Raw genomic sequence first — 57,671 nt, 5'->3', positions numbered from 1 at the left:
TCACGGTGGTCGCTGGCGGTTGGCCAGAGATATTGGCGCTGGACACCGCCATGGGACCGGTTTCCCGCAGCAATTCGATGGCCACGGGGTGCAGCGGCATGCGCAGCATCACCGTCCCGCGCGTATCACCGAGGTTCCACGGCAGGCTGGGGGCCTGCGGCACCACGATGGAAAGCCCACCCGGCCAAAACGCCTCCACCAGCGCCTTGGCGTGGGGCGTGTATTCCCGCACCAGGCCCTGGATGGTGTCCCAGCTGCCCACCAGCACGGGTACCGGCATATCGGGGCCGCGGTGTTTGGTCAGCAGGAGCTTGGCCACGGCGTCGTTATCAAAGGCATCGCACCCCAGGCCGTATAGCGTGTCCGTGGGGAGCACCACGAGGCGGCCGCCTTTGACCGCGTTGACCGCCGCCCGTAACCCGAGCTCGCGGGTCTCCTCATCGGCACAATCGTAGATTCGACTCACGTTTCAACTCCTGAAGATTCACTCTTGGCTTAACAGCTTACTCGCAGTAACAAAGCGCTCACGCCCCGCCAGATCACGGTGTTGCGTGATCTCGCCGAACCCGCCGTGCGCGGCAAAAGCCTCCCGCACGCCGGCTCCCGTGGCGTCATCGTGTTCGATCCCCACCTTGCCCCCTCCCCGCAACAGGGCATGCACAACGGGCAACATGCCGGTGATCGTATCCAGCCCGGTCACCCCGCCGAACACGGCGGTGGCGGGGTCGCGCCGAGACTCCTCATCCAGCTGCGAGCCCAGGGGAACATACGGTGGATTGCTCACCACCAGATCCACCGTTGCGGCGAGCCCAGGCAGCACGGAAATATCGGTGGCATCCCCGTGCACAAGCTCAACACCGGGTGTGAACATCTCAATGTTTCGCTGTGCCCAAGGCAACGCTGCGGACGCGTATTCGACGGCCGAGACGAGGGCGTCGATACGCGCGTGCGCAATAAACACCGCCAGCGCGCCGGAACCCGTGCACAAATCCACCACCTGCGGCTTTTCGACGCCGCGCAGCTCATCCACCGCCCACTGCGCCAGCAATTCCGTCTCCGGACGTGGAATAAACACCCCGGGGCCCACGGCCAAATCCAGCGGGCCAAACGGCGCCACACCCGTAATATGCTGCAGGGGCTCCCGCGCGGCGCGGCGTTGCACCAAGGCAAAGAACTCCTCCGGCATATCGCCCTCGTGGAACATCAGTTCAAGCGGCGCGCAAGCGAGGACATGGGCGGCGAGCAGGCGGGCGTCGACAAGCGGCGACGCCACCCCAGCGCTGGCTAATGTGGCGGCGGCCGCGGAGACGCTTTCGGCTACGGAGGTCACTCAGCTTCCAAGCGGGCTGCGCGATCGGCGGCCTGCAGCGCGGCAAACAGGTCCCCAAGCTCCCCATTGAGCACGGTGTCAAGGTTATTGGCTTTATAACCAATGCGATGATCGCTGATGCGATTCTCCGGCCAATTATAGGTACGGATGCGCTCCGAACGGTCCAAGGTGCGAATCTGGGCGGCGCGGCCCTCCGCAGCCTCCGCGTCCGCGGCCTCCTCGGCCAATTGCTGCAAGCGCGCGGCCAATACCTGCATCGCCCGGGCCTTGTTCTGAATCTGCGAACGTTCCTTCTGACACGTCACCACAATGCCCGTGGGCAGGTGCGTAATCCGCACCGCGGAATCCGTGGTATTCACGCCCTGGCCGCCCTTGCCGGAAGAACGGTACACATCGATGCGCAGATCCTTATCGTCGATCTCCACGGCCTCCACCTCGTCCGGCTCCGGGTACACCAGCACCCCGGCCGCGGAGGTTTGGATGCGGCCCTGGGACTCCGTTACCGGAACCCGCTGCACGCGGTGCACGCCGCCCTCGAACTTAAACACGCTCCACGCGCCATCGCGCGAGGGCTGCTTGGAACGGATAGACATGGTCAGGTCCTTGACGCCGCCCAGATCCGACTCGGACACGCCCAGCACCTCGCAGGTAAAACCGTTCTTCTCCGCGAAACGCTGATACATGCGTGCGATTTCCGCGGCGAACAGGGCGGCCTCCTCGCCGCCGGCGCCGGACTTGATCTCCATGACAATATCGTCGCCGTCGTGCGGGTCGCGCGGGGCCAGCAGGTCGGCCAGCTGCTCCTCCAACTCCACCTCGCGGGCGGCAAGGCGCTCCACCTCGGACACGAAATCGTGATCCTCGTGCGCCATTTCGCGGGCGTCCGCAAGATCCGCGCGCACCTGGGTCAGCTCCGTGTGCACCTTGATAATCGGCTGCAGCTCCGAATAGCGCTTGCCCACCTTGCGCGCGCGGGCCACATCATTATGCAATTCAGGGTCGCTGAGCTGCATCTCCAGGCCCTGATATTCCGCGAGAATATCGTCGACGACCGAAACCTGCTTTGCCATTAGGAGAAGTCCTCCTCCGTCACGCCAGCCATCGGCGCGGACGACGCAACCTGCATCAAGAACTCACCATTGGACTTGGTCTTCTTCAGCTGCTTGATCAGCAGATCGATGGCCTGTTGATTATCCAGCGCAGACAGGATACGGCGCAGCTTATGCATAATCCGCGCCTCCTCCGGGGCGAGCAATAGCTCATCCTTGCGGGTGCCCGAGGGGTTCACATCCACGGCCGGGAACACGCGCCGCTCAGAAATCTTACGGTCCAGCTTCAGCTCCGCATTGCCCGTGCCCTTGAACTCCTCAAAGATCACGGTGTCACCCGCGGAACCCGTCTCCACCATCGCCGTGGCGATAATGGTCAACGAACCACCGTTTTCAATATTGCGGGCGGCACCCAGGAAACGCTTCGGCGGATACAAGGCATTGGAATCCACGCCGCCGGACAGGATACGGCCCGACGCCGGGGAGGAATTGTTATACGCCCGGCCCAGGCGGGTAATGGAATCCAGCAGCACGACCACGTCCTGGCCCTGCTCCACCAGGCGCTTCGCGCGCTCGATGGCCAGCTCCGCCACGGCGGTGTGCTCGCTCGGCGGACGATCGAAAGTAGAAGCGATTACCTCGCCCTTGACGTTACGCTGCATATCCGTAACCTCTTCGGGGCGCTCATCCACCAGCACCACCATGAGATAGCACTCCGGATTATTCGTGGCGATAGCGTTGGCCACATTCTGCAAAATCGTCGTCTTACCGGCCTTCGGCGGGGACACGATCAGGGCGCGCTGCCCCTTGCCGATCGGCATAATCAGGTCAATCACGCGGGTGGTCAGAATCTTCGGATCCGTTTCCAACCGCAGGCGCTGATTCGGATACAACGGCGTCAGCTTGGCAAACTCCGGGCGGTGGCGGGCCTCCTCCACGCTCAGACCATTAATCTGATCCACCCGCTGCAGCACATTATATTTCTGGCGATTCCGGCCCGTGCCGTGCACCTGCTGCGGCCCCCCAACCTTAATCTGGCCAATCACCGCGTCACCCCGACGCAAACCCAACCGGCGAATCAGCTGCGAATTCACATACACATCCGCCGGGCCAGACTGGTAGCCGCTCGTGCGCACAAACGCATTACCGTTTTCCAAAATCTCAACGATGCCGGCGATCTGCTGCAATACATCGTCTTCCCGCAGCTCATCCATATGATCGCGATCGCGCCGATTACGGCCACGGTCACGGCGGTTACGGCTGCGGCCACGACGGTCGTCGTCACGCGGCTCACGCTGCTCACGGGTGAAACGCTCCGGGCGTTCCTGGCGCTCAACCACAGCCTCCTGCTCCGGCGCCTGTTGTTCCGCCGGTGCCTCGGCAGCCTCATCCGCCGGAGCCACAGTCTCACGCTGCGCCTCCCGCTCACGACGCTCCCGCTCACGTTGATTACTACGCGCACGATTCCGGCGCGCCCGGCGAGCCTGCGAACGCGACTCATGGCGCTCCTCCGCCTTCGCCTCCCGCTGCTCCGCCTCCCGCTCCTCGGCGGTAACCTTCACATCGCCAGACTCCGCTTCGGCGGGAGCTTCCGAAACCGGCGAAACGGGCGCCTCAGGCGCGGTAGGTGCTGGCTCCGCTTCGGCGGTAGCAATCACCTCGGTAGTGACACGGCGGCGGCGACGCTGAACGGGCGCGACCTCCCCCTCAACACTCGGCTCAGCCGGGGCCGACGCACCAGGGGCAGTATTCGCAGAAGCGGCTCCCCCAGCCTGAATTGCCTCAATCAAAGCACCCTTGCGCATTGTTGAAATACCGCGGATCCCCAAAGACTGCGCCATCCTGCGAAGCTCCGGCAACCGGAGGGCAGCTAGGTTTGCGGTGGTGTCCGTATCGGTCACAGATGTCCTTTCGTGGCACATCCCGGCTCTATCAAACCGGTGTGCGTCTGTGGAATTCAGTTAGCCCCGTAGAAATCCTCTGCGAATAAGGGCCAATCTTGGTGGACGTACCGGATACTCACGTTCGAGTGGGTACGGAATCCGACGGACATTAGGCTCCGTCCCGGCGGGAAAAATTCTTACAGAAACAGGCGTTGCGTGTAGCGCCTCAAACTCCCCTGGAACGGGCGACCTGTCGGTTCAGCAATAGTGTACCCCATGACTGCCGCTACATAGATAATCGGGCGCTAAAGTGGTCTTCATGCTCAGCACAATGAACGACCTTCCGCTGTCAATTTCCCGCATTTTGCGCTACGGCAGCAGCGTCCACGGGGACACCACCGTGACCACTTGGGGAGTCAACGGGCCGGAAGAAACCACCTTCGCCAATATCGGCGCCCGGGCCGCCGCGCTCGCGCACGCATTGCGGGACGAGCTCGGCATCGACGATGACCAGCGCGTAGGCACATTCATGTACAACTGCGCCGAGCATTTAGAAACTTTATTCGCAGTCTCCTGCATGGGGGCGGTATTCAACCCGCTGAATAAACAACTCATGCAAGACCAGATCCAACACATTATTAATCACGCCCAAAACGAAATAATTATCGCCGACCCCCGCCTAGCCCCGCAGCTCGGTGAACTGTTACAGGAATGCCCCAGCGTACGCGCCGTCGTTATGATCGGTGAAGGCAACCTCGACGCAGCCTTCGCGGCAATCCCCGAGCACATTGCCACCCACTCCTACGAAGCGCTTCTCGACGGCCGCTCCACCGACTACCCCTGGCCCGAACTGCCCGAAAACACCGCCGCCGCCATCGTGTATTCCACCGGAACCACCGGAGCCCCCAAAGGCGTGGCATACTCACACCGCTCCATATACCTACACTCCATGAGCCTGCGCACCACCGACTCCTTCGCCATCACCCACGGCGAACCATTCCTATGCTGCGTGCCCATCTACCACGTGCTCAGCTGGGGCATCCCCGTCGCCGCATTCATGTCCGGCACGCCCCTCGTCTTCCCAGGGCGCGACCTCTCCCCCGCGACACTAGCCACCATTATCGCGCGCACCCACCCGCGCGTGGCCAACGGCGTGCCCACACTATGGATCTCCCTCATGGTGCACTACCTGAGCAACCCGCCGGAACGCATGAGCCTGGTGGAAATCTTCGTCGGCGGGTCGCCGGCGCCGCCGATCCTGATCAAACTATGGGAGGAACGCTACGGCGTGGACGTTATCCACATCTGGGGCATGACCGAAACCTCCCCCATCGGCACCGTCGCCCGGCCACCATACGGGGTGAGCGGCGAAGCGCGTTGGAATTACCGCATCAGCCAAGGCCGCTTCCCCGCCTCCATCGAATACCGCGTGGTCACCGACGGCGAAGTAGTCACCGGGACCGACCGCAACCAAGGCGAAATCCAAGTGCGCGGAAACTGGGTGACCGCCTCCTACTACCATTCCCCCACCGAAAGCGACGGCGGCAGCGCCCACGAATTCCGCGGCAAAGATGTTGACGACGCCCGCGACAAATTCACCGCCGACGGCTGGCTACGGACCGGAGATGTGGGCTCCATCACCAAAGACGGGTTCCTGACCATCGAAGACCGGGCGCGGGACGTCATCCGGTCCGGCGGCGAATGGATCTACTCCGTGCAGCTGGAAAACCTGGTCATGGAATCCGAAAACGTGGTGGAAGCGGCAGTAATCGGATTCCCCGACGACAAATGGGGCGAACGCCCCCTAGCCGTAACCGTCCTTCACGCCGGAGTGCCCGCCACCCGGGAAACCGCCGAAGCCCTGCGCGACACCCTCCGCGAAAAACTCCCCGCCTGGATGCTTCCCGAATACTGGACCTTCGTCGCATCCATCGACAAAACCTCCGTGGACAAATTCGACAAAAAAGACCTGCGGAAACACCTCGCCGACGGCGATTTCCGAGTAATCAAACTCAAAGGCCCCGGCGAGAAGTAGGTGGTGGGGTGGTTTGGGTTTTCCCTGGGCTCCTGGCGTCCGGGAGGTCGGTTGTGCCCGCCGGGTTTTCCCTGGGCTCCTGGCGTCCGGGAGGCAAATTCCCTGGTCATCGCGCTATATCGTGCCCAATCAAATATGGCGCATTCCAATCTCGCGTTTTAAGGCCCGCTAAGCCCCCTCCGCATACCCAAGTACCCCCAAACGCCTTAAACGGCCCCTTTGAATCGCGCCCAAAACACCCCCGGACTTAACGCCGGACCCGTTTTTCTCCCGAGGACGCCGGGTTCCGAGCCGTTTCGGGGCGCCCTCGGGCGATTTCCACGCGAAAAAGATCTGGTTTTATACCTATCGGGGCTCCCAACTACGCATCGCACCCCATTCACCTCGGAGCCCCGGTGCACCACCGCCGTAGCCGCCGGAATATGGCCACTAACACGCCTCCAGAAATAGGTTGCACCCTCCACATGAAGTTTTTTACACACGAATCCCGGATTCTGTGTAATTTTCATCATCTGGGGCCGCCCTGGGCCGCCGCCGCGATATGTTTTACACAGATTTCGGGATTTTGATGTAAAAAATATCGGTAGACACCGTTCAACCCTCGATGCGAGGATAGGTTGGAAGCAACCAACCACATCAAAATGACGCCTTTAGCCCGATTCGCCCATAGTTCACCGTGGGTAGCCAATTTCGCAAGCTCAGCGGAGCTCCTACGGCATTCCCATAATAAGCTTTGGTCCGAGAAATATATTGGCCGCGATCATACCCCTCTTCAGCCAATGCGTTGTGCTCCACAAGTAATCGAGGGCCCCAGATCAAACACGGCACCCCCTCATTCACCCCGCACAGACGCAAGTTTCACAAAACCATCGGCCACAACAACAGATCGCGACAACATTTACCGAACCGCCAACACCCCAAAGCAATAGGTCGCGCACTTCACATGAAATTTTTTACACACGAAACCCGGATTCTGTGTAATTTTCATCATTCGGGAACCCCTAGAGCCATCATCCGCGATATGTTTTACACAGAATTCCGGATTTCGATGTAAAAAATATCGATAGACACCGTTCAACCCCGCGCACGGTTCGCCGAATGCAGCCAACCCCAAAACCACAGCGGCGTCGACACGCCGACATCCTCCAACCCAAGCCCCAGCTTCGCCCCAAATGTGATTTTAGCCATATCTATCACCACCATCCACACCAAACAAACCCCTTACCTTACGCCCGCAACCATCCAACATATGTAGCGCCCAACCGACACGCAAAAATAACCTGAGTGAGCACGCGATATCCCTCGCCGAAGTAAAACCACGCACCTCCCAACTCACCGGCACCAGTATCGTGGCAAGAACACGCGTACCCTTCACCCGAATCTCCAGAAAGCTGCTCGCCATGAAGATATTTGTCGCCGGCGCCACTGGTCGCGTCGCCCAAGCCCTCATCCAAGAACTCGTATCCGCAGGTCATCACGTTTTTGCGGGCGCACGAAACCCCGCCGCCATTCCCACTACAAGCAATATCACCCCCGTAGCCTTCGATTTAACGGCGTCGCCTGAGGAATTATCCAAGCTCATCGCTCCCGTAGACGCGATATATTTCACCGCAGGCTCGCGCGGCGCAAACTTATTGCAGGTGGATGCCTTCGGCGCGGTCAAGCTCATGCAAGCTGCCGAGTTGGCAGGTGTTGAGCGGTTTATCCTGCTGTCTTCTGTGTTTGCCACACAACCAGAAAGGTGGTCCGACCCGGGCCTCGCGGAGATCATGAATTACAACATCGCCAAATTCTTCGCTGACCAGTGGTTAATCCGCAACACCTCGCTGGATTACACGATTATCCAACCGGGCCGCCTTGTCGAGGCAAGCACCGCAACGGGTCTGATCCAAACCGATGTCACCTTTGCGCAACCGAATTCGATCCCAAACGTCGCCCAAGTTCTCGCCGCCGTTCTCGAACGCAGGAATACTTTCGGCAAGGTCATCACGATGGCCGACGGTTCCGTTCCCATCGCGGAAGCTCTGGAAGCCGTGTAGTCCGCCTCCCACCACCCAACGCACAAATTTCTACGGTTTTATCTGGAATTATTCCCTATTTTCACGTAGCCTAGCCTTGTGACCACCTCGTTTGCGCTCCAGCCCGGCGCGACCGAAATCGGCAGTCCACGCGCGGGACTCCTCACTGACCGTTTCGGACGCATTGCCCGCGATTTGCGTGTGTCACTTACGGATCGCTGTAATCTCCGTTGCACGTATTGCATGCCTGCGGAGGGTCTGCCGTGGATCCCCACCGCCGAGCATCTTTCGGATGCGGAATTGATCCGCCTGATCACCATCGGCGTCACTCGCCTGGGCATTCGAAAGGTCCGCTTCACGGGCGGCGAGCCATTGTTGCGCAAACACCTTGCCGATGTCATTGCGGCCACGAAGGCTTTGCGCACTGACCAGGGCAAACCGGTGTCCACTGCGATCACTACGAACGGTGTGAGTCTCGCTCGCCATGCTCCATCACTGGTCGCGGCTGGCTTGGACCGTGTGAACATTTCTTTGGATTCGCTCGACCCGCACAGGTATTCGCAAATCACTCGCCGCACCAGGCTTATCGACGTCCTTCAGGGCATCGCCGCAGCGCAACGTCTGGGCCTCACTCCGGTAAAGGTGAATACGGTTGTGATGCCAAAGGTGAACGAGCAAGACATTGTCCCTCTCGCTGAATATTGCCTGCACCATCACCTCCATCTGCGTTTTATCGAACATATGCCCCTAGGGCCGCCAAACACTTGGAACCAGAGTTCGATGATTACGGCCGCACAGATCCTACACACCCTCGAACAGCGATTCGATCTCACGCGCGCTCACACCGAGGATCCCGCAGCACCAGCGAAGCTATGGCACGCGACCGACAAGCTAAATCCCGATATCACGGGGGATATCGGTGTCATCGCGGCGGTATCCAAACCATTTTGCGGGGATTGCGATCGCACCCGCCTGACTTCCGATGGCGCCATTCGATCCTGCTTATTTAGCCACACCGAAACGGATCTAAAGGCGATGCTGCGTGCGGGCGCTTCCGACGCCGAGATCGCCGCCGCTTGGACTACCGCCATGTGGAATAAACCTGCTGGTCACGGCATTAATGATCCCACCTTTTTGCAACCCACACGCACGATGTCCGCCATTGGAGGTTAACAGGTATGCGCCCTATTACGGTCCGGTTTTTTGCCGCTGCGGCAGACGCTGCGGGCACGAGCGAAACCACCCTAGAGATACCCGAAAACGCGCAGCTCGCCGAGGCCCTAGATTTGCTGGAACAGCGATTTCCCAGCTTGGCAAGTATTCACCCGCATTGCACAGTGTTTATCAATGATGCACACACCGAAAACCAGGATCTTAGCGATGCGCGCACGATGGATATTTTGCCCCCGTTCGCTGGCGGCTAGGCGCAATTGCTCCATTCGTATGTGCCATCGGAATAGTATTGTTTTTTCCACACCGGTACTTGCTTTTTTACTTCATCCACAAGCTCCGCAAGCGCCGCGAACGCGGCTTCCCTGTGTGGGCTGCTCACCGCCGCAGCGAGCGCAGTTTCACCGATGTTCAAATGGCCAACTCGATGCACAATTGCCACGCCACACAGCCCGAATCTCTCGCGAATATCCTCCGCTACTTCTTGCACAATACGTTCGGCTGCGGGATGCGCGCTGTATTCCAACGAGGTGACTTCTCGCCCGTGATCATGGTTACGAACGCGCCCATCAAAGACGGCTATCGCACCCGATGTATCGTCCGCGACCCGTGTTGCTATTTCGGCGATTGTAAGTGGGCAATTCGTGATTCTTCCGTATGTCATTTGCTCTCTGGCCTTTCCCGTTCCGCTTTTCCACATCATGACAGAAAGTGAGCTCCTCGTGTTACGCAGCCTTTCCGAGCATCTCGATGCCGTGCTCAGCCTCGCCACCGCGCCGACCCCAGTAACCACCATGGCGCCCAGCGATGCCCTCGGCCTCACCCTCGCGGCAAACATATATGCGAAGCTCGCGGTGCCCCCGTTTCACAATTCGGCCATGGATGGTTTCCTCGTCCATCACGCGGATTTCAATGGCCCCGGCCCGTGGACCTTCCCAGTCATCGGCGATATCCCCGCGGGTACAGACGTTCGAACTCCAAGACGGGGCGCCGCCCTCCGCATCATGACCGGCGCGCCCGTGCCAGAGGAGCCCGGCCTCGCCGTTGTGCCCGTCGAACACACCAATATCCCACGCGGCCCACAATCGCTCCCCAGTTCGGTCACCATATTCACCGCCCCAAAGCCCAGCGCACACATTCGCATGCGGGGCGAAGACACCGCGATCGGGGAACTCACCGTTGCTCAAGGCACGCGTATCGACGCCGCGACCATCGCCGCACTCGTATCCACCGGCAATGCGACCGTCCCCGTTCACCAGCCTATTCGCGTTTCCATCCTTGCCACTGGCGATGAATTGGATCGGCAGATCCCCAATTCCAATAGCCCGATGCTCGCCGCATTGTGTCAATCGCAGGGCGCACAGACCCATGTGCTGCCCGCCACCGGGGACACTCCGGCGGCGTTGCGCGCCGCCCTCGAGGCCGCTAAGGGCTCGAATCTCATTTTGACCACCGGCGGCATATCCGCAGGTGCATTCGACATCGTGCGGGAGCTACTTTCACCGGATGTCTGGTTCGGTCAGGTGGCGTTGCAACCAGGCAAGCCACAAGGCGCAGGTACGTTCGATGGGATCCCGATCCTCTGCTTGCCGGGCAACCCGGTAAGCGCATTCGTGTCCTTCCACCTATTTGTGGCCCCGCTCATGCGTGCCCTGAGCGGTCAGGTTCCGCAGGGATTGGACGAGCGCCCGCAACTGATGGCCAGCGCGGCTTGCGAATTCCATGCAGATAGCAAGCGCGATCGATTCATTCCGGTGCGCATCAAGTACGGAACCACCCCTCAGGCGATCAGCTCCCATCGGAGCGGCTTGGGCAGCCACTTCGTGGCGTCGCTGGCTGGGGTAACTGGTTTGGCATACCTGCCACACGGCACGGGTACCACCGCAATTGGCCAGCCCGTTCGGGTGCTCTTGGTATAGGATTCCCCCATGAAATTCACGCACCTCAACGATCACGGTGCCGCCCATATGGTGGATATTTCCGGCAAGCAACCAAGCGTGCGGCACGCCACGGCGCACGCCGAGGTGGCATGCTCTCCGGAAGTGATCCAGTCCCTGCGCGATGGCACAGTGCCCAAGGGGGATGTGCTTGCGGTTGCTCGCATCGCCGGGATCAGCGCCGCAAAGCGGGTGCCGGAACTCCTGCCACTCGCACACACAATCGGTGTGCATGGCTGCGAAATCAAGATCGAATTGCACGCCGACCACGTGGTCATTGACGGCAGCGTGCGCACTGCGGACCGAACGGGCGTCGAAATGGAAGCGCTGACCGCTGTGACCGTGGCCGCGCTGGCAATCATCGATATGGTGAAGGGCGTAGACCGCAGTGCATATATTCGGAATTGCTTTGTCACCTCGAAAAGCGGCGGCAGGTCTGGAACATGGATACGAAACGAACATCCATAGGCGGCGGGCCGGGAATCGACGTTATTATCTTGGCGGGCGGCCACAACTCGCGCATGGGTGGGCGCGACAAGGCGCAATTAGAGCGCGATGGCCTGCGCTTTATCGATTGCATCGTGGCGGAGCTGCGGTCCCACTATGAAGTGTCTGAAATCGTGGTGGTCACGCCGCGCGAATTCACCCTCCCCGAGGGTGTCGTAAGAACTTGCGAAGACCCGGCTTTTGGCGGCCCCGTCGCAGGGATCGCCGCGGGGGCCGCGGCCCTGCGCAACACCCCCGGGACCCGAGTGCTGATCCTAGCCGTGGATGCACCGGATGCGGCCCGGCTGCTACCCGCCCTGAGCGCAGCGCTCGCCGATTCCGATGTGGCGGTGGTTCGCAGCACCGCCGGATTCCTAGAACCGCTATGCGCATTATGGAACAAGGATTCGCTACTAAAGGCATTGAACACGCTGCCTAATACTCGAGATATCGCGGCGAAGAGACTCATCGCGGCGGCTCCACAGGTAGTGCAGGTGGCCGGCACGGGGGCCGAGCAAGATTACGACACCCCGGAATCGCTGTCCCGCTGGCGGCCAGAAGGCTAGCTGACCTTAATGGTTCCGGCTTGGCCGAGTTCGGCGCGAGTCATCACATGGTTGAGGAAGGTATAGCTGCCAGGCTCGTCGAAAACCATTTCTACAAAGCCGCCCTGGGCGGGCAATAGGGGCAATACCTGCGCACCGGAACCTTGTTCGAGGCCACGCCGGACGGTGTACTGGCCTTCGATAAACACGGTGTCGAAAAGCCCGCCGACAACGTGGAAGCTCAGTGCTTGGTCTGGGCCAATATTGCACACCCAGAGGCGCACCCGCTCGCCGGCGCGGACGCGTAACGGGCGATGGAGGTATTGGTCGGGGTATCCATTGAATGCCGCGAGGTCATATTGCCCTGCGAACACACGTGCGGTATCGGCGCCGACAGACTCCGCCCCGAGGAACACTTCGGTGCCATTGAGCACGAATTCGTGGTCCACCGGGTCGAGGTCGGGCGGGTCGATGATGACGGAACCGGCCATGCCATTGGCGATGTGAACGCTCATCGGCATGGTGCCACAGTGGTACATCCAAATACCGGCCCGGCGCGCCTCGAATTTGTACACCAGTTCGTCACCCGGGGCGATGTCGCGCATCACGGCATCGGGGCTGACTTCGCCGGCGTGGAAATCCACGGAATGCGGCATGGTGCCGTTATTAACCAGCGTGATTTCGAACGTATCGCCGACCTTGCCGCGAAGCGTTGGGGCGGGAACTTGGCCATTGAAAAGCCACTGTTTTTGCTTGTGCCCCGGGGCGACCTCGCGAATCTCCTCGGTGATCTCCAGCCGCACCCGATGCACGGTTTCCCTTGGCGCGGGCGGCAACGTTGCGTCGAAAGCCGTGAAATCTTTGCCCGGATCGGCCATGCGCTGAGCCATCGAAGGCACCCGCTGCGGGTTGGCGGATTGCTGCCCCGCGACGATATCGCCATGACCGGGATGGCCCGATTGGGCACCCGCGCCCGTCACGCGTATATCGAACACCATGCCGAGTTCCCTATGACCCGCGACGGTGCAATAACCCTGGGTGCTGGCCGCCACGGCACCCGCATCGAATTCCACGCTCTCCCCCGGCGCGACCAAGCCGGAGTTTGCGGAACCGATCTGCAGATCGTGGTCCATAGTGGAATTGTTTATCAGGGTGATCTGCAGGCGCGTGCCCGCCGGAACCTCCACGCTCGCGGGGGTAAATTCGTATCCCTGAATCGTGATGGTGAGCTCCTGGCGCGCCGCAGCGTTCGTGCCGGGGCTGGCGGACGGGGCGTCGATACGCAGGGGGTTGGTCAGGGCGACGGTCACGGTGATAATCGTCGCAATGGCAAGGCCCACCAGCGACCAAATAATCCACTGCTGACCTGCGTCTTTCTCTGTCCGGGCGGTCATTTCATTGCGTGCTTTCTAGGGGCCGAGTATTGCCTCGCGGCGGCGACAATCAGGGCAATAACGTGCCCGAGCGCGCCGAGGATCATCAGCAAAATGCCGGGGAAAAAAGCGATCGGATTCCAAAGGGACAGCACGATCAGGCCACCCCCGTAGTTGAGGATCGTGAAGCGGGCGGGGCCGGCGAATTCGGCAACGGAACGGCCGACGCGCACGGCGTTTGGGCCGCGCCCGATCATGGCCGGAAGCAGGAACAACAACACCGATAAAATGAGTTGCACCACGCCTACCCCAAGCAATGCGGGCAGGATATTGCGGAAACTCGTACGCGGCGATACCCCGCACATAAGTGCTATTGCATCGCAGGTGATAAGGGCAATGATCCACAGAAGCGCCGTGCAGGTGCCAACGCTTGCGGTGTCCCAATCGGCGCGATTCGGGGCCTGCAACGCGCTCGCGATCACCGGCCAAATCACGCCCACCCCGGCGGCCGCCACAAGCAAAAATCCGGCACCCGCGATGCGGCTGCCACCGGCCACGCACGCCACGGTGCCAAGCGCCAACGCCGCACCATGCAGCAGCAGCGCCCGCAGACACCACGCCCGCGCCCGCTCTGAATACTTTGTTCGAGTGAGCATCGGAAGCATGGTAATGATCGTGCCCAGAATGGTAGTCCACGCAAACCCCCACAGCGCCAACCGAGAATGCGCGGCCACTATCAAACTGACATTCAAACCCAATGTATATCCCGCGATTACCAGCAATACCGCGAGCGCCAACGCAACGGCGGCGACAATATAGAACACAACTGTGATCGAAAGGGGCGGTCCGGAGCGCGGAGCCCACAGCCGAACGACGGTGACGGCGTGCCACAGCGCCACGAAAACAACGGCGAGCGCGGCCCCCGTTACCCATGGTGACCAGGGCAATTGCACCCCTTGTCCCATAATAATCCCGAGCGCGGCGCTGATCAGCAGCATCTTCACGGCGGCGCTGCGATACGGCCTAACCTTCGAACGTGTGAGCGCCTGCGCGAAATGTGTGGAGTAGGCGATGATCGCATTGCTTAACACGCCGAGTGTAACCACATGCACTTGGCTCCACCAACGGTCGCTCACCGCGAGCGTGACCGCGGCGGCGACGATCCAGCAACCCACAACGGCGGCCATCAGCGTGTGCCAATATCCCCGCTTACGGAACACTTTTGCGAATGGCGCGACGAGGCTAGCCACGGCTATCACCGCCTGCGCGCGCCGCACTCGGCGCCCCCGCGTTGCTGTACAGAATTGCCATCCACCTATTTTCCACGGCTAAAATCGTAAGAAATACCTCTTCCGTTCACACTACTAGGAGTTCCCGTGGAAAAGTCACTGCCCATCGCCGCGTGCGATTGCCACTCCCATGAGCCCGCCATCCCGGCCATCGACGCCGGCGCCATTCCGCACGCCCTCCGCCACGGTGCGGTTCACGGGGCGCTAAACACGCTGCAACCGGGCGATTCCATGATCTTGATCGCTCCGCACAATCCGCTGCCCTTGCTCGAAGAAATCGACGCCCGCGCCGAAGAATTCGAACGCACATACGTTAAGCAAGGGCCGGAGGACTGGCACATTAAGTTCACACGTGTGAGCTAATTTTGGTGCGGCGCCCCGTCCTGCCCGCCGAGCTGCTCGAGCACATGCGGCACGAGCGGGCCGATCACATCAATCACATCGCGGACACCTCCTTTTGAGCCCGGCGCGTTCACAATCAACGCCGCATTTTCCCCGCGCCCAGTAACCCCGACAAGCCCGCGCGATAGCCCAGCCAGGGGCGTTTTTTTCAGCCCCCGCATCACGATTTGCGTGGCGATTCCAGGCAATTCAGCCTCCAAAAACGGCCGGGTGGCTTCAGGCGTCAGGTCGCGCGGCGTAATACCGGTCCCACCAACGGTAATAACCACGCGCGCGCCCGCCGCCAACGCTTCCCGCAACGCACGCTCCACATTATCGACGCCGTCCGGGACCAGCACCACCTCCCCCACGTCAACGCCGTGCATGGCCAGTATTTTCTTGGCCAGCGGACCGGAGTTATCTTCTCGCTCGCCACTTGCACAACGGTCGGAAACGGTTATGACCGCGCCTGGCACATGTTCTGACATTTGCGCGAGCTGCTTTTCTTGGATCAGTGGATCTGACACTGCACATTCCTTCCCGATTTCACCCCCGTTATAGGGTGTATTTCGCTATCCTCACGCGGGCAAACGCCCCCTAGAGGCCTCAAGCGACATTTTACCCAGTTTTTTTCGTTTAAATAGAACTAAGACGAAGAGCTTCCGCGCGCAGACTCACATTCATCCGCGGCACCGTCGTGGATATCTACGAAAGGTGACACTTTCATGACCTCTCTCAACACGGAAGGTCGAGTATTGCAGGGCTGGGATCCGGAGGACCCCGCCCGGTGGGATTCCAGAGTGGCGTGGCGCACCCTTATCATCTCGACCATTTCCCTCACCATCGGCTTCTGCGTGTGGTACCTCGTCGCAGCCATCGCCCCGAAGCTCAATGCCATCGGCTTCGATCTTTCGAAAGAACAATTGTATTGGCTGGCCGCGGTCCCCGGGCTTTCCGGCGGATTGTTCCGCTTGCTGTACATGTTTTTGCCGCCGATTTTGGGCACGCGAAAGCTCGTGGGCATCTCCTCACTGCTTTTTGTCATCCCCATGATCGGCTGGTTTTTCGCCGTGCAAAACCCCGAAACTCCGTTCTGGTGGTTGATTTGCCTGGCGTTGATGACGGGCATCGGCGGCGGCTCCTTCGCCGGATATATGCCCTCGACGGGGTACTTTTTCCCCAAGTCAAAGGCGGGTTCGGCGCTGGGCTTGCAGGCGGGCATCGGCAATTTCGGGGTGTCGCTTATCCAGCTTTTGGGCCCCTGGATCATGGGCTTCAGTTTGTTCGGTTTAGGCATGTTTGCCCCGCAACGCACCGCGCAGGGTGATGTCTGGGTGCACAATGTTGCCGCGGTACTTGTGCCGTGGACGCTGGTCATGGCCGTGGTCTCCTTTATCTGGCTTAAAGACGTCCCCATTAAGGCAAACGTTCGACAGCAGCTAGACATCTTCGGCAATAAAAACACCTGGATTCTCACCATCATTTACATCATGACCTTCGGCGCTTTCGCCGGTTTCGCCGCGCAATTTGGGCTGCTGGTGAACAACGTGTTCGGCGCCGATTCCGCACTCACCGAGCGTTACGACGCCGCGCTCCTCCCCGCCGGGGCAAGTTTCGCGTTCCTGGGGCCGCTGATCGGATCCGCAGTTCGCGCAGCATTCGGCGGTTTGTGCGATCGCTTTGGCGGTGCGATCTTCACCTTTATCGGCGGCGTAGGCATGATCATCTCCACCGCCATCGCGGCCTTGTTCCTTACCCCGGAATCCCCCGATGAATTTTGGCCGTTCTTGGCCGCCATGTTGGCGCTGTTCTTCTTTACTGGCTTGGGCAACGCCGGCACCTTTAAGCAAATGCCGATGATCCTGCCCAAGCGGCAGGCCGGCGGTGTGATCGGGTGGACCTCCGCGATCGCTTCCTTCGGCCCATTTATTGTGGGCATCCTGCTGTCGCTCATGGAGCCCGCCACGTTCTACTGGGGTTGCGTCGTGTACTTTATCGCCGCCACCGCCCTGACCTGGATATATTACGCCCGACCTGGGGCCCCATTCCCCGGGTAACCCGCCCGCTAGTAGCGAAAGACCCACCCCCATGACCCACGATACAACCAGCCAAAGCTCCCCATCCGCAAACCCGTTGCTCCAGCTCGGCACCTATTTGCGGCGGGGCACCTCCGGCAAGGATTTGCAGCAAATCCATTTGCGCGGCGGCCGCGACGCGGACGTGTTTTACCGCGATCGCTGGTCCTTTGACAAGGTCGTGCGCTCCACGCACGGCGTGAACTGCACCGGATCCTGTTCCTGGAAAGTCTATGTCAAGGACGGGGTGATCACCTGGGAATCCCAACAGACCGACTACCCCACCACCGGCCCCAATATGCCGGAATACGAACCGCGCGGCTGCCCACGCGGCGCCGCCTTCTCTTGGTACACGTATTCGCCCACGCGGATCCGCTACCCATATGCCCGGGGCGTGCTTATTGATATGTACCGCGAGGCAAAGCAGCGCCTCGGGGATCCCGTCCTCGCCTGGCGAGACATCGTCGAAGACGAGATCAAGGCCAAGGCGTATAAAAGCGCCCGCGGCAAAGGCGGGCTGATCCGAATATCCTACGAGGAAGCGCTCGAGATCGCGGCGGCCGCGCACGTATATACGGTCCGCCAATACGGCCCCGATCGCATCGCAGGGTTCACCGTTATCCCGGCCATGTCCATGATCAGCTACGGCTCGGGTTCCCGATTCCTCCAGCTTATCGGCGGCGTAAACCTCTCCTTCTACGACTGGTACGCGGACCTGCCGCCGGCGTCCCCGCAGGTTTTCGGCGATCAAACAGACGTACCGGAGGCCGGGGACTGGTTCAATTCCGCCTACCTCATCATGTGGGGTTCCAACCTGCCGCTCACCCGCACCCCAGACGCCCATTTTATGGCGGAGGCGCGCTACCACGGCCAAAAGGTTGTGGTGGTCTCGCCAGACTTTGCGGATAACACCAAGTTCGCCGATGAATGGCTCCGCATTAATCCCGGCACCGACGGCGCCCTCGCCATGGCCATGGGCCACGTGATCTTAAAGGAATTCCACATCGGCCAGCGCACCCCCTTCTTTATCGAATATATGCGCAAATACACCGATTCTCCGTTCCTGGTCACCCTGGAACAGCAACCCGATGGAACGGTCACCCCCGGGAAATTCCTCACCGCCGCCGATATGGCCGGCATTGACAACGATCTAGCGGCCTCGGCAAACGCCTCCCACCGGCTGCTCGCCATGGAGAAAACCGGACAAGTGATCGACCCAGGCGGCACGCTTGCCGATCGATGGGGCGAGGACGGCATGGGCAAATGGAATCTCTCTTTAACCGCCGTGGATCCCGTCATCTCCATTGCGGACACAGATTCGAAACTTACCCAAGAAATCTCATTGCCGCGCTTTGATCTCCCCGGTGAAGCCACAGCCGACGGCCCGGTAGGGGCGGGCGTCGTCACGCGTGGCGTGCCGGTCACCTTCGTCGGCGGACATACGGTGACAACGGTGTTTGACCTGCTGCTTGCCAGCTACGGCGTGGAGCGAGAGGAACTGAATCTGCCCGGGCAATGGCCGAGGTCATACGAGGATGCCAGCTGCCCCGGAACCCCCGCGTGGCAGGAGGAGCTGACCGGCGTTCCCCTAAATGCTGCCATTCGAATCGGACGTGAGTTCGCACAGAATGCGATCGATTCGCGCGGGCGCTCGATGATCGTTATGGGGGCCGGCGTCAACCACTTCTTTAATGCGGACACCATCTACCGCACCTTCCTGGCTCTCACATCTATGTGCGGAACGCAGGGTACCAATGGCGGCGGTTGGGCGCATTACGTGGGGCAGGAAAAGCTCCGCCCCCAAACGGGGTGGGCGCAATACACCTTTGCGCTGGACTGGAATCGGCCGCCACGGCACATGATTTCGACGGGCTTTTGGTATATCACCACCGACCAATGGCGCTACGATCACACCCGCGCCAGCCGCCTCGCCTCCCCGCTCAGCAAAGGCAGTTTCGGCGATAAAATGGTGGCGGACACGCTGGTGGAGGCCTCGAAACGCGGCTGGATGCCGTCATACCCGCAGTTCAACCGCAATAACCTCGCACTGAGCGCGGAAGCCGAAGAGCTGGGCATTCCCGTGCAGGAGCACATCGTCCAACAGCTGGAAAGCGGCGAACTCCAGTTCGCCTGCGAGGACCCGGACAATCCGGTCAACCACCCGAAAATCCTTTTGAACTGGCGGACGAACCTTATGGGGTCCTCCGCCAAAGGCACCGAGTTCTTCCTGCGTCACATGCTCGGCGTGGACTCCGACGCAACCGCCGCGGAGGTCGGCCCCGAGATGCGGCCGCAATCGATCGTGTGGCGGGATGCGGCGCACGGCAAGCTCGACCTGATGCTGGCCTCGGATTTCCGGTCCACCTCGACCACGCTGGTCAGCGACATTATCTTCCCGGCGGCGACCTGGTACGAGAAGCACGACCTGTCTTCCACCGATATGCATCCGTTCATACATTCGTTTAACGCGGCGATCGACCCGCCGTGGGAAGCGCGCACGGACTTCGAGCTGTTCCAAGATCTCGCCGAGCGGTTCAGCACCATGGCCGCAACCTGGCTGGGTACGCAAACAGATGTGGTTGCGGTACCGCTCACCCACGACACCCCGGACGAGCTCAACAGCCCGCACGGGATTGTGCCGAACCTGGCGGAGACGGGGCTACAGCCCGGCGTGACCATGCCGAAACTCGTCCCTGTAGTGCGGGAATACCATAAAACCTCGGAGAAGTTTAATACCATCGGGCCGCTCACGGCGAAGCTCGGAATGGCCACCAAGGGCATCACCTATCACCCGGATCGCGAGCTCGAAGAACTCGCGCAATCGAACGGGCAGACGGAAACTTCCTCGGGACTGCGGACACTGATCGATACCGATCTCAAGGCATGCGACATGGTGCTGCGCCTTTCCGGAACCTCCAACGGGCGGTTATCGCTGCAAGGGTTCCGGAGCTTGGACGCCCGCACCGGCACCCCGAAGCCAACCGCACATTTGGCCGAAGGCGACGAGGAGCGCCGGATAACCTGGCGGGACGTCTCCGAACGGCCGGTCAGCGTGATCACGTCGCCGGAATGGTCGGGCTCCGAGCACGGCGGGCGTCGATACACGGCGTTTTCTATCAACGTCGAGCACGACAAGCCTTGGCACACACTTTCGGGCCGCATGCACTACTACCTCGACCACGATTGGATGCGGGACTACGGCGAATCGCTGCCCGTGTTCCGGCCGCCGGTGGACCTGCACCATCTGTACGGCGAGGCGCCCCCGGGCGAACTTACGAACGAAAGCGGTACTGCGGAAGTGGCGGTGCGGTACCTGACCGTGCACAACAAATGGGCGATCCATTCGCAATACTTCGACAATTTGCACATGCTTTCGCTTTCTCGCGGCGGGCAAGTCATCTGGATGTCGCACAAAGATGCGGAAAAGATCGGCGTCAAAGACAACGAATGGGTGGAGGCATTCAACCGCAACGGCGTGGTTTCGGCGCGCGCCGTGGTTTCGCACCGCATGCCGGAGGGCACTGCGTTTATGCACCATGCGTCCGAACGCATTGTCGGGACGCCGATCAACGAGCGCACCGGTAGGCGCGGCGGGACGCACAACTCACTCACCCGCATCATGATCAAGCCCACCCACCTCGTCGGAGGCTACGGGCAATTCACATATGCGTTCAATTACATCGGCCCCACCGGGAATAACCGGGATGAGGTCACCAAGATTCGCCGTCGCTCCCAGGAGGTGCAGTACTGATGAAGGTCATGGCGCAAATCGCAATGGTAATGAACCTAGACAAATGCATCGGTTGCCACACATGCTCGGTGACCTGCAAGCAGGCTTGGACCAACCGAGAAGGCGTGGAATATGTCTGGTTCAACAACGTGGAAACTCGACCCGGCGTTGGATATCCGCGCACGTGGGAGGACCAAAACAGGTGGGAGGGCGGCTGGCAGCGCACCCGCGCCGGCAAGCTGAAACCACGCTCCGGCGGGCGTCTGCGCAAACTCGCAACTATTTTCCATAATCCGACTCTGCCGGACATTGCGGACTACTACGAACCGTGGACGTACGAGTACGACAAGCTGCTCAGCGCCCCACGCGGCGAGCGCACGCAACCCACCGCGCGGCCGCTAAACCAACTCACCGGTGAGCCGATTGACAAGGTCACATGGTCCTCCGCGTGGGACGACGACCTCGGCGGCTCTACGGAAACACTTTCGGAAGACCCGGTGCTGCGCGATATGAGCATCCAAGTGCGGACCGAAATCGAAGACGCCTTTATGTTCTATCTCCCGCGCATTTGCGAGCACTGCCTCAACCCCACCTGCGTGGCCAGTTGCCCCTCCGGCGCCATGTATAAGCGCACGGAAGACGGCATTGTGCTCGTGGACCAGAACCGTTGTCGCGGTTGGCGCATGTGCGTCTCCGGCTGCCCGTATAAGAAAGTGTTTTTCAACCACAAGTCCGGCAAAGCGGAAAAATGCACGCTGTGTTATCCCCGCCTCGAGGCCGGCCAACCGACGGTTTGTTCGGAGACCTGCGTGGGGCGTCTGCGCTACCTCGGCGTCCTGCTTTACGACGCCGACCGCGTCGCCGAAGCAGCCAGCGTTGCGGATCCCCGCGACCTTTACGAGGCCCAACGAGCCATCCTCTTGGACCCCTTCGATCCCGAAGTTATCGCCGGAGCCGAACGTGAGGGCGTACCGCGCGGCTGGGTCCAGGCCGCCCAGCAATCCCCGATCTGGGACCTGATCTCCACCTACGAGGTGGCCCTGCCGCTGCACCCCGAGTATCGAACACTCCCCATGGTTTGGTATATCCCGCCGCTGTCCCCAGTGGTGGACCAGGTGACCGCCAGCGGCAACGACGGGGAAAACCATAAGATCCTCTACTCCGCCATTTCCAATATGCGTATCCCATTGGAATATTTGGCCGGTTTGTTTACCGCCGGGGACACCCGCCCGGTCGAACGTGTGCTTCGTCGCCTTGCCGCGATGCGCTCATACATGCGAGACATCAATCTGGGCCGCCCGACGCAGGAGGAGATCGCCGCGGCCGTCGGCATGACCGGCGCCGAGCTGCAAAAAATGCACCGCCTGCTGGCCATCGCGAAATACGACGATCGCTACGTTGTTCCCACGACGCACACCGAGACTCCGCGCGGAATCGCCGGTCTTGATGCCGCCATCGCCGATTTCCCGGGCCAGCGAAATCTCACCGTCGCAGCCTTCCACGGGCTTGGCGAAGGCGCCCCGGCCGCCTGCCGCGAGGGCAGCGAACGCGGTCCCAAGATCAATCTTGCTTCCTGGCCGACTGGCACCCGCCCGGCGGCGATGTTCCCCGACACAAAGGCGAAACAATGACCACGTTTTGCTCACCTGTGCGAATGACCATGCAGCAGCGCCAGCTCACCCATATGGCCTGCTCGCTGCTGCTGGATTACCCCAATACGGAGTTTGTGGAGACCATCGCGGTCACGGAGTCTCAGCTGCCGGAGCTCCCCTTGCCGATCGCCACCGAACTCACCAAGTTTTGCACACACGTTCGGGATAACGGCATTCGCTGGCTCGCCGAGCATTACGTAACTACGTTCGATCAGCGACGTCGTTGTTCCCTCTACCTTTCCTACTACTCCGTGGGCGACACTCGGCAGCGCGGCGCCGCGATCCTCGCATTCCAGGACGCGATCCACGATTTGGGCTTCGAGCTCGCCCGCAAAGAGCTTCCCGACCACGTGTGCGTCGTCCTCGAGGCTTCCGCGCTTGCCGACGCCGCGGCCCACAAGGTTGCCGTAGAAATGCTGGCCGCTCACCGCGACGGCCTAGAGGTGCTCCGCACGGCGCTTACGGGATTAGAATCCCCGTACGCCCACGTGATTACCGCATTATGCATGTCATTGCCGCAAATCGACGCGGAAACCATCGCCTACTACCACGACCTTATCCACCAGGGGCCGCCCGCCGAGCTCGTTGGCATTGGTACCCCGCTGCCATTTCCCACCACCGTGAGTTAAGGACAAGACAATGACAAGTTTAGACACGTTTTTATGGGTCGCTTTTCCATGGTTAGCGCTGGCCGTTTTTATCATCGGTTCGATTTGGCGTTGGCGTTATGATCAATTCGGCTGGACCACCAAATCCTCCCAGATTTACGAATCCAAACTGCTGCGATTATCCTCCCCGGTTTTCCACTACGGAATGCTCGGCGTTATTGTCGGCCATGTCGTCGGACTCGCCATACCGAAATCTTGGACGCTCGCCCTTGGCATTAGCGAGGCAGCGTATCATTTCGTGGCCGCCTATATCGGCACCCTGTTCGGCATTGCGGCGGTACTCGGACTTCTTGGATTGCTCTACCGCAGGTTCGTTGTCAAGACCGTCCACCTTGCCACCTCTATCGGCGATAAGATCATGTATTTGCTGCTCGGAGTGGCCATCCTGCTCGGTTTCTTCGCCACGGTAAGCACCCAAATCTTCGGCGATAGCCACGGCTACGATTACCGCGAAACCATTTCTCCGTGGTTTAGAAGCGTATTCGCATTCCAACCTCAGCCGGAATTAATGGCCGATGTACCATTGGCGTTTAAACTGCACATTATTGCGGGTTTGATTTTGTTTATCGCATGGCCATTTACGCGATTGGTGCATGTCTTTTCCGCCCCGGTCGGATACGCCACTCGGCCTTATGTGGTGTATCGCTCTCGAGAGGCAACTATGGAAGATCACCAACGCGCAGGATAGGAAACAATTCACACCCGCCCATCGGAAATCCAACAGGCCCGTTCCTACGGAGCGTAGAGAAAGTGTGTGTCAGACAATGAAAAAGGTACAACGGGCAGCCGCCGCAGCGCTTATTTTGGGCACCGCCACGGCCTGTAGCGGCGGCGGCGAAACCACCGCCACCGACAGTTCGGCCGTAGCGGAACCAGTGATGGTGCTGGCCGCGGCGTCGACACGCGTACTCAACGAAGATATCGACTCTATGAGCGAACTCGAGCTGAGTTTTGTCAATGCAGGGTCATCCACCCTCGTGCAACAACTCATCGACGGAAGCCCCGGCGACATACTCATCACCGCGGACAAAGCTACCATGGATCGCGCGGTCGAGGCGGGTGTGGTGGCGGACCCTCGCGTCATTGCGACCAATCACCTTGTGCTGGTCACGCCGCAGGATAACCCAGCTCGTATCACGGGAGTGGACGAATCGCTACGCGGGGCGCAAGTCGTGGCGTGCGACTCGCAGGTACCATGCGGCCGGTCAACCGAAAAGTTTGTCGAAAAGCTGCTGCCCGGGTTGGAGTTCGTGTCTCGCGAACACTCCGTAACGGACGTGCTGGGCAAAGTCACCTCGGGCGAAGCGGACGCGGGTTGGGTGTATTCCAGCGACGCCCTCGCCGCCGGCGATAGCGTAAAAGTGTTCGAAGTGCCTGGGGCCGAGGAGGATCCCAACGAATATCTCGCCGCCGTAGTGAGCGCATCGCAACGCCAACAAGACGCCGAACAGATCATCGAACTTATCGATGCTAAGGACGCCGACACCATGTGGACCGAGCACGGCTTTACACCCAGCAAGTAGCCTTTCGGCACAAGATCCAGATGAGCGAGCCCACTCTCCCTCCACTTCGTCCGAGCCGGCTTCACCTGCCACCGGTGGTGCTATTGGGTGGGCTCTTGGCCGCCACCGTCATTATCGGACCAATCGCAGCTCTGTTCGTTCGCGTCCCTTGGCATCGCGTGGCCGAGGTCGCGGCCGCCCCCGAAACATTTGCGCTCGCACGGGTGACGCTCGCCTCGGCGCTGCTATCCATGGTGATCACCACGCTCCTCGGCGTCCCGCTGGCGCTGTGGCTCCGGTCCATGCGCCGCGGTGCCAATGTAGCGCGCCTGCTCACGATCCTCCCCCTCGCGCTGCCCCCAGTGGTAAGCGGCCTAGCACTAACGGCGGCGCTCGGACGACGCGGCATCACCGCCCCGATCTTGGAGTTCCTAGGGCTGCAATTCGGCTTTGCATTCGCTGGCGTTGTTACCGCACACGTATTCATCTCGCTGCCATTCGTGGTGGTCGCTGTGGATCAAGCGCTCCGGCACCTAGACCCCGAGATCATCGCCAGCGCTGCCGGCCTCGGCCTCCGCCCAACCGCAATGGTATTCAAGATCATTTTGCCGTCCGTGGCGCCCGCGATTGTGACCGGCGCCGGCCTCGCGCTCAGTCGATCGCTGGGAGAATTCGGCGCCACCTTGACGTTTGCCGGTTCCCTTCCCGGCGTGACCCGTACCATGCCGCTCGGCATCTATGTAGAACGAGAGATCGATACCGGACGCGCGCTAGTGCTGGCATTCTTCCTTATCATGCTGGCCACGATCGTGCTTGCCGCCACCGGCGCGATCACGCTCTTTATCCGGCCAAGCAAACAACTTTTCCAAGCCACGGATATCGGCTCTGGATTCGACCCGCATGCACTCCGAGACGCCAGCACCCCAACGCGGGGCGGCGCCGATATCAGCATCAAACGCAGAGCCCTCCAAGCCGATTTCCGTCCCAACTCCATCACCGCCGTCATCGGACCAAACGGCGCCGGAAAATCAACCTTGGCGCACCTCATTTCCGGCAGACTCCGCGGTGCCAACGTGATTATCGACGCCCAGCCAGTCGACGGTGAAGCCTACCTTCCGGCGCACAGACGCGGCGTCGTCCTCCTGACTCAAAGGCACGGCCTGCCGGTTCATACAACTGTTCATAAAGCGATCGCCATGGTGGCGGAATCCAGTGCGGCGGCCTCCACGCTTATCCGCGCCGCCGGACTGCAAGCCTTAGAGCACATCAAGATCGCATCGTTATCCGGTGGCCAAGCCGCGCAAGTCGCATTGGTGCGCGCGCTGGCGACTCGGCCTCGAACGCTTATTCTTGACGAACCTCTCGCGGCCCTCGATGTGGCGGCGGCGCAACGCTGGCGCGAATACCTACTCACCAGCGCCGGAGATCGAACTACCATTCTGATTTCGCACAACCCCCTAGAAATCGCCAGCCTGGCGGAGTCCATCGTGGTGCTGGAACGCGGCGAAACCGTCGCACACGGCACAACCACCGAAATCCTTACCCTGCCACCAAACAATTTCGTCGCCCAACTAGCGGGCATCAATCGCATTCCAGGGACCATCATCAGCACCACGGACTCCACCGCCGTGCTAGAAACCGAAGCCGGCAACATCCACGGAATCGCACAAACTTCCGACTTGGAAATCGGCGCACCCGGGCTTGCGATATGTAACCCCGAAGCCACCAGCGTGCGGCTCGACGACGCACCGCCAATCACGGAATCCACACGCAACCACTGGCGCGGAATCATACACTCGATCGAATCCAGCAATAGCATCGCAGAGCTCCGCGTTGCAGCATGCGGAACAATTATTCGAGTGCCGATTACCACGGCGTCGGCAAGCGCCTTGAAGTTAAACGTCGGCGACAACGTCTGGCTGGCCACCAAAGCAACAGCCATCCGCATCACCCCGCTCCAGCCGAGAGTTCAAACGCATACACGAATCGGCGGAACGCCAACGAAAAACGCAGATCGGAGGTGAGTACACTCAAAGACGTGCCAGACACCGAAAACCGCCCACCACCGACCGCGAGGCTCGCCACAGACACCATGCCGCTATCGCGCATGCAGCGACTCGTGCTGGAAACGCTTCGCAGTTTCGAGGACGGCGCCAAGGCATCCGAAATCGCCGAAACCCTCGGCATGCACGTCAATACCGTTCGCGGACACTTGGACGAACTCTGCGATATGAACGCAGTGGCCACGGAGCGCGAACAAAGTCGCGGACGAGGTCGGCCATCAGTGATATTCCACGCTCGCGTGCCCTCCGGCAGCGCAGTGCTCAGCGAACACGCGGCACTCATCAATGCGCTGGTAGAACACTTGGGCGATCCTGACGATCCGGAAGTGCAGAAAACAGCCGAACAAGTAGGCGTACTCTGGGCGCGGCGGCTGAACCGGTCCGGCACAACATGGTCCGAAATCAGCGAAGCGACCACCACCTTGACCCGCGCATTACGGCAGCTCGGGTTCGACCCTGGGCCACAATACGCCCACGAGCACTCGGCAAGCATCTCTATTCACGCCTGCCCGTTTAGCTCGGACAACGAAAACCCGTCACAGCTTGTATGTGCGATTCATCGCGGATTTCTAGCCGAATCTCTCGGGCCATGCGAGCACGGCACCGCAGTCGTGGAACTTTATCCCAGCGCGCGACCCCACACCTGCGAAGTGATTATCCGAAAAGACGCCACTGATTGACGAATACCGGCTTGGCAAGCGGGTGGCTTGGTGGCGGGCGATGGAGTGGCGGATTCTTAGCCTGAGGAAATGGGTTGTGTGCTGTGCATGAAGTTTTTTACACCAGAATCCCGGATCCGGTGTAATTTTCATCATCCTGGGCGGCCTAGGCGGCTTGGCGCGATATTTTTTACACAGATTTCGGGATTTTGATGTAAAAAATATCGGTAGACAACGTTCAACTCCGGACATAGGAATGGATCGAGTGTAACTCATCGGGATGGATTTTCGTCACTGTGACGTAATTCGACGTATGCCCAACATGGGCGGTTCATTTCAGGGCCTCAGAGAGGCATTGTGACATTTCGAAATAAGGTTCTGTCTGCAAAATATATTGAGTGATATTGGTTTCGATTTGGAACCAACACGTAACGCATCACCGGTGATCAGAAAGCGCGCGGAGTGACGCAAAACAGGTAAGGGCTTCACGGCAAAAGCTTCGCCGCCCTCGATCCTGGGCATGGATCTCAATTCTGCGTGCAGACCTCCGATTCTGGGCGTGGACCTCGATGGATCATCGGCCATGATGCAGCCTTAACGGCAAAACCAGGCAGACCAGCAAGGGGCGCGAATGGGTTGTGTGCTGCGCATGAAGTTTTTTACACACGAAACCCGGATTCTGTGTAATTTTCATCATCCGGGGCCGCCCAGGGCCGCCGCCGCGATATTTTTTACACAGATTTCGGGATTTTGATGTAAAAAATATCGATAGACAACGTTCAACTCCGGGCGCGGATACCGACCGGGGGCGGCCTAATTCATTACTATGACGTTAGGCGATGAAATTCAGCCATGGTTCACCATGGGTAGCCGATTTCGAGGCCGCAGCGGGGCTCCTGCGGCGTTTTCAATCAGCTTTTGTCAAAGAAATAAATTGGGCAAGGCACGCTTAGGCCAAAAGCCACCTACGCCCCAACGCCTAGCGCCTCCAGCCCAACACCAGCGACCCAAACCCAACGCCTAAGCGCCTCCAGCCCAACACCAGCGACCCAAACCCAACGCCGCCAGCGCCGCCAGCCCCTAAACCCACACCAAAAGGTCAGGCCAGTACGGTTACCTCGACGGGGCCGGCTACGGGAAGTTCCATGACTCGTAAACCGGCTTCTTCGGCTTCGCCGCGGATATTGTCGGGCACCGGGTCCACCGAAAGTACCATGGCGGTGGGGCCGGCGCCGGAAAGATATGCGGCAAAACCCCGGTTACGCAGGCGATTTACCCATTCGGCGGTGACGGGGAGAACGTCGGCACGATAGGGTTGGTGCAGTCGATCGCGGGTTCCTTCCCACAAGAGCTCGGGGTGATGCTGCAGGGCGACGGTCATCACGGCGCAGCGGGATACGTTGAACCGGGCGTCCTGGTGGGTAATGTCCGAAGGCAGCACGCGGCGGACGGCTTCCGTGGAGGCGTGGAAGTCCGGCACGAGGGCCAATGCCCGAATGCTCTCATGAACAGGGATTCGAACGGCCCGGTATTGGGGCTGCGTCCGGCCATCAACCGGGATATCGGTCCAGGAGACCACGGCGCTTCCCAACACGGAGGCGGCGGCGTTGTCGGGGTGCCCCTCAAAGGCGGAGGAAAGCTGGACGAGCTGGGCGTCGTCAAGCGGAAAACCGGCGAGCCCATTGCCAGCGGCGACCCCGGCGACGGCGGCTGCGGCGGAGGAACCTAAGCCGCGGGACTGGGGGATCGTGTTGTGGCACACCACGCGCAATCCGGGCGCCTCCACGTCGGCGGCCTTGAGGGCGGAGCGCAGCGCCTTCACCACCAAATGGGAACCATCGAGCGGGAGTTCGCCTTCCCCCTCGCCGAACACTTCTACGATTAACCCGGTGTCGATGACCTCGACCTCGACGGTATCGTACAAGCCCAATGCGAGGCCCAGCGTGTCAAAACCCGGCCCCAGGTTCGCCGAAGATGCCGGCACGGTAACGCTCACTCTTTGGCCTACGCGCAATGGTGTGGGCAACGCAACACTCCTTGTTTATTCGCCTTCGAGGCGGATGACGCTGGTAATTTCCTTCACTGCGGCAAGCTCCTTGAGCTGGCTCACGGTATGGGCGAGGTCCGCTTCGCGCGCCGCGTGCGTAACCACGACGAGCCGCGCGGTATCGCCCTTGTCCTCCTGCCGGACGGTGCGGAGCGAAATCTGGTTTTTGGCAAACAGCGCGGACACTTCCGCGAGCACGCCGATCCGGTCCTCCACCCGCATATCCACATGGTAGCGCGTCAGCACATCGCCAAAGCTTGCGATAGGCAGGTTTGCGTACGTAGATTCGCCTGGCGCGCGGCCGCCGTGCACTTTATTGCGGGCGGCGCCGACGAGGTCGCCAAGCACGGCGGAGGTGGTGGGGGCCCCGCCCGCCCCGTTTCCATAAAACATGAGCCTTCCTGCGGCTTCCGCCTCAACAAAAATTGCGTTAAAGGACTTATTGACGCTGGCCAGCGGGTGGTCCTTGGGGATCAGCGTCGGGTGCACGCGCGCGGCGATCACTTCCTGCCCATTTGCGTCCGTAAACCGCTCACAAATTGCCAGCAATTTAATGGCGTACCCGGCTTCGCGCGCGGTTTTGATGTCTTCGCTGGTGATCTTGGAAATGCCCTCGCAGTAGACGTCGTCTTTGGTCACCCGCGTGTGGAACGCCAGCGATGCGAGGATGGCGGCTTTCGACGCCGCGTCATGCCCGTCCACGTCCGCGCTGGGGTCCGCTTCTGCGTATCCCAGTTCGATTGCCTGCTGCACCATGTCTTCGTAGGAGGCGCCGGAGGTGTCCATGGCGTCGAGGATAAAGTTGGTGGTGCCGTTGACAATGCCGGCGACGGAAACGATTTGGTCGCCCGCGAGGGAGCGCCGCAGGGGGCCTACTACCGGGATTGCGGCGGCGACGGCGGCCTCAAAATAGAGATCGACGCCCGCCTCATCGGCCGCCTCGGCAAGTTCGGCGGAGTGCGCGGCCACCAGCGCCTTATTGGCCGTGACCACGGATTTCCCGGCGCGCAGGGCGGCCAGTACTACTTCGCGAGCGTAGTCGACCCCACCGATCACCTCGACGACGATATCTACATCGTCACGCTTGATGAGCTCCATGGCGTCATCGGTGAGCAGGTCGGGGTCTACGCCGGGGCGTGGTTTGGAGATATCCCCCACGGCGACACCTTTGACTTCAAGCTTCCCTCCGACACGGTGTTCGAGGGAATCTTTATTGGCCAGGAGGATTCGGAGCACCTCACGGCCGACGGTTCCTTGGCCCAGAATGGCCACCCCTACCGGCGTATCGGAGCCCTTGCCAAGGTGTTCGGTGGTTTTTGTCATGCTGTGTCTCCCCGTGATCTGAGATCGTTTTTGGACAATGTATTCAGGGTTGTTACGCATTCTAGACCAAGCAGTCTGGCAGTGTCTCACCGGGATCGTATTTGGGGGTAGCTTTGCGTGGCTAAGCTAAAATTTCGCTCACGAAGCTTGGCCATGGACTATCAGGTGTTCCTGGTCAGCCGCATGCGGGAAGGCTATATCCGGGCAAAACGGCGGGCAATGCGGTGTCCAATGGGTTTAAGCACGGCGCCCGCGTGGTCACCGCGGCGGCCCTGATTATGGTCAGCGTGTTCGCGGCATTCATGCTGGTAGACGAGCGTTTTATCGTGGTCATCGGGTACGCCCTCGCGGTGGCGATGTTTTTCGATGCTGTGATCGTGCGCATGACAATTATCCCCGCAACTATGTTCCTTCTCGGGGACCGTGCGTGGGCGCTACCGAAGTGGTTGGACCGTATAATTCCACGTATAGACGTAGAAGGAGAGGCACTGCACGCATAATGACTGGCTTGCGAGAAAAGATCCTTGCGGCCTGTTTTCGCATCATCCGCGACGGCTTTAGCAGCTAGAGCACGCTGCGAAGCAATTACAGCGCGCTGCGGAAGAAATCTTCGATCGCGTCGAAGGGGATCAGATCCACCCGATCGTAGAGGTCGATATGGCGGGCCCCAGGCACCACGATCAGGTCCTTGGGTCCGCCGTAATCTTTAAACACCTCGTCGCTGAAGTAGCGCGAATACGCGCGCTCCCCGGTGATCAGCAAGATCGGCCGCGGCATCAAATCATCGAGGTAGCGTAGGCTGCCGTAGGAGATATGCGACGGCGCGCTGGTCACCGTAAACGCGCCCGTGGCATGCGGGTGCCGGCCCCGATCCCCCACGTAGTATTCGAAAAACTCTTCGGTGATCGGGTCGATCTCGGCGTCGGGCACCTCATCGGGAAAGGCCGCGGTCAGGGTCGGGCGATTCACATCCACATCGTGCCAGCGCTGCTCCGCGATATCGGCAAGCAATTGGGCGCGATCGGCCTCCGTCATGGTGTCTCCCCAGCCGCGACGGCTCACCCGCGAGATATCGTAGAGCGCCGCAGTCACGCAGGCGCGGATGCGAACGTCGCCCCGCGCGGCGTTGATAAGAAAACCGCCGCTGCCGCACAGGCCCACGGCGCCGATGCGTTCGCGGTCCACGTAATCGAGCGTGCCCAGGTAATCCACCGCGGCGCTAAAATCCTCCGCGAAAATCTCCGGGGAGGTCAGGTGCCGGGGCGCGCCACCGCTGTCCCCGTTATAGGAAGGATCAAACGCGAGTGCGACAAACCCGCGGCGCGCCAATTCCTGCGCATAGATGCCCGGGCCCTGCTCCTTCACGCCCCCGTGCGGCGGGCCGATCACCACCGCCGAATGCCGCGTTGCAGTGTCGAGGTCCTGGTGGCGATACACATCGGCAGCGAGTTCGATACCATACCGGTTCCGGTATTTCACCGGAGTCCGCATGATATCGGCAGCGAGTTCAAAAGTGTAACCGTCGGCTTGCAATGTCATTGGACTCATCTCCCAAGGTCGATGTCCCAAGCCTAGCGTCAAAGAACCCGCGGTTTCAGTAGTTCTCCAAAGCCAAAATATCCTCGATGGTTTCGCGGCGCACCATCAACGTCGCGCGACCATTGCGCACGCTCACCACCGGCGGGCGGCAGAACATGTTGTACCGGCTGCTCATGGGATAGCAATACGCGCCCGTGGCCGCCAATGCGAGCAGGTCGCCGGGTGCGATATCGGCAGGCAATTGGGCGCTATCGATCAAAATATCGCCCGACTCGCAATGGCTGCCCACCACCCGGGTTTCCACACAAGGAGACGGTTGATCCTCGTCGCCGGAGAATCGATTGATCAGGCGTGCGTCATACTCCGCCTGGTACAAGGCCGGGCGGATATTGTCGCTCATGCCGCCATCGACGGCGATATAGCGGCGGGTCACATTATCCGTAACGTGAACATCCTTGACGGTACCCACCTCATACACGGTGACCATGGAGGAAGCCACGATGGCGCGCCCCGGCTCCACCAATAACTCCGGTGCGACCAAGCCGAATTCCGCGGCGGATTCCGCAACCTTGGCGCGCAGCTCGGTGGCCACCGCGACGACGTCCAGCGGGGCCTGGTCCTCGGTATAGGCAACGCCGTAGCCACCGCCGAGATCAAGCATGGTCAAATCCGCGGCGGCCTCCGGCGGCAGGTCGCGCTGCAATTGAGACCACAAACCGAGCACACGTTCGGCAGCCAAAGAGAAGCCTTCGGCGTCGAACACCTGTGAGCCAACATGGCAATGCAGGCCCACCAGGCGCAGGTTCTCGGCGCGCACGGCGGCGATCGCCGCGCGGTAGGCGGAACTCGAGGCGAGCGAGAACCCGAACTTCTGATCTTCATGCGCGGTGGCGATGAATTCGTGCGTATGTGCCTCAATGCCGGGCTTCACCCGCACCAGCACATCCTGAACATAGCCCTCCTGCGCCGCCACCATATCCAGCAATTCGAGCTCCTGTGCGGAATCGATAACTACGTGGCCGATGGCGTTGCGCACGCACGCGCGCAGGAAATCGATGCCCTTATTGTTTCCATGAGCGGTGACGCGCGCCGGGGGGAAGCCGGCGGCGAGCGCTACCTGGAATTCGCCGTGGGACGCGACGTCGAGACTCAATCCTTCTTCGTCGATCCAGCGTGCCACGGTCTGCGTCAGGAACGCTTTCCCAGCGTAATGCACATGTTGGGCGCCTCCGAACGCGGCGGCCATATCGCGGCAACGGGAACGAAAATCGTCTTCGTCGATCACGAACACCGGGGTGCCGTACTCCTCGACAATGTCGGGCAGCGGCACGCCCGCCACGGTCACCACGCCGTCCTCTTCGCGGCGTGCATTGCGCGGCCACACGTGTGCGGGAAGTTGATTGAAGTCGCTCATAGTGTCGAATACTGTATTACATCCGAGTCGGCGCGGTCACACCGACCAACCCCAGCGCATTGGCAAGCGTCTGGCGAGTCGCCAACGCGAGCGAAAAACGTGCGGCATGCAGCGGCGTCGCCACTTCGTCGCGCTTCGGCAAGATATTGCAGGTGTCATAAAACCGGTGGAACGTGCCCGCCAATTCCTCCGCGTAGCGCGCAATACGATGCGGTTCCCGCAGCTCAGCGGCGGCCTGCACCACCGCGGGGAACTCGCCTAGGGTGCGGATCAAATCCCCCTCACGGGGGTGGGTTAGCAGCGCCAAATCCGCGCCCTCGACGCCAACGCCGGCCTCCTCGGCCTTCCGCGCAAGCGAACATAGGCGCGCATGGCCGTATTGCACGTAATAGATGGGATTGTCGTTGGATTGCTTCGCCCACAGCTCCAAATCGATGTCCAGCGAGGAGTCTACGGAGGAGCGGATCAGCGCGTAGCGGGCCGCATCCACACCCAACGCTTCGACTAAATCTTCGAGCGTAATTACGGTGCCGGCGCGTTTGGACATCTTTTTGATCTCCCCGCCGGAAACGAGGTTCACCATCTGGCCGATCATCACCTCGACCTGGCTCGGGTCGTGCCCCAGCGCAGCGGCCGCCGCCTTCAGCCGCGCGATATATCCGTGGTGGTCGGCGCCGAGCATGAAAATGCACAGGTTGTGCCCGCGCGCGATCTTATCCTCCACATAGGCAATATCGCCCGCAATATATGCTGCGGCGCCGTCGGACTTGATCACCACGCGATCCTTATCGTCGCCGAAGTCCGTCGAGCGCAGCCACCACGCGCCGTCGGCGAAATAGAGGTTGCCGTTCTCCTTGAGCGTTGCGACGGCGCGCTCCACCGCGCCCGAGGTAAACAAGCTGTTTTCGTGGAAGAAGACGTCGAAATCAGTTTTGAACTCATGCAATGAGCGCTTGATCTGATCGAACATCATGGCGACGCCGAGTTCGCGGAAAGTCTCCTGCATTTCCTGCGGGGATTGCGAAAGCACGTCCGGACGCTGCGCAACGATGGCGGCCGCAATGTCCTGGATATACGCCCCGCCGTAACCGTCCTCCGGGGTGGGCAGCCCTTGGGCCGCGGCCATCAGGGAGCTGGAAAAGCGGTCGATCTGCGCGCCGTGATCGTTGAAATAGTATTCGCGGGTCACCTGCGCGCCGGTGGCCGCCAGCACCCGACCGAGCGCATCGCCGACCGCGGCCCAGCGGGTGCCGCCGAGGTGGATCGGGCCCGTGGGGTTCGCGGACACGAATTCCAGGTTTACATTGAGCCCCGCATAAACCTCGGAATGCCCGTAGCGCTCGCCCTCGGCCAGGATCTTGGCCACGACCTCGCCCTGCGCGGCGGCCGCGAGCCGAATGTTTAGGAACCCGGGGCCGGCGACCTCCGCGGTCTCGATGGCCGGATCGGCGGCCAGCTCTGCGGCGAGCCAGCCGGCGAGCTCTCGGGGATTGGTGCCAACATTCTTGGCTACCCGCAAGGCGATATTGGTTGCGTAATCGCCGTGTTCAGGGTTGCGCGGTCGCTCCACCACCACCTGTTCGGGCAACTGGGAGACATCCAGGCCGCGTTCGGTAAGCACGCGCCCAGCAACGGAACGAATAAGGGTAGCTAAATCTGCGGGAGTCACGGGAGCAAATTCTAGCCGACACACCATTGCGCACAGGAAATGGGTCAAGCATCGACGGTGGTGGTTGTAACCTTTCGCGCGCCGCCCGCTGTCCGCTGCGCGGCGTCGAAAAGCGGCCCCGGCCCCCCACACGAGGGTGGTTTCCGCGGGCGCCGAAATGCACATTGAAAACGCGTCGCGGGCTACCTTTGAGACCCGTAGGAGGCTCGAAAAGAGGCCCGATAACGCGCAAAATAGTGACTTTCATCACATTTAGATAACCGTCGACCTGCGGTTTTACCCCGCGTATTCCACTGCACCGAATTCAAGGCAATTTCGGCCGCGTCACTTACCTGCAATAACTCATTCGCGGCGCTGGTGATAACAAATTAGGAAAGGCTTTTGTTGCGGAATAACCGCAGGTTAGGCACCCCTTACATAGATTGGTTTAGGCTTTTGCATCGGTAATATCGGGGCTATCAAGCGTGGTATTGGTATCACCAGCATTCACGCTTTCACCCATAATGCCCCAACAACCGTGAGGAGCAACCGTGCGTGTAGCGCTTTTCTCCACTTGCATCGGTGACGCAATGTTTCCGGACGTGGTCAAGGCCACTGCTGTCATCATCTCCCGCCTCGGCCACGAAGTTGTGTTTCCGCCCGAACAAACTTGCTGTGGCCAAATGCATGTTAATACCGGCTACCAGCGGCAAGCCATCCCACAGATCCGCAATTACGTAGATGCATTCGCAGACGACTACATCGATTGCGTGGTCGCTCCTTCCGGCTCCTGCGCCGGGGCGGTCCGGGAACAACACGAACACGTGGCCACCCGCTACGGCAATAAAGCCCTGGTGAATGGGACCCGCCGCGCCGCCGCAAAAACCTACGATCTTTCCGAATTCTTAATCGATGTCGCCGGCGTGGATGATGTCGGCGCGTTCTTCCCGCACCGTGTCACCTACCACTCCACGTGTCACTCCTTGCGCTTCCTTAAGGTGGGCGACCGGCCGCTGCGCCTGCTGCGCAATGTGGAAGGCATCGACCTCGTGGAACTCCCCCACGCCGATGAGTGTTGCGGCTTCGGCGGCACCTTCTCGGTGAAAAACGCGGAAACCTCCGCCGCCATGGTGCACGACAAAGTGCGCAATATCCGCGATACCGATGCCGAATACGTCACGGCCGGTGACGCCTCCTGCCTGATGAATATCGGCGGTTCGCTATCCCGGCAGCACGCGGGCGTGCGCGCCGTGCACCTCGCCGAAATCTTGGCATCCACCAAGAGCTACCCCTGGTCCCCCGAATCCGCCATCTACTCCAAGGAGGTCATGCTGTGACCACGCTATTGGGCACCCCCGCAATGCCACCGCGCGCGTCAAAGGAAGTGGGCAACCTCCGCGGTACCCGATCCTTCCAGGCCGCCGCGCACGAGGACCTATACAAGGCCACGCAGCGCCGTAACCTGCACAAAGCCACCCATACCATTCGCGGCAAGCGCGCCGCCGTGATCAATGAAATCGATGATTGGCAGGCGCTGCGCGAGGCCGGTTCCGGCATCAAGCGCGACGTTATGGCCCGCATGCCTGAGCTATTGGAGCAATTGGAGGCCTCCGTCACCGCCCGCGGCGGCCACGTGCACTGGGCCCGGGACGCCAAGGAAGCCGGCGAGATTGTCACCCAACTCGTCCAGGACACCGGCGAAACCAATGTGGTGAAGATCAAATCCATGGCCACCATGGAAATCGGGCTGAACGAGCAGCTCCGCGCGGCCGGTATTTCCGCCCGCGAAACGGACCTCGCCGAATTGATCGTGCAGCTGGGCCACGATCGCCCCTCGCATATCCTGGTGCCGGCGATTCACCGCAACCGCGCCGAGATCCGCGACATCTTTATCAAGGAGATGCCGCACACCGATGACAGCCTGTCCACCGAGCCCGCGGAACTCGCCGAATCCGCACGTATTTTCCTCCGCGAGCAATTTATGCAGGCGAAGGTTGCCATCTCGGGCGCGAACTTTGGCGTCGCCGAGACCGGCACCATCGCCATCGTCGAATCCGAGGGCAATGGCCGCATGTGCCTCACCCTGCCGGAGACCCTGATCTCCGTGATGGGCATTGAAAAGATGTTGCCCACCTTCCAGGATTTTGAGGTGTTTTTGCAGCTCCTCCCGCGTTCTTCCACGGGCGAGCGCATGAACCCATACACCTCGCTGTGGTCGGGGGTTACGGAGGGCGACGGCCCGAAGAACTTCCACCTCGTGCTCGTGGATAACGGCCGCACCGCCGCCCTGGCGGATGAGATCGGGCGTGAGGCGCTGAAGTGCATCCGTTGTTCCGCCTGCCTCAACGTCTGCCCCGTGTACGAACGTGCTGGCGGTCACGCCTATGGTTCCACGTATCCGGGCCCGATCGGCGCCATCCTGACCCCGCAGCTGACGGGCATCGATTCCGCGCACGATCCGAATGCGTCCCTGCCGTACGCCTCCTCGCTGTGCGGCGCGTGCTTTGAGGTGTGCCCGGTAAAGATCGATATTCCATCGGCACTGTTGGAGCTGCGCCACCAAAAGATTGAATCCCACAAGCCGAAGATCGAAGGCGTGCTGATGGGGCTGATGAGCCTGGCCTTCGGTTACCGCAAGCTGTGGAACCTGGCCACCAAGCTCGTGCCGCTGGGCCGGATCCTCGGCGGCCGAAAGAAGAAGATCACCCACCTGCCTAGCTTCCTCGCCGGCTGGACGGATGTTCGAGACACGTCTGTGCCGCCGAAGAAATCGTTCCGCGTATGGTTCGATTCGGACGAAGCGCAAGCGCTGCTGGCACAGGCCCGCGCGGAGGGCATCCCCGGCAAGACCCCTACGGAGGCAAAATAAATGACCACCAAGCATGCTGACCGGGACGCCCGTAACGCCGCTGCCAAAAAAGAAATTCTGCAGCGAATCCACAATGCGCACCGGTTGGCGCATACCCCCAAGGGCGGCTACGACGTCACCCGCGACTACCACGTCAATTATGACTTCAGCTACGACGAGCTCAAGGAAACGCTGATCGATCGTTTGCTCGATTACAAGGCGATCGTCAAGGAAGCCACCGACGCCACCCTCGCCGATACCATCGTGGAGCTGCTGGAGGAACACGGCGCGCAGGAGGTGCGTTACGCCGAGGGCCTGGACTCGGCGCTGTTTGCGGGTTTTACGGGCTCCGCCACCCCCGACGACCGTTCCACCGACCCCCGTTTGCTTAACGACGTCGATGTCGTCGTTACGGACTCACACGTGACCAGCGCCCAAACGGGAACCATCTGTTTGGAATCGAACCCCACGAACGGCCGGCGCGCCCTGACCCTGGTCCCCGATTGCCACATTTGCATCGTGCGCAGGGATTCCATCGTGTACGGCGTGCCGGACATGGTGAAGCGCCTGGACCGCACGGTGCCCATCACCATGATCTCCGGCCCCTCCGCCACCTCCGATATCGAACTCAATCGTGTGGAAGGTGTTCACGGCCCGCGGACCCTCATTGTGGTCATCGTGTCTTAAGCGTTTCGGCGCCCCGTCGTGGGAGCGGGGCGTCGATTAGCGTTTTCGGGCCTGTGGGTGCTAATGTTTTCTTCTGCCCGCCTCCGTAGCTCAGGGGATAGAGCACTGGTTTCCGGTACCAGCGGTCGCACGTTCGAATCGTGTCGGGGGCACCAAAAACACCTCACCACATTGCGCGGTGAGGTGTTCGGCATGTGCAGGGTCAGAACGTTTGTGATTCGTCCGTAGGCACGACCATCCACGCGATGATGTACAGCACGGGGAGGAAAGGTTGCGGCCCAGGCACCAGAAAGCAGGCGAGGAACAGCAATCGCACTAGGCTGGAATCCCAACCATACGTTTGTGCGATACCGCCGAGGACACCGCCGAGGTAGCTGTCGGTGCTGCTGCGGTAGAGACGACGCTCGGTGAATGGAACGTTCATAGTGAATACTCCTTTGAACCAAATGGGTTTGTCTTCACTTCCCAGTATGGTTCAGCGACGGCGCTGCCCGCATCAGGGTTTACCCTTGTTTTTCCCTTAAGATTCGATCCAGTACCGGCCGAAGGGTGCGCATTTCCTCCTCCGTAATATTGTCAAAAAACAGGTGGCGGACGCTCTTGACATGCTCCGGGGCGGCGGATTCCAAACGCCTGCGCCCCTCCGCCGTCAATTCCACGATCACGCCACGGCCATCATCGGAGCACTTCTGTTTCACCACCAATCCGCGCCGCTCCATACGCGTAATTTGGTGCGAGGTTCGGCTGCGATCCCAATCCAGGGAGGCGCAAAGATCACGCAGCCTAATTTCCATCGCATTACTTTCGGATAGATGCACAAGAACTGCGAACTCTGGTACCGAGATCCCATGCCCCTCCTGAAGGGTGATGTCCATGCCGCGATCAACGTAGCGGACGGCGGCGAGGAGTTGCCTCCACAGTTCCTGCTCTTCGTCGTTCAGCCATCTTGGGGTCGTCATACTTACCTAGAATAAACCTATTTTGGCTGCTCACGAAACTGAACCCGTACTTTCAATTGTGGACAAACTTGCTTGCATTGCATAATCCCATCGACCAGCAATTCTAAGAATCGGTGTTAGCTTTTCTTATATTCCAACTAGCTATATCTCGTGATCATTGATATCCACCCAACCGATTACTAAGCTTGCAATGCAGTGAATGACCACCCCCGTCACCATTCTCGCCAATAAGGAGAAGAGACGATGACTCTATTTGACGGCACATATTTCCTCGATCCAACACACTCGCGCGTGGGCTTCTGGGTGCGTCACGCAATGGTAACGAAAATGCGCGGCGAATTTACGGATTATGAAAGCTACATAGTCTTAGGGGATACCTGCAAAATTGATGCCATTATTCAAACCCCGAGCATTTCCACCAGCAACACCGACCGGGATTATCACCTCCTCAACGAGGATTTCTTTGAGACGGAGCAATACCCCACCATCACCTTTTTTTCCACCAAGGTGGAGTGGGTGCACAACTACCGGGCCTCCGTCACCGGCGACCTGACCATCAAGGGCGAAACCCACCCCGTGACCCTCGACGTACACGTGATCGGTGTGGCCGATGACCCGATGGGCCACACGCGCATGGGATTCGAGGGATACCTCAAGATCAATCGAACAGACTTCAACATGAGCTTTAACACGCCCATGGAGTCCGGGGGCCTGATCCTCGGCGAGGAAGTCACCATCGAGATCGAAGGCTCCGCGATCCTCCAGGCGCCGGGGACACCGATCCCAGATTTGAGAAAACGCGTCGCAGCAGCCCCTGAACCCGACGAAAGCGCAGCGATCGAAGACAAGCCCGAGGCACCCGCACGGGCCGCGTTAGAGGCCGTCCCAGAGCCTGCCCCAGAGCCCAGCGCGGAGCCGGCAGCCGAACCAGCCACGGAACCAGCTGCGGAAACGGCCGAAGAAGCAGCGGAAGCGCCCGCCCCAGAGCCCGCGGAGCAAGGCCCAGAGGGGTCCGCAGCACAACCGGCGTCCGAACACTCAGACGCCGACCAAGAAACCACCGCTGAGCAGGAAACTTCTGCACCGGAAAATTCCGATGCGGAGGCGAAAACAGCCGAGGAGGAAAACGTCTCCGATACCGAGAATAAGAAATCTGGCTAGCGTTGCAGCTCGTCCATCCGATAGCGCTTCGCACCTTCTACTCGCAGATAGCGATTCTGATCACAGGTAAGAATTAGCACCTGTCGGCTGCGCCCCAGTTCGCTGAAAAGCGTTGACATTAAACTCACCCGAACAGAATCGCTATTGCCCAATGCATCGTCGATAATGATAGGTACACCGTCATTTGACACGAGCTGCGCAATAGCTAAACGTGTCAAAATAGCAAGCTGTTCCTTAGCGCCACCTGATAATGCTTCAATATTTAGCGGAATGTTTTTAACTTCCCGGCGCTCAATCTCCAGCCCTTCGGTCAATGTAAAACCGACATCATTACCAAAAATCGGTTTTGCTAAATGCGTCAGAGCATCGACAAATGGCTGCGCATATTTCTCACGGGCAACCTCCCGGTGCCGCAGCAACGTGTCACGCAGCAGGGACACCGCGTCCGCGCGGCGTCGAATAGCGATCAAACGTGCGGACGCAAGCTGCTCCGCAGCCTCCGCGCGCTCGCAACGCTCCGCCGCCCCGGTCGCCTGGGTGATGCGCCCGGAAAGCTCCGCCAACGTCTTTTCGGCCGTCAGCTCATCCTCGCCCAGATTTTTTAATAGCTCGCGCGCGCCGGCGAGCATCTGCGCGGCAAGCTTGATATCAAGATCCACCGATCGCGCCTGTTCAAGGGCGGTCGCGGCGGCGGTTCGACGCTCCTTTGCCCGATCAATATTTGCCCGCAGCAACGAACTGGGATTCGACTCCTCGGCGGACTTTAGCTCCATCTCGGCGCGCTCCACGGCCGCCGCCGCATCGGCGACGCGCGCGCGATGCACCTGCAACTCGGCCCACGCCTTGGACTCGGCCCATCCATCCAATTCCGCACGTAGTTTCGCAACCTCGGCGGCGGCGGATTCACTATCTGCCTCGGCTTGCGGCACCGCGGCCTCCGCCTCCTCCAAAGTGGGCAAATCCCCAAACTCTTGTTCGCGCAAGCGTGCGATTCGCGCGCGAAGCTGGGTGAGCGTTTCATCCCGCGGTTGCAACGCCCGCAGATTGCGTTTGGCGTCCTGGAGCGCGGCAAAGCTGGCATCGTGCTCCCGTTTCGCCTTGCGCACCGCATCTACATTCGAATAACCCAGCTGGGCAAGCAATTCCTCAAGTTCCTGCCGCGCCCGCGCCACCGCCCGGTTCGCGGCCTCGCCTTCGCGCCCGGCGCTGATCACCGCAGTGACGCCGCCGACCTCAAACACCGTCTCGCCACTAAGTGCGAATTGCGTGCCATCGTCGGTGACGGTCACTTGCTCGCCATTGACCGTCACGTCCGTTTGTTCGACAGCAGACAGGGTCAAGGTCGCGGCGACGGCATCGCGTTCGATCTCTGCGGTACGCAAGCGCAATTGCGCCTCCTCGGCCCGCTCCACATCCCGTTGCTCAACCCGACGTTGGGGCAGCCCGGCGCGGCATTGCACCACGGCTTCCTCCGCTTCTTCCAGGGCTTTTGCAAGCTCCTCGGCGGAACGTAGCGATGCCGCATCCCGGCACGCTTGCACCGTGGCCTGCACCTTTCGCAGGGCTTCCGCGGTAGCGGTCGCATGTTCGCGGGCGCGCTGCAAGGCTTCCGTAAGCTTCGCTTTTTCCACCCGTTCCCGTTCGGCTTCCAGTTCAAATTCCTCGGTGCCTGCCTGCAGCTCGGCAAGACGCGCCCGGGCCTGGCGCAATAATTCGTTAATACGTTCGCGCGCGGTAACGGCCGATTCCGCCAAATCCAATTCCGCCTGCGCGGTATCCAACGCGGCGCGGGCGCGTTCGATGCGTTCCTGCGCGGCAACGGCGTCGGCATGGCGCAATTCCTCCCGCTGCAATTCCGCCTCCGCGCTGGGGCGCCGCTTTCGAGTTTCCTCCAATTGGGAGGTCGCCGCCGCGTGGCGGCTCACATAGTGCTCCAATTCCCTCAGCTCCGCGCGTGCCGCCGTGACTGCACGCTCCGCCTCCGCGTGCTGCTGCTCCGCCGCCTTTAACTCCCCGGTCACCGCGCCCGTTTTGACGGTGAAATAGCGCGCATATTCGGTATCAACGCGCTTCATCAACGCGGAATCGTCCACGGCTTCCTCACGCTCCCCCTGATCCAATGCGGCGACCAACGAGGGAATCCCAACCGCACGCACATGCGCATCCACGGCACCCTGCCGCATCAATAACGCTTCGAACAGGTCGCGGTCCAAATGCTCCGCAAGGATGGCTTCCAAACGCTGGTCCGCCTCCGCGCCGGTAAGGCGTTCAACGTTTGGCGACATAATGTGAAGCGCCGCAGACTTCTTCCGCAAATACGTTTTATCAATACTGAAACGGTACGGCCCCACGCTCGCCTCCACCCGGATCCGCGGACCCGCGTCCTGCCCCACGGGCTGCAGCGCCTTAATCCCCTTCGCCATGCTCGTGTGCCGCACGTTCAACACAGTGTGCAGCGCATCCAAAATGGTGGATTTCCCGGCCTCGTTTTCGCCGAAGATCACCAGCACGCCGGCATCGGGAATGTCCGTCAGCTCCAGATGCTCGATACCGCGCACATGTTCGATCACAATGCTGTGCAGAATCATTACACCCGCTCCTTCGCTAGCCGGAACAGCAGCCGTAAGGCATCCGCAGCTGTCTCATCCTCCGAGCGTTCCAGCAGCTCATGCAGCGCATCGTTGGCATAACCCGAAAGCTCCAATTCCATAAGCTCGTCTTGCGACGGCGCGACACTCAACGAGGTCAGCCGCGCTCGCTCGTACAGGGCGGCAAACACAGGTTCGCGTTCCTCCAGACCTTGTTCCAAGCGCCGCATATCGCTCACACCCAGGGTGCCGCGCAGGGCGTACTTCACCACCGTCCGGGACTTTTCCGGATACGCATCCAGGGCCGCGAAAAACGCATCCACATCCTCGGCAGTATTTACATCGAAGCCGATCGCCTCGAAGGTCCAGCGCCCCACCGGAATCTCCTCGACCTCGACCCCTTCTTCGCTCACAGTTACTACGAGCACATTGCCCGAATTATTCTCGCCGCCGCCGACCGTATCACGATCGTAAAAGTCCGTGGTTTCCGGGGCGCCGGAGAACCACACCTTGCCGCTGGTACCCACCGACTCGGTGGAATGCGTATCCCCCAACGCAAGGTAATCAATAACCCGGCGCGCCAGCGCGTGCTCCACAAAGGCCAGATCGATATTGGCCTCCGCCCCGCGGGATTCGGGTTGGCCGTGGCCGACGGCTATCCGCACCTGCCCCGACGGCTGCGGCTCCAATGGGCTTAATGCCGCCGCCACGAGGTCGGTGGCAGCATGCTTGGTCAGCAGCGGCGCGCCAACCAGCTCCACCCCGTCGCCAACCTGGATCACCGCCGCGCTTTCAATCAAATGCACGTTTGGTAATTCGGCCACGCTGCGCAGCATGCTATCGGCAGTCAGCGGGTCATGGTTGCCCGGCAACAGATACACATCCACCGGTAATTTGGACAACGCCTCCTTGGCCCGGCCAAAGGTGCGCTGGCTTAAGCTATTGTGCTCGAACACATCCCCGGCCGCCACGATAAACTCGCACCCACGCTCGCGGGCGATCTCCCCGAGGCGGGCGATGGCTAACAGCCGGTCCTCCTCGAACCGGGCCTGCGCTTCTGGGCTAAGGAACCAGCGGGTCATGCCCAATTGCCAATCCGAGGTATGCAAAAATTTGATCGTCTTCATAACACCCATCTGTACTATTGCCGCCAAACAAACCACCGGCGCCACCGAACACTCGTGCAATTAGTCACGAATGAGAAAGTCGTACAAATCCTCAATATCGGCCACACCCCGCAGCTCATCCACCGAGGTGTACGACACACACCGGATCGCCTTATGGAGGGCATCCAAATCGGAATCCAAGATCACCGGAATAACCTCCGGTTCCGGCAGATCAGGAAGCTCCCTCCCCCGCCAAAATAGTTCGGGATCATTGCTATTGCCTTGCGCCACCCCCGCCGCGACCCTAGTCAGCATCTCATGCAGACGCTCCAAATTCACGCCACGAAGTGCGAAAATGCGTTCGGGCACGGCCTCGATTTGCTCGGCGACCACCGCGGCCACGGCGATCGCGTGCTTACACACCGGCGAATAATCGGGGCAATCGCAACTGACCATCACCTCTTCCGAACGCTCCGCAATCAAGGCGCGCACGATCTCATCGGGCAGCTTGCCCGAACCCGCGAACTTCATCCCATGCGGCAATTCCGAAATGGTCTTTAACACGGCCGTGATATCGTCCGCGCTGCGATGCGGCAACGAGAGCACGACCGTAAACGGTACATTTTGGGAGCCCGCGACGCGGGCCTCCACCCGCCCCTTGAGAAAGTGCAACTCCACCACATGCCCCTTACGAGCATATGTTCGCCCCCGCGATAGGCGGCCAGCATCCGTGTGGGCCGCCAACGACTCCAAAAGGATGCGCGCGGCAAAAGAGCGCGTATCTTTTCGCGCCTTCCGTTGCGGGGCGCGGTCGTCGGAAATCTGCGGCCCGCGCCCGAAATTCGCATAAATAACGTTGTCCACGACGGTGCGTCTGCGGCTCACTTGGCATCCTCCTTCCCGCGATAGCTCATAAGCTGCATGAGCTGATCAGGGCTCAGCTCCGTGATCCAGCCCTCGCCTTGGCGGATCACCGCCTCCGCCAGCCGAAGCTTGCCGTCCAGCACGTCCTGGATCGACTCCTCCAGCGTACCCGTGGCAATCATCTTATAAACGCGCACGTTTTTATCTTGCCCAATGCGATACGCACGGTCCGTGGCTTGGTTTTCCACCGCAGGATTCCACCACCGATCCATATGCACAACCACGTTCGCGCCGGTCAAGTTCAGGCCAGTGCCGCCAGCTTTCAGCGAAAGCAGCATCACCGGCGGACCGGACGCACCCTGAAACTCCGCGATCATCGCATCGCGCCGAGCCTTGGACACCCCACCATGCAAAAACGGGACCTGCGTGTCTAAGCGCTCGGCCAAATACCCCTGCAGCAACTTGCCGAAGGCGCGGTATTGGGTAAACACCAAGACGCGCTCCTGGCGCTCCGCCGCCTCGTCCAAGATGCGGGTGAGCTCCTGCACCTTCCCGGAGCGATGCCGCCCGCGCAGCACCAACGGGGAATCATCGCCCAGATAATGCGCCGGGTGATTGCATATTTGTTTGATGCGCGTGATGGTGGCCAGGATCAGCCCCTTGCGGCTTACCCCTGCCGTGCGCTCGATCTGCTCCTCCACATTGTCCACGAGCGCCTTGTACAGCGCGGCCTGTTCCGAAGTGAGATTAACGTAGACGATCTCCTCATTTTTCTCCGGAAGGTCGTCGATGATCGCGGGGTCGGTTTTGAGCCGCCGCAGGATAAACGGCGCGGTGAGGCGCTGCAAACGTTCCGCGATCACCTCATCCTCCTCGCGTTCGATAGCTTTGGCGAAGTGATTGCGGAAGAACGACGCGCTCCCCAGGATCCCCGGATTGCAAAAGTCCAGGATGGAACGCAGCTCGGATAGCCTATTTTCAATCGGCGTCCCCGTGAGCGCCATGCGTTGCCGCGCCGGCAAGCTCCGCGCGGCGCGCGCCACCTTGGTCGAGGAATTCTTAATCTGCTGCGCCTCATCCAGCACCACATGTTCCCATTCCACCCGCTGGAGCAGCGGAAACTCGCGGCTCAAAATCCCGTAGGAGGTGATCACCAGGTCCGCCTTCCGCGCCTGCGCGCAGAATTCATCGCCGCTGGCGCGTTGCGTGCCGTAGTGGACCATCACCCGCGCGTCCGGGGTGAAGCGCGCGGCCTCCGCGGCCCAGTTATTTACCACGGAGGTCGGCGCGACGATCAGGGTCGGGGCCGTGGAACCGCACTCACGTTCTACCGCCAGCAGGGTGAGCAATTGGAGTGTTTTGCCCAGGCCCATATCGTCTGCAAGCACGGCACCAAGGTTTTGGCCGCTCATCCACAGCAACCAATCCACGCCGCGGCGCTGATATTCGCGCAGCTCGGCGCGCACCCCGGACGGTATCGTGACTCGGGTCGGCGCGGGCACGGCGCTGTTATCCTCAAGTTCGCCAGCCAGTGCGAGATGCCAGGTGCTGCCGGCATAGTCCACGGGCTGGGCTTCGGCGTGGGCCAAGGCCAATTCGCGCAACTCTGCGATGGTCACCTCACCGATGCCATCGTGCCCATGTTCGATTGCCGCTTCGAGTTCCGCCACGCGGCGTTCCAGCTCGGCAACCTCCGCCGTCTCCGCCGCCCGCGCCCGCCGCAATTGCGCATACAGCTCCTTTAACTCCGCGTCGCGCCGGCGTTTGGAGGTCGCCGCGAGCTGGTCCACATAGTGCGTGACCTTGCGTAGCGATTCCGCGTCGGCGATCACCCATTCGCCCCGCAATCGAACCAGCCCGGCTTTCGAAGCTATGAGCTGTTTCATCTCCGCCTCCGTGAGCTCCTCCCCGCCCAGGCTCAGCCGCCATTGAAACCCGACGACCTGCTCAAAACCCATTTTTACCTGCGTAGACGCCACCGCCGGATCGGTTACAGGCGCGATGTCCAAGGTGGCGTTCAGCTCATAACGCGACCAGCTCTTCGGCAGCATGACCGAAAACCCGGCCGCCCGCAATCGGGCCACGTCTTCCGCGAGAAAACCCTGCAACTCATCCGTGGTCAGGTACACATCCCAATCACCGACGGTCCCCGAGCGTTCCTCGCCAAGCAATGTCAGCGCGTGTTCGGCGCGCTCGCCGCGTTCCGGTGGCTGCGCCACGCTACCCCCAAGCGTCGCCGCGATCTCGCATAAATCTTCGTATTTTTGACGCAGCGGCAGTAGCACATCAGTATCAATACTATCGGTGCGCACAGGCACCGGACTGCCCACGCCAAAGCGCACGCGGATCCGCACGGGCCAAAATTCGGTGTCCAACGTGTCGTCTCGCGCGGCCTGCTCCACCACCACGACAAGTTCCGCAGGTATGTTCGCCGCAGAGTCCTTCCACACATTCAACGCATGCACAAGACGCGCACTCCCATTACGCAGGGGCGCGTTGTTGAGCAGGGCGTGCGAAAATTCGTGCCAAGGGGCGGGGCGCGGGGCGTCGACAAGCTCCTGCAATATCGCTGAAGCGATCCAGTGCGGCAGCTCCTCGGCGATATCCTCCGCGACGGCCGCCCCGCAATTGCTGGCCAGCACACCCGGTAACGCGCTGGTCATGGCGGCTAACCATGTGCGTTCGCCGCGCCCTTCCGCAAGCTGCCATTGCGGCCACCATTCGCCATCAAGCCAGCGCACCCGCAACGCCACACGCCCCGCTCGGACATACCTTTCCAGCCCGCGATACATTCGAACTAACCAACGAAGGTCCGGCGCAATCGTGTCGCGCTGGCTTTTCGACGCCGCGGGGCTCACCCCGTCCAACACCGCCAGCTGTCCGAACACCTGTACCGCCTGTTCGGGGCTTAACGACGCCGTGGGAATGCGCAACTCCACAAACTTACCGCTGGGCGTTTGTAACTGGACCCGGACCCAATGGCGAAACTGCTTCTCCCGGAGCTGCGCATCAACCCAGGGCGGAAATGTACCTTGAGGTACCTCATCGGGGGTAACTACGCGGTGTCCTTCCACCTGCTCAATCCAAAAATGCAGGCCGCTTTCCCGCAGCCACAATCCATGGAGCAAGTGGGTAACCATGACTTCTTTTGTACCAGCACACCCACGTCACCCCCCATTTTGCAAAGTTACGGGCAATGGCTAGCCAAAGAACTGTGAGAGGCGATACATTGAACCGGCCAAGTACTTTGAATTCACAAACATCACCTCACAAGGAGGCCGCGTTGACGCAGCATACATGGTTCATCGTAGCCATTGTTATCTATATGCTCGCGATGCTAGCAATCGGATACTGGAGCTACCGCCAAACCGATGAATATGATGACTACATGCTCGCGGGTCGCGGGCTCAATCCGTTTGTGGCCGCGCTATCCGCAGGCGCTTCGGATATGTCCGGTTGGCTCCTTATGGGCCTGCCCGGCGCGTTGTTCGTTACTGGGTTCTCCGAACTCTGGATCGCAATCGGCCTGCTGATCGGCTGCTGGGCGAACTGGAAGTGGGTGGCGCCGAGGCTGCGATCCTACACGGAGATCGCCAATAACTCCCTGACGGTCCCCTCCTTTATGGAAAACCGCCTACACGACAAGACCCGCGCGCTGCGCATCGTGTCCTCCTTGGTCATCCTGGTGTTCTTTACCTTCTACGTGTCCTCCGGCATGGTTGCCGGCGGCAAGTACTTCGAGTCTTCGTTCGACGGCAACTACCTCGATGGCATGCTGATCGTGGCCGCCGTGACCGTGGCCTATACCTTTATCGGCGGCTTCCTGGCGGTGTCCTACACGGACGCAGTGCAAGGCATGATCATGTTCCTGTCCCTGATCATCGTGCCGCTCATGGCGCTCTTCGCGCTTGACGACCCATCCTCGATCTGGACCTGGGCCGCCTCCAACCCCTACGGCCCGCACCCCGAGGGCAACCCGAACTACTTCTCCCTGATCTCCGGCGTATCCGTGGTGGCGATCATCTCCAATATGGCGTGGGGCCTCGGCTACTTCGGCCAGCCGCACATCATCGTCCGCTTTATGGCGCTGCGCACCCCGCAGGAAGCCCGCAACGGCCGCTTTATCGGCGTCGCCTGGATGTTCTTCTGCATCGCTGGCGCCGCGGCCGTCGCCCTTATTGGTACCGCCTTCTTCGGCCAAAACGCCGAATACGTGGTCACGGACCAAAAGTCCTTTGAAACCATCTTCCTTGACATGGGCCGCATCCTGTTCCACCCGCTGATCGCAGGCCTCGTGCTCACCGCCGTGCTCGCCGCCATCATGTCCACCATCTCCTCCCAGCTGCTCGTGGTCGCCTCCGCGCTGGTCGAAGACCTGTACACCATCGTGGTGAAAAAGAAGCCGTCCAGCCAGCTGCTTATCAACCTCTCCCGCACCGCCGTGGTCGGAGTCGCCCTCGTGGCAGCCCTGCTGGCGATCAGCCCCAACGATTCCATCCTCGGCCTCGTGGCCTTCGCCTGGGCAGGCTTCGGCTCCGCCTTCGGCCCGCTGGTCATCGCATCCCTCTACTGGCGTCGCCTTAACTACCAAGGCGCCATCGCCGGCATGGTCGTCGGCGCCCTCGTCTCCTTCTTCTGGGGGCAATCCGCACTCGGCGACGTCATGTACGAAATCGTGCCGGGCTTCCTCAGCGCAGCCATCGTCATGGTGCTAGTCTCCCTGGCCACCAAGCCGCCCGCAGAGGAAATCACCCAGGAATTCGACAAAGCCGCAGCCATGGCAAAATAATTCCACCCCCCGAGGGAACCAACCAGTGCCTCACCCACGTCTAAGAGGGTATGAGGCACTTTCCCGTTGGGCACGCGCTGGTGGTACTTACGCTGCTTATGGTCGCGGCGTCGATAAGCAATACGCCGGGGCCAAGCACACCCCTTGCCGCCACGCTGCCGCAAATCCGCAGCGTAGTGCAACGAGCAACCGTACTCGGATACGAACGTGAACAATTCGGGCCCGGATGGGCGCACCACGCGGGCGGCTGCACCACCCGCGACCTCGCCCTCCGCAACGCGCTTATGGGTGCGAACACATGTCCGGTCACAAGCGGCACCGGGACGGACCCCTACTCCGGAAAAACCATCGGCGTCACCGAAGGCGAAGACATTGAACTCGACCATATCTATCCCCTCCGCGCAGCATGGGACATGGGGGCATACGCATGGACGGCACAACAACGCGTAAAGTTTGCCAATGACCCCCGTAATTTGATCGTCGCCAGTAAAACCCAAAACCAGGCGAAATCAGACGCGCTGCCCTCCGAATGGATGCCACCAGCAACAACCGCCCGCTGCTGGTACGCCCGACGCGTCGCCGAAGTCGCAGCCGCATGGCAACTCCCACTCGCCGAAAACGACCTTGCCACCATGCACAACGCCTGCCTATTTCGCGAACTTGTGCCAAGCCAACTAAGGTTGCCCGGTGAATCACCACCACCCTAAGAAAGGTACCAGCCCCAAGTGGACCAAATCATGCTCATCCTGCACGTCATCGCGGCAATCCTCTTCCTAGGGCCCGTGACCGTAGCAACCTCCACCTTCCAAGTCCGCGCACTGGAAGCACACCGCGGAAACGAAGCCTCCCGCGGATCCGCCACCGTACTGCACAAAATCAGCAACACCTACGGGCTATTGTCCCTGCTCGTGCCACTACTCGGATTCGGCGTACTGTTCTCCGACATCACCTTCCTGAAAGAAGGCCGGATGCACGCCTCCATCCTGATCACCTTTATCGCCTGGGCGTTGCTATTCTTCCTGATCCTGCCGCGGCAAAAGAAAATGATGGCCGCGCTTGGGCTGCTTGACGAAGACGACATGCCGAGCGAGCCCGTAGAAATAGCCAACTGGGACAAAGCAAAAAGCCAACTCGCCATTTTCAGTGGAATCTTCGCAGCATTATGGCTGGTCATCGCCGTGCTGATGGTGATCTAGGACGCTGACCGACTGGTGGGGTTTCGGGGGTTTTGGGGGATTTGGGGTTTGGGGGCTTGGGTCGGGTTGTGGGGCGGATGTGGGGTTTGGGGCTCGGGGCTGGGCGGTTCAGGCAGGTTGTGGGGCGGGGATTTTAGAGCAAAAAATATCGGTAGACAACGTTCAGCTCTGGACATGGCGGCGGCGGAATAAGTTGAGGGAACGTACCGCGCCGGATCTTCCTCATGGGGCGGCATTCGAGTCCAATTTGGTATTGGGTGAGCGATTTTCGAGAACGCATCCGAGAACGCAATGCGGCCACAATGGGTCAAAGCAATGCCCCATAAAGTGTGATGGATATATAATCCCTATCCGATATGGGTTTGAGCGATGCAGCTCGAGCCCAGCACACATTGCCGCCTTGCAGATTGGGGTAGCCTATCTTCAGAAACCCCAAGGTACCGGCCAGAAAGCTAGGTTATGCCACCGACTCCGGGCGCGCCTCCCCAAATCGCCGACTCCGAAGGCGAAAATTGGCCGTGGAGGGGCTCGCGGAATGGGTTGCGCACTTCACATGAAGTTTTTTACACACGAAACGCGAATTCTGTGTAATTTTCATCATCCTGGGCGCCCTCAGGCCATCGCCGCGATATTTTTTACACAGATTTCGGGATTTTGATGTAAAAAATATCGGTAGACAACGTTCAACCCAATAGGTGCCACACAACCGAATGGGGGCCTTGGGGCGTTTAGGGGGTATAGAGACATGGGCACGCCCATTAAAGTGTCTTAAAACGGAATTATTTGTCGTGCGCTACTGGAAATATGGCGCAGGTCACTTCGCGCCAACTTCCTCACCACTCTCTGAGAGCCATGTCGGAGCGCTCCCCCGCCAAGGCCTGGCCCCCGCCAAAGCCAATCAATAAAAAGACGCCAGCAGTCAGCTCCCACTCGACCTCATTTTCATAAAGGCGAGGGAGCCATTGCTGGCGTAATCAAAACCAGTGCTCAATCAAAACCTGTGCTCAATCAAAACCTGTGCTCAATCAAAACCGGTGCTAATGCGAGTGACCGGCCCGGCCATGCCGACCCTTCGGCTGCTGATACCGTGGTACCGCATTCATCGAGCCCAAGTTAGACAAATCCTGTTCCCGAGGCGGCAAATCGGATCGTTGCCGACGCGCGCGCACGTGTTCGAATCGTGATGGGTATTCCGGATTCATGATCGGACTGTCCTGCGGCATTGGCATCTGCCAAGGCAGCGAATCCGGCGGGATACCGTCCGCAATCGATGCTGGTTGGGGTGTAGGAACATGATGCTGCCGCGGGTCCTGCGGCATCGGCATCGGTTGCGGAGCGATCGGCGCATACATCTGCGACGCTGGTTCCGGCTCATCCATCCAAGCTGCGGGCTGTGGATCATCCATCCAACCAGCGGGTTCCGGCAGGGGTGCTTCCTGGGCCGTCGGTTGCTGGGGCGTATCCACTTGCGCGAAATGGTCCGGGATCGCACCCGCTGGTTCTGGGGCTCGATGGCCGTAGTCAACCTCAGGGATCACCCCGGCTGGAGCAGCGCCAACCGGCCCGGCGGCGTCAAAACCCGCCTGGCCAGCACCAGCCGAAACGCCCTGACCAGCGGAAAAGCCGCCACCCGCCTGGCCAGCGCCAACCGGAACACCCGCCGGACCAGCGCCAGCCGAAGCCCCACCCGCCGAACCAGCACCAGCACCAGCCTGGCCAGCACCCTCCGGAGCCCCACCAACCGCCCCAACCGGACCAACCCCACCACCAGCTCCCCCGCCTTTCCCCGCCTTGTCGCGCACGACCACCCTGGCGAGGAACTTTGCGCATTCGGATTGGGCGCGCTCGAGGGGGCCTTGGCCGACGGCGACGCTCCAGAAGAAGCCGATTGCCATGGCAGTAAACACTTGGGCGAGGCACCAGGAAATCGGGTATTCGGACACGCTCTTAAAGGCGAGGAACACGAGGTGCAAGGTGTAGAGCGTCAGCGTCATGGATCCGGCGCGTTCGAAGGGGATGAGCAGCATGGGCACCACCCGCTCGGCCAACAAGTAGCACGCCAGTGCGAACGCCGCCAGCGCTCCCGAAAATATGACCGAAGCGATGGTGTTCAGGTGCGGCCCGTCGGCAACCTGCCACCATAGCGTGGTCGAGGGCACCTCGCCGCCCAAACGCAGGGAGTCCATGACCTGGTCTGCGGTGTATCCGGAGCTCGCCGCCACGATCCGATCGAACCCGTGGAAGGTGGTCAGCAGCATATCGGAGCCGATAGCCACCACGCCGATGACGATCCCGCTATACACGCCGAGTTTGATTTGCACCTCGATATTGGTCAGGTCCAGCCGCCCGATGGCCATCCCGAGCAGGATAAAGGCGATCCAGGTGATGGCCGGGTAGACGCCGGTAAACACCATGTTCATCAGGAAGGTGCCGGGGTCGAGGAAGACGGCCCGCAGGTCGGCGGTGCTTTCCACTTCCAGCATGCTTTCGGTCCGTTCGGGATAGCTGCCGGAGCCGAGCACGATGTAGCGCAGCAGGGAGCCGACGATGGCCATGCCGAGCGACCAGATAAACAGCGAGCGCGCCCGCAGCCCTACGAACGGGATGGCGAATAGGAAGAAGAAGGCGTAGTACGGGAGGATATTGTAAACGGCGAGCGGCAGGAAATTGAGGGTGACGCCGAGCAGCAGCACGATAACCGCGCGGAAGAAGATATTCACGCGGTCGCGCCAGAGTTGCCGCCCAGTGTGGACATTGTGGAATCCGGTGATGATCGCCAGTGACACGCCCGCGAGGGTGGCAAAGAGTGCGGCGGCGTGTCCTGCGAAGAGTTGGTATGGGACGGTGACGGATTGCGTGCTGTTGTCCCAGGCTGGGAGCGTGTGCACGCTGATCATGCCGAAGAGTGCGAAGCCGCGTGCGGCGTCTATGCCGCGTATCCGCGCCCGTGCTTTTCGACGCCGCGGAGCTTCCGCAGGCTGCCCACCGTTCCACACCGCACGGGGTTGCCGTGGTCCGGGTTGGGGCCGTGCCCCAATTGGGATGTCCCCTTCTGGTACGAGGGGACCGTTATCAGGATTAAATGGCATTGTTTGATCTCACGGGGTGAATCAGGTGTGTGCGACAGTGGTGGTCGGGCCTGGTGCTTCGGTGGGGTCGGTGACGGAATCCACGGGGTGCACTGGGTTTCCTTCCCACACGCTGTCTGCTGGTATTTGGTCTTGGCGCAAAATGAGTGACGCCGGTCCGATTGTGGTGCGGTCTCCGATGGTGGATCCGGGGAGCACGAAGCTGGCGGGGCCGAGGGTGGCGCCTTCGCCGAGTATCACGGTTTCTAGCGACATCACCCTATCGTGAAAAAGGTGCGTTTGCAGCACGCAGCCACTATTGACGGTGGACCTGTCTCGCAATTCGATAAGGTCGAATTCCGGCAGCCACCACGTGTCGCACCATACATCCTTGCCGATCTTGGCCCCCATAAGGCGCGCCCACATATTGAAAAAGGGCGTGCCCAGGCTGAGGAAGATCAGGGTTGGCACAGCGAGGTACTCGTTGAAGTTATCCGAAAGTTCGTTCCGCCACACAAAGGAGGAGTGCAGCTCCTTATTGCCGGGCCGGAATTTGCCTACAATCAGCCATTTCACCGCCACGGGGACCAGGCAGGACACGGTGTAGCCGAGCGCCACGATGGGCCCGGACACCAGCACGGCCAGGGCGAAGCTGGTGAGGTTCATGCCCAACTCCACATAGATGCTGGTCATGGCGTACACGATGGCCAGGTCGATCCAGAAGGAGATAAAGAGCGGCACCAGCCGGCACGATTCCACCACCGCGCGTGCTACCCGCAATCGCAGCGGGGGCCGGAAGGTAAGGTCCGAATCGGCCCCCACTTTTTGCCGCGGGATTGAGCTCGCGGTGCGCCCCAACCAGGAGGATCCGCTGAGCGGGTGATAGGGCGCGGTGGACAATACGGCAAGGAGGGATTCGCTGGGCATGTCGCGGTCGATGCCGACGATAGCGGAATTGCCCACAAAGCTCTTTTCCCCCACCGTGGAAGAGCCGATGTGCACCCAGCCGTTACCGTAGCGGGGCGGGCAGGCCAGGGCGTCGTCAGCCAAAAACGAGCCGTCCTCGATGGTGGTCAGGTGCGGGATCACCACAACCGTGGAAATCTCCACGCCCTTACCCACCTTCGCCCCGCACATGCGCATCCACGCCGGGGTCAACCAGGAGGCGTAAATAAAGTAGAAGGACTCCAAAGCCTGCGCCATCAGCGCAGTGGTCAACCACAACGCCCACGCCGTAAACGAACCCTGCGGGTAGAAGCCAGGCTTAATCACCGTGGCCAGCAGACGGACCGTCGCCGCGATCAGGCACAGCCAAATCGCCTGCTGCAGGACGATCAAAAGGACCGTCCACAGGGCAAGCTGCGTAAACACATCGTGGTAGGACGGGGTGCCCAGGATCCCAGACAGGCCCGCCACCCACACCGCGCCCGGCACGAAAGCAATGGCCGGCATCAAGGTGATCAGCAACATGCCAATGGCGTACAGCACCATCGATTCGAAACGGTACATAAGCCCCAGCTGCTGTTGCTGGTTGGGATTTTCGGCGGGCCAGTTTTGGTTCGCGGGGCCAATGACGCGCATGGGGGCACCCTCATACATGGTGTCCGCCTCCGCGACGCCGCGCACATGGGAGCCGGGCAGGATTTCCGCACGCTCCCCGATCATCGCGCCCGGGGACACCGTAGAACGCATGCCGACGCGCGCGCCAGCGGCGATGTCGATAGCCCCGACGTAGATGTGACCGCCGTCAATCCAATATCCGGACATCTCCACTTCGTCTTCGATCGCCACATCGTCGCCAACCGTGGTCAGGCCCGTGACCGAAAGCGAAGAATTCAGGGCCGTATTCTTGCCCACCTTATTGCCCAGCATGCGATACAACACCGGGGCGAACGGGGTGCCATTGATGCTGTTGTGGTTCTGGTAATTAAAAAACCGCTCCGCCGCCCAAATGCGCAAATGTTCCGGGCCGCCGCGCTGGTACACGCCCGGCTTAAGGTTAAAATTCAGCGCCCTGGTGACCGCTGCGGTAACCAGCATTTTGCCGAAGGGGGCATAGGTGAAAAACCAAGCCACCAGCAACGGTAAGAAGGGCAGGTGAGGGACCCACGCGGCGTCGCCAAACGCCGCCAGCGCCCAGACCACAATGAGGGCGCTCACCGTGTACCGTACGCCCGTGTATGCGTTCATGCCCAGAATCCAGGCACCCTGAAACACCTTGCCCGCAAACGGCAGCGGGCCGGGCATCTCACGCGCCGTCACCGAACTGGCCAAAGACGCGAGGTACGTGCCCATGGACGCCAAGGTGGGATTCTTATACAGCTCCGCAATATCGGCGGTAGGGTACGTTTTGCGCAGTTCGGCGGCAAGCTTAGCCACCGCCACCGAGGAACCGCCCAGGTCAAAGAAATTGGAATCGGGATCGAGGCCGATCGGGCCGAGCTGGTCGGTCCACGCCTTGGCCAGGAATTGGAGGTGGGCGGGGACCTGGGAATCATCCTCACCCGTGCCGGCGGGCAACGGCCACGGCAACGCCTTCCGGTCCACCTTGCCGGAAGTCTTTGTAGGCATCTCCTCTAACACGCACAA

Annotated in this window: 43 protein-coding genes, 1 tRNA gene and 2 pseudogenes (2 of these 46 running past the window's edge); 25 read left to right on the top strand and 21 right to left on the bottom strand. The window is 60.7% G+C overall.

Annotated features, from left to right (window positions below; translation table 11 throughout):
* The 4 genes in view from CCANI_RS05555 to rho are tightly spaced (at most 18 nt apart) and all read right to left on the bottom strand, a layout consistent with a single transcriptional unit that may run on beyond the window.
* On the bottom strand, positions 1–466 hold the 5' portion of the coding sequence (locus CCANI_RS05555; protein WP_146323304.1) for an L-threonylcarbamoyladenylate synthase. 185 nt of this gene lie to the left of the window's left edge; 466 of the gene's 651 nt are visible here — the first part of the coding sequence; its start codon is at positions 464–466; its stop codon lies off the left edge, out of view.
* Positions 467–484: 18 nt separating this feature from the next.
* Positions 485–1,330, bottom strand: a complete 846-nt coding sequence (gene prmC, locus CCANI_RS05550; RefSeq protein ID WP_146323303.1) for a peptide chain release factor N(5)-glutamine methyltransferase — start codon at positions 1,328–1,330, stop codon at positions 485–487.
* Entirely contained in the window at positions 1,327–2,400 is a 1,074-nt protein-coding gene (prfA, locus tag CCANI_RS05545; protein WP_146323302.1) for a peptide chain release factor 1, read from the bottom strand. The genes prmC and prfA overlap by 4 nt, the downstream gene beginning before the upstream one ends.
* Positions 2,400–4,280, bottom strand: a complete 1,881-nt coding sequence (gene rho, locus CCANI_RS05540) for a transcription termination factor Rho (protein WP_186750023.1) — start codon at positions 4,278–4,280, stop codon at positions 2,400–2,402. The genes prfA and rho overlap by 1 nt, the downstream gene beginning before the upstream one ends.
* A 301-nt stretch (positions 4,281–4,581) precedes the next feature.
* Here rho and CCANI_RS05535 point away from each other — a divergent pair, with 301 nt between their 5' ends.
* The 4 genes from CCANI_RS05535 (at position 4,582) to CCANI_RS05520 (ending at position 9,739) form a co-directional block, all read left to right on the top strand.
* A complete protein-coding gene (locus tag CCANI_RS05535) occupies positions 4,582–6,297 on the top strand; it encodes a long-chain fatty-acid--CoA ligase (protein WP_146323300.1) in 1,716 nt (571 codons plus the stop codon).
* 1,400 nt (positions 6,298–7,697) lie between these two features.
* A complete protein-coding gene (locus CCANI_RS05530) occupies positions 7,698–8,336 on the top strand; it encodes an NAD(P)H-binding protein (RefSeq protein ID WP_146323299.1) in 639 nt (212 codons plus the stop codon).
* A 78-nt stretch (positions 8,337–8,414) separates the two neighbouring features.
* Positions 8,415–9,488, top strand: coding sequence for a GTP 3',8-cyclase MoaA (gene moaA / locus CCANI_RS05525; protein ID WP_146323298.1), 1,074 nt, complete (start codon positions 8,415–8,417; stop codon positions 9,486–9,488).
* Between the two features lie 5 nt (positions 9,489–9,493).
* Positions 9,494–9,739, top strand: a complete 246-nt coding sequence (locus CCANI_RS05520) for a MoaD/ThiS family protein (protein ID WP_146323297.1) — start codon at positions 9,494–9,496, stop codon at positions 9,737–9,739.
* Here CCANI_RS05520 and CCANI_RS05515 read toward each other — a convergent pair.
* A complete protein-coding gene (locus tag CCANI_RS05515; RefSeq protein ID WP_246118150.1) occupies positions 9,736–10,188 on the bottom strand; it encodes a molybdenum cofactor biosynthesis protein MoaE in 453 nt (150 codons plus the stop codon). The two genes, CCANI_RS05520 and CCANI_RS05515, sit on opposite strands and share 4 nt — an antisense overlap.
* On the opposite strand from CCANI_RS05515, the gene CCANI_RS05510 reads away from it, so the two are divergent.
* The 3 genes from CCANI_RS05510 to mobA are packed head-to-tail and all read left to right on the top strand — an operon-like array spanning position 10,187 to position 12,474.
* Positions 10,187–11,404, top strand: coding sequence for a molybdopterin molybdotransferase MoeA (locus tag CCANI_RS05510; protein WP_146323296.1), 1,218 nt, complete (start codon positions 10,187–10,189; stop codon positions 11,402–11,404). The two genes, CCANI_RS05515 and CCANI_RS05510, sit on opposite strands and share 2 nt — an antisense overlap.
* A gap of 9 nt (positions 11,405–11,413) precedes the next feature.
* Positions 11,414–11,890 (top strand): cyclic pyranopterin monophosphate synthase MoaC, encoded by a 477-nt coding sequence (gene moaC / locus CCANI_RS05505; protein ID WP_146323295.1) that lies wholly within the window; start codon positions 11,414–11,416, stop codon positions 11,888–11,890.
* On the top strand, positions 11,866–12,474 hold the full coding sequence (gene mobA / locus CCANI_RS05500) for a molybdenum cofactor guanylyltransferase (RefSeq protein WP_146323294.1): 609 nt from the start codon (positions 11,866–11,868) through the stop codon (positions 12,472–12,474). Before moaC ends, mobA begins: the two co-directional genes overlap by 25 nt.
* On the opposite strand, the gene CCANI_RS05495 is transcribed toward mobA, so the two are convergent.
* Entirely contained in the window at positions 12,471–13,847 is a 1,377-nt protein-coding gene (locus tag CCANI_RS05495; protein WP_146323293.1) for a multicopper oxidase domain-containing protein, read from the bottom strand. The genes mobA and CCANI_RS05495 overlap by 4 nt on opposite strands.
* Positions 13,844–15,076 (bottom strand): hypothetical protein, encoded by a 1,233-nt coding sequence (locus tag CCANI_RS05490; protein WP_146323292.1) that lies wholly within the window; start codon positions 15,074–15,076, stop codon positions 13,844–13,846. The genes CCANI_RS05495 and CCANI_RS05490 overlap by 4 nt, the downstream gene beginning before the upstream one ends.
* A gap of 126 nt (positions 15,077–15,202) precedes the next feature.
* On the opposite strand from CCANI_RS05490, the gene CCANI_RS05485 reads away from it, so the two are divergent.
* Positions 15,203–15,478, top strand: coding sequence for a DUF2249 domain-containing protein (locus tag CCANI_RS05485; protein ID WP_246118149.1), 276 nt, complete (start codon positions 15,203–15,205; stop codon positions 15,476–15,478).
* Here the strand turns inward: CCANI_RS05485 and CCANI_RS05480 are convergent.
* The gene (locus CCANI_RS05480; RefSeq protein WP_146323396.1) at positions 15,475–15,984 is read right to left on the bottom strand and encodes a MogA/MoaB family molybdenum cofactor biosynthesis protein; all 510 of its coding nucleotides are present in this window, start codon (positions 15,982–15,984) and stop codon (positions 15,475–15,477) included. The genes CCANI_RS05485 and CCANI_RS05480 overlap by 4 nt on opposite strands.
* A gap of 237 nt (positions 15,985–16,221) precedes the next feature.
* On the opposite strand from CCANI_RS05480, the gene CCANI_RS05475 reads away from it, so the two are divergent.
* The 8 genes from CCANI_RS05475 (at position 16,222) to CCANI_RS05440 (ending at position 27,866) form a co-directional block, all read left to right on the top strand.
* Positions 16,222–17,553, top strand: coding sequence for a nitrate/nitrite transporter (locus tag CCANI_RS05475; protein ID WP_146323291.1), 1,332 nt, complete (start codon positions 16,222–16,224; stop codon positions 17,551–17,553).
* A 31-nt stretch (positions 17,554–17,584) separates the two neighbouring features.
* Positions 17,585–21,322, top strand: coding sequence for a nitrate reductase subunit alpha (locus tag CCANI_RS05470; protein WP_146323290.1), 3,738 nt, complete (start codon positions 17,585–17,587; stop codon positions 21,320–21,322).
* Positions 21,322–22,932 (top strand): nitrate reductase subunit beta, encoded by a 1,611-nt coding sequence (gene narH, locus CCANI_RS05465; RefSeq protein ID WP_146323289.1) that lies wholly within the window; start codon positions 21,322–21,324, stop codon positions 22,930–22,932. Before CCANI_RS05470 ends, narH begins: the two co-directional genes overlap by 1 nt.
* Complete coding sequence (gene narJ / locus CCANI_RS05460; protein WP_146323288.1) at positions 22,929–23,582, top strand: nitrate reductase molybdenum cofactor assembly chaperone; 654 nt, start codon at positions 22,929–22,931, stop codon at positions 23,580–23,582. The genes narH and narJ overlap by 4 nt, the downstream gene beginning before the upstream one ends.
* Positions 23,583–23,592: 10 nt before the next feature.
* A complete protein-coding gene (gene narI, locus CCANI_RS05455) occupies positions 23,593–24,309 on the top strand; it encodes a respiratory nitrate reductase subunit gamma (RefSeq protein WP_146323287.1) in 717 nt (238 codons plus the stop codon).
* A 76-nt stretch (positions 24,310–24,385) separates the two neighbouring features.
* Positions 24,386–25,144 carry a molybdate ABC transporter substrate-binding protein gene (modA, locus tag CCANI_RS05450; protein WP_146323286.1) on the top strand — a complete coding sequence of 253 codons (759 nt, stop codon included), beginning with the start codon at positions 24,386–24,388 and terminating at the stop codon, positions 25,142–25,144.
* A 20-nt stretch (positions 25,145–25,164) separates the two neighbouring features.
* On the top strand, positions 25,165–27,147 hold the full coding sequence (locus CCANI_RS05445; RefSeq protein ID WP_146323285.1) for an ATP-binding cassette domain-containing protein: 1,983 nt from the start codon (positions 25,165–25,167) through the stop codon (positions 27,145–27,147).
* A gap of 14 nt (positions 27,148–27,161) precedes the next feature.
* Positions 27,162–27,866, top strand: coding sequence for a helix-turn-helix transcriptional regulator (locus CCANI_RS05440; RefSeq protein ID WP_146323284.1), 705 nt, complete (start codon positions 27,162–27,164; stop codon positions 27,864–27,866).
* A 1,078-nt stretch (positions 27,867–28,944) separates the two neighbouring features.
* Here the strand turns inward: CCANI_RS05440 and thrB are convergent.
* Positions 28,945–29,871 carry a homoserine kinase gene (gene thrB, locus CCANI_RS05435; protein WP_146323283.1) on the bottom strand — a complete coding sequence of 309 codons (927 nt, stop codon included), beginning with the start codon at positions 29,869–29,871 and terminating at the stop codon, positions 28,945–28,947.
* Between the two features lie 15 nt (positions 29,872–29,886).
* Positions 29,887–31,215, bottom strand: a complete 1,329-nt coding sequence (locus CCANI_RS05430) for a homoserine dehydrogenase (RefSeq protein ID WP_146323282.1) — start codon at positions 31,213–31,215, stop codon at positions 29,887–29,889.
* 147 nt (positions 31,216–31,362) lie between these two features.
* Here CCANI_RS05430 and CCANI_RS05425 point away from each other — a divergent pair.
* Positions 31,363–31,715 (top strand): annotated as a pseudogene (locus tag CCANI_RS05425) (MMPL family transporter); the annotation flags it as partial.
* A gap of 85 nt (positions 31,716–31,800) precedes the next feature.
* Here CCANI_RS05425 and CCANI_RS05420 read toward each other — a convergent pair.
* Genes CCANI_RS05420 through argS form a run of 3 tightly spaced genes read right to left on the bottom strand, consistent with a single transcriptional unit; the run spans position 31,801 to position 35,837 of the window.
* Entirely contained in the window at positions 31,801–32,754 is a 954-nt protein-coding gene (locus tag CCANI_RS05420) for an alpha/beta hydrolase (protein ID WP_146323281.1), read from the bottom strand.
* A gap of 55 nt (positions 32,755–32,809) precedes the next feature.
* On the bottom strand, positions 32,810–34,168 hold the full coding sequence (gene lysA / locus CCANI_RS05415; protein ID WP_146323280.1) for a diaminopimelate decarboxylase: 1,359 nt from the start codon (positions 34,166–34,168) through the stop codon (positions 32,810–32,812).
* Between the two features lie 16 nt (positions 34,169–34,184).
* Positions 34,185–35,837 (bottom strand): arginine--tRNA ligase, encoded by a 1,653-nt coding sequence (argS, locus tag CCANI_RS05410; protein WP_146323279.1) that lies wholly within the window; start codon positions 35,835–35,837, stop codon positions 34,185–34,187.
* 530 nt (positions 35,838–36,367) lie between these two features.
* Between argS and CCANI_RS05405 the strand changes: the two genes are divergently transcribed.
* The 4 genes from CCANI_RS05405 to CCANI_RS05390 all read left to right on the top strand — a co-directional run bounded on the left by CCANI_RS05405 (position 36,368) and on the right by CCANI_RS05390 (position 39,506).
* The gene (locus tag CCANI_RS05405) at positions 36,368–37,153 is read left to right on the top strand and encodes a (Fe-S)-binding protein (protein WP_146323278.1); all 786 of its coding nucleotides are present in this window, start codon (positions 36,368–36,370) and stop codon (positions 37,151–37,153) included.
* Positions 37,150–38,685, top strand: coding sequence for a lactate utilization protein B (locus tag CCANI_RS05400; protein WP_146323277.1), 1,536 nt, complete (start codon positions 37,150–37,152; stop codon positions 38,683–38,685). The genes CCANI_RS05405 and CCANI_RS05400 overlap by 4 nt, the downstream gene beginning before the upstream one ends.
* Entirely contained in the window at positions 38,686–39,351 is a 666-nt protein-coding gene (locus CCANI_RS05395) for a LutC/YkgG family protein (RefSeq protein ID WP_146323276.1), read from the top strand. It begins immediately after the preceding gene.
* Positions 39,352–39,430: 79 nt separating this feature from the next.
* Positions 39,431–39,506, top strand: a tRNA-Arg gene (locus CCANI_RS05390).
* Positions 39,507–39,553: 47 nt separating this feature from the next.
* Here CCANI_RS05390 and CCANI_RS05385 read toward each other — a convergent pair.
* The gene (locus CCANI_RS05385; RefSeq protein ID WP_146323275.1) at positions 39,554–39,775 is read right to left on the bottom strand and encodes a PspC domain-containing protein; all 222 of its coding nucleotides are present in this window, start codon (positions 39,773–39,775) and stop codon (positions 39,554–39,556) included.
* Positions 39,776–39,854: 79 nt separating this feature from the next.
* Positions 39,855–40,310, bottom strand: a complete 456-nt coding sequence (locus tag CCANI_RS05380) for a MarR family winged helix-turn-helix transcriptional regulator (protein WP_146323274.1) — start codon at positions 40,308–40,310, stop codon at positions 39,855–39,857.
* A 243-nt stretch (positions 40,311–40,553) separates the two neighbouring features.
* Here CCANI_RS05380 and CCANI_RS05375 point away from each other — a divergent pair.
* Positions 40,554–41,078, top strand: a pseudogene (locus CCANI_RS05375) (YceI family protein); the annotation flags it as partial.
* Between the two features lie 389 nt (positions 41,079–41,467).
* On the opposite strand, the gene CCANI_RS05370 reads toward CCANI_RS05375, so the two are convergent.
* The 4 genes from CCANI_RS05370 to CCANI_RS05355 are packed head-to-tail and all read right to left on the bottom strand — an operon-like array spanning position 41,468 to position 49,169.
* Entirely contained in the window at positions 41,468–44,059 is a 2,592-nt protein-coding gene (locus CCANI_RS05370) for an AAA family ATPase (protein WP_146323272.1), read from the bottom strand.
* Positions 44,059–45,186 carry a metallophosphoesterase family protein gene (locus CCANI_RS05365; RefSeq protein WP_146323271.1) on the bottom strand — a complete coding sequence of 376 codons (1,128 nt, stop codon included), beginning with the start codon at positions 45,184–45,186 and terminating at the stop codon, positions 44,059–44,061. The genes CCANI_RS05370 and CCANI_RS05365 overlap by 1 nt, the downstream gene beginning before the upstream one ends.
* 60 nt (positions 45,187–45,246) lie before the next feature.
* Entirely contained in the window at positions 45,247–46,050 is an 804-nt protein-coding gene (locus CCANI_RS05360; protein WP_146323270.1) for an SWIM zinc finger family protein, read from the bottom strand.
* On the bottom strand, positions 46,047–49,169 hold the full coding sequence (locus tag CCANI_RS05355; protein WP_146323269.1) for a DEAD/DEAH box helicase: 3,123 nt from the start codon (positions 49,167–49,169) through the stop codon (positions 46,047–46,049). The genes CCANI_RS05360 and CCANI_RS05355 overlap by 4 nt, the downstream gene beginning before the upstream one ends.
* A gap of 143 nt (positions 49,170–49,312) precedes the next feature.
* On the opposite strand from CCANI_RS05355, the gene putP reads away from it, so the two are divergent.
* From putP to CCANI_RS05340, 3 genes are read left to right on the top strand one after another with little or no spacing between them, the layout of a single operon-like run.
* A complete protein-coding gene (putP, locus tag CCANI_RS05350; protein WP_146323268.1) occupies positions 49,313–50,818 on the top strand; it encodes a sodium/proline symporter PutP in 1,506 nt (501 codons plus the stop codon).
* Between the two features lie 50 nt (positions 50,819–50,868).
* The gene (locus CCANI_RS05345; protein ID WP_146323267.1) at positions 50,869–51,525 is read left to right on the top strand and encodes an HNH endonuclease family protein; all 657 of its coding nucleotides are present in this window, start codon (positions 50,869–50,871) and stop codon (positions 51,523–51,525) included.
* An 18-nt stretch (positions 51,526–51,543) separates the two neighbouring features.
* Entirely contained in the window at positions 51,544–52,014 is a 471-nt protein-coding gene (locus tag CCANI_RS05340; protein ID WP_186750013.1) for a DUF2269 domain-containing protein, read from the top strand.
* Positions 52,015–53,051: 1,037 nt separating this feature from the next.
* Here the strand turns inward: CCANI_RS05340 and CCANI_RS05335 are convergent.
* Positions 53,052–55,103 (bottom strand): heparan-alpha-glucosaminide N-acetyltransferase domain-containing protein, encoded by a 2,052-nt coding sequence (locus tag CCANI_RS05335; protein ID WP_146323266.1) that lies wholly within the window; start codon positions 55,101–55,103, stop codon positions 53,052–53,054.
* Between the two features lie 21 nt (positions 55,104–55,124).
* Positions 55,125–57,671: the 3' portion of a Pls/PosA family non-ribosomal peptide synthetase gene (locus CCANI_RS05330; RefSeq protein ID WP_246118147.1), read on the bottom strand. 1,437 nt of this gene lie beyond the right edge of the window; only the last 2,547 of its 3,984 coding nucleotides appear in the window; the start codon falls outside the window, past its right edge; it ends in the stop codon at positions 55,125–55,127.

This window comes from Corynebacterium canis (assembly GCF_030408595.1).
GTDB lineage: Bacteria > Actinomycetota > Actinomycetes > Mycobacteriales > Mycobacteriaceae > Corynebacterium > Corynebacterium canis.
The sequence above is the reverse complement of the archived record's forward strand: the minus strand, read 5'-3'. Positions and strand labels throughout refer to the sequence as shown.

Bases quoted from the DNA above. Each gene is read 5' to 3' on its own strand.
- modA (WP_146323286.1), top strand. From the start codon at position 24,386: ATGAAAAAGGTACAACGGGCAGCCGCCGCAGCGCTTATTTTGGGCACC.
- CCANI_RS05395 (WP_146323276.1), top strand. From the start codon at position 38,686: ATGACCACCAAGCATGCTGACCGGGACGCCCGTAACGCCGCTGCCAAA.
- mobA (WP_146323294.1), top strand. From the start codon at position 11,866: ATGGATACGAAACGAACATCCATAGGCGGCGGGCCGGGAATCGACGTT.
- CCANI_RS05365 (WP_146323271.1), bottom strand. From the start codon at position 45,186: ATGAAGACGATCAAATTTTTGCATACCTCGGATTGGCAATTGGGCATG.
- CCANI_RS05475 (WP_146323291.1), top strand. From the start codon at position 16,222: ATGACCTCTCTCAACACGGAAGGTCGAGTATTGCAGGGCTGGGATCCG.
- narI (WP_146323287.1), top strand. From the start codon at position 23,593: ATGACAAGTTTAGACACGTTTTTATGGGTCGCTTTTCCATGGTTAGCG.
- CCANI_RS05470 (WP_146323290.1), top strand. From the start codon at position 17,585: ATGACCCACGATACAACCAGCCAAAGCTCCCCATCCGCAAACCCGTTG.
- moaC (WP_146323295.1), top strand. From the start codon at position 11,414: ATGAAATTCACGCACCTCAACGATCACGGTGCCGCCCATATGGTGGAT.
- narJ (WP_146323288.1), top strand. From the start codon at position 22,929: ATGACCACGTTTTGCTCACCTGTGCGAATGACCATGCAGCAGCGCCAG.
- CCANI_RS05535 (WP_146323300.1), top strand. From the start codon at position 4,582: ATGCTCAGCACAATGAACGACCTTCCGCTGTCAATTTCCCGCATTTTG.
- CCANI_RS05515 (WP_246118150.1), bottom strand. From the start codon at position 10,188: ATGATGTGGAAAAGCGGAACGGGAAAGGCCAGAGAGCAAATGACATAC.
- CCANI_RS05420 (WP_146323281.1), bottom strand. From the start codon at position 32,754: ATGACATTGCAAGCCGACGGTTACACTTTTGAACTCGCTGCCGATATC.
- CCANI_RS05345 (WP_146323267.1), top strand. From the start codon at position 50,869: ATGAGGCACTTTCCCGTTGGGCACGCGCTGGTGGTACTTACGCTGCTT.
- CCANI_RS05430 (WP_146323282.1), bottom strand. From the start codon at position 31,215: ATGACAAAAACCACCGAACACCTTGGCAAGGGCTCCGATACGCCGGTA.
- CCANI_RS05510 (WP_146323296.1), top strand. From the start codon at position 10,187: ATGACAGAAAGTGAGCTCCTCGTGTTACGCAGCCTTTCCGAGCATCTC.
- CCANI_RS05495 (WP_146323293.1), bottom strand. From the start codon at position 13,847: ATGACCGCCCGGACAGAGAAAGACGCAGGTCAGCAGTGGATTATTTGG.
- CCANI_RS05445 (WP_146323285.1), top strand. From the start codon at position 25,165: ATGAGCGAGCCCACTCTCCCTCCACTTCGTCCGAGCCGGCTTCACCTG.
- CCANI_RS05520 (WP_146323297.1), top strand. From the start codon at position 9,494: ATGCGCCCTATTACGGTCCGGTTTTTTGCCGCTGCGGCAGACGCTGCG.
- CCANI_RS05370 (WP_146323272.1), bottom strand. From the start codon at position 44,059: ATGATTCTGCACAGCATTGTGATCGAACATGTGCGCGGTATCGAGCAT.
- CCANI_RS05355 (WP_146323269.1), bottom strand. From the start codon at position 49,169: ATGGTTACCCACTTGCTCCATGGATTGTGGCTGCGGGAAAGCGGCCTG.
- narH (WP_146323289.1), top strand. From the start codon at position 21,322: ATGAAGGTCATGGCGCAAATCGCAATGGTAATGAACCTAGACAAATGC.
- CCANI_RS05480 (WP_146323396.1), bottom strand. From the start codon at position 15,984: ATGTCAGAACATGTGCCAGGCGCGGTCATAACCGTTTCCGACCGTTGT.
- lysA (WP_146323280.1), bottom strand. From the start codon at position 34,168: ATGAGCGACTTCAATCAACTTCCCGCACACGTGTGGCCGCGCAATGCA.
- CCANI_RS05385 (WP_146323275.1), bottom strand. From the start codon at position 39,775: ATGAACGTTCCATTCACCGAGCGTCGTCTCTACCGCAGCAGCACCGAC.
- CCANI_RS05380 (WP_146323274.1), bottom strand. From the start codon at position 40,310: ATGACGACCCCAAGATGGCTGAACGACGAAGAGCAGGAACTGTGGAGG.
- CCANI_RS05530 (WP_146323299.1), top strand. From the start codon at position 7,698: ATGAAGATATTTGTCGCCGGCGCCACTGGTCGCGTCGCCCAAGCCCTC.
- prfA (WP_146323302.1), bottom strand. From the start codon at position 2,400: ATGGCAAAGCAGGTTTCGGTCGTCGACGATATTCTCGCGGAATATCAG.
- CCANI_RS05335 (WP_146323266.1), bottom strand. From the start codon at position 55,103: ATGCCATTTAATCCTGATAACGGTCCCCTCGTACCAGAAGGGGACATC.